This window comes from Amycolatopsis sp. NPDC004368 (genome assembly GCF_053602515.1).
In genome coordinates this window covers 1-55,749 of sequence record NZ_JBSGDT010000040.1, presented here as the reverse complement: position 1 = coordinate 55,749, position 55,749 = coordinate 1, and the positions used below count along the sequence as shown (strand labels likewise).

The 55,749-nt window shown below is 72.0% G+C and carries 58 protein-coding genes and 2 pseudogenes (1 of these 60 only partly in view); 25 read left to right on the top strand and 35 right to left on the bottom strand.

The window, feature by feature from the left end; genetic code table 11:
* The 3 genes from ACWEOE_RS35925 to ACWEOE_RS35915 form a co-directional block, all read right to left on the bottom strand.
* Positions 1-753, bottom strand: the 5' portion of a protein-coding gene (locus ACWEOE_RS35925) for a universal stress protein (protein ID WP_452017211.1). 129 nt of this gene lie to the left of the window's left edge; only the first 753 of its 882 coding nucleotides appear in the window; its start codon is at positions 751-753; the stop codon falls past the left edge of the window.
* Entirely contained in the window at positions 750-1,661 is a 912-nt protein-coding gene (locus tag ACWEOE_RS35920; RefSeq protein ID WP_452017209.1) for an Acg family FMN-binding oxidoreductase, read from the bottom strand. Before ACWEOE_RS35920 ends, ACWEOE_RS35925 begins: the two co-directional genes overlap by 4 nt.
* A gap of 142 nt (positions 1,662-1,803) precedes the next feature.
* The gene (locus ACWEOE_RS35915; RefSeq protein WP_452017207.1) at positions 1,804-3,876 is read right to left on the bottom strand and encodes an MMPL family transporter; all 2,073 of its coding nucleotides are present in this window, start codon (positions 3,874-3,876) and stop codon (positions 1,804-1,806) included.
* 80 nt (positions 3,877-3,956) lie between these two features.
* On the opposite strand from ACWEOE_RS35915, the gene ACWEOE_RS35910 reads away from it, so the two are divergent.
* The gene (locus tag ACWEOE_RS35910; RefSeq protein ID WP_452017205.1) at positions 3,957-4,511 is read left to right on the top strand and encodes a MarR family winged helix-turn-helix transcriptional regulator; all 555 of its coding nucleotides are present in this window, start codon (positions 3,957-3,959) and stop codon (positions 4,509-4,511) included.
* Positions 4,512-4,541: 30 nt separating this feature from the next.
* Here ACWEOE_RS35910 and ACWEOE_RS35905 read toward each other — a convergent pair whose 3' ends face one another.
* The 3 genes and pseudogenes from ACWEOE_RS35905 to ACWEOE_RS35895 form a co-directional block, all read right to left on the bottom strand.
* Positions 4,542-5,696 carry a hypothetical protein gene (locus ACWEOE_RS35905; protein ID WP_452017203.1) on the bottom strand — a complete coding sequence of 385 codons (1,155 nt, stop codon included), beginning with the start codon at positions 5,694-5,696 and terminating at the stop codon, positions 4,542-4,544.
* Between the two features lie 170 nt (positions 5,697-5,866).
* On the bottom strand, positions 5,867-6,709 hold the full coding sequence (locus tag ACWEOE_RS35900) for a TetR/AcrR family transcriptional regulator (RefSeq protein WP_452017240.1): 843 nt from the start codon (positions 6,707-6,709) through the stop codon (positions 5,867-5,869).
* Between the two features lie 159 nt (positions 6,710-6,868).
* Positions 6,869-7,030: pseudogene (locus tag ACWEOE_RS35895) on the bottom strand (class I SAM-dependent methyltransferase); the annotation flags it as partial.
* A gap of 261 nt (positions 7,031-7,291) precedes the next feature.
* Between ACWEOE_RS35895 and ACWEOE_RS35890 the strand changes: the two are divergent.
* Complete coding sequence (locus ACWEOE_RS35890) at positions 7,292-7,621, top strand: hypothetical protein (protein WP_452017201.1); 330 nt, start codon at positions 7,292-7,294, stop codon at positions 7,619-7,621.
* A gap of 86 nt (positions 7,622-7,707) precedes the next feature.
* Here the strand turns inward: ACWEOE_RS35890 and ACWEOE_RS35885 are convergent, their stop codons facing one another.
* The 13 genes and pseudogenes from ACWEOE_RS35885 to ACWEOE_RS35825 form a co-directional block, all read right to left on the bottom strand.
* Positions 7,708-8,964 carry an FAD-dependent oxidoreductase gene (locus tag ACWEOE_RS35885; protein WP_452017199.1) on the bottom strand — a complete coding sequence of 419 codons (1,257 nt, stop codon included), beginning with the start codon at positions 8,962-8,964 and terminating at the stop codon, positions 7,708-7,710.
* Complete coding sequence (locus ACWEOE_RS35880; protein WP_452017197.1) at positions 8,961-10,370, bottom strand: FAD-dependent oxidoreductase; 1,410 nt, start codon at positions 10,368-10,370, stop codon at positions 8,961-8,963. The genes ACWEOE_RS35885 and ACWEOE_RS35880 overlap by 4 nt, the downstream gene beginning before the upstream one ends.
* Positions 10,370-11,821 carry an FGGY family carbohydrate kinase gene (locus ACWEOE_RS35875; protein WP_452017195.1) on the bottom strand — a complete coding sequence of 484 codons (1,452 nt, stop codon included), beginning with the start codon at positions 11,819-11,821 and terminating at the stop codon, positions 10,370-10,372. The genes ACWEOE_RS35880 and ACWEOE_RS35875 overlap by 1 nt, the downstream gene beginning before the upstream one ends.
* Positions 11,818-12,609, bottom strand: a complete 792-nt coding sequence (locus ACWEOE_RS35870) for a DeoR/GlpR family DNA-binding transcription regulator (protein ID WP_452017193.1) — start codon at positions 12,607-12,609, stop codon at positions 11,818-11,820. The genes ACWEOE_RS35875 and ACWEOE_RS35870 overlap by 4 nt, the downstream gene beginning before the upstream one ends.
* A gap of 43 nt (positions 12,610-12,652) precedes the next feature.
* The gene (locus tag ACWEOE_RS35865; protein WP_452017191.1) at positions 12,653-13,660 is read right to left on the bottom strand and encodes an ABC transporter permease; all 1,008 of its coding nucleotides are present in this window, start codon (positions 13,658-13,660) and stop codon (positions 12,653-12,655) included.
* On the bottom strand, positions 13,657-15,198 hold the full coding sequence (locus ACWEOE_RS35860; RefSeq protein WP_452017189.1) for a sugar ABC transporter ATP-binding protein: 1,542 nt from the start codon (positions 15,196-15,198) through the stop codon (positions 13,657-13,659). The genes ACWEOE_RS35865 and ACWEOE_RS35860 overlap by 4 nt, the downstream gene beginning before the upstream one ends.
* 8 nt (positions 15,199-15,206) lie before the next feature.
* Complete coding sequence (locus ACWEOE_RS35855) at positions 15,207-16,208, bottom strand: sugar ABC transporter substrate-binding protein (protein ID WP_452017187.1); 1,002 nt, start codon at positions 16,206-16,208, stop codon at positions 15,207-15,209.
* A gap of 42 nt (positions 16,209-16,250) precedes the next feature.
* Positions 16,251-18,410, bottom strand: coding sequence for a N,N-dimethylformamidase beta subunit family domain-containing protein (locus ACWEOE_RS35850; protein WP_452017185.1), 2,160 nt, complete (start codon positions 18,408-18,410; stop codon positions 16,251-16,253).
* A 167-nt stretch (positions 18,411-18,577) separates the two neighbouring features.
* Positions 18,578-19,747: a DUF993 family protein gene (locus tag ACWEOE_RS35845; RefSeq protein ID WP_452017183.1), complete on the bottom strand. Its 1,170-nt coding sequence runs from the start codon at positions 19,745-19,747 to the stop codon at positions 18,578-18,580.
* Entirely contained in the window at positions 19,689-20,282 is a 594-nt protein-coding gene (locus tag ACWEOE_RS35840; protein ID WP_452017181.1) for an MFS transporter, read from the bottom strand. Before ACWEOE_RS35840 ends, ACWEOE_RS35845 begins: the two co-directional genes overlap by 59 nt.
* Positions 20,234-20,821, bottom strand: coding sequence for an MFS transporter (locus ACWEOE_RS35835; RefSeq protein WP_452017179.1), 588 nt, complete (start codon positions 20,819-20,821; stop codon positions 20,234-20,236). The genes ACWEOE_RS35840 and ACWEOE_RS35835 overlap by 49 nt, the downstream gene beginning before the upstream one ends.
* A gap of 54 nt (positions 20,822-20,875) precedes the next feature.
* Positions 20,876-20,995 carry an SDR family oxidoreductase gene (locus ACWEOE_RS35830; RefSeq protein WP_452017177.1) on the bottom strand — a complete coding sequence of 40 codons (120 nt, stop codon included), beginning with the start codon at positions 20,993-20,995 and terminating at the stop codon, positions 20,876-20,878.
* Between the two features lie 19 nt (positions 20,996-21,014).
* Positions 21,015-21,122, bottom strand: a pseudogene (locus tag ACWEOE_RS35825) (helix-turn-helix domain-containing protein); the annotation flags it as partial.
* Between the two features lie 275 nt (positions 21,123-21,397).
* Here ACWEOE_RS35825 and sigJ point away from each other — a divergent pair.
* Together sigJ and ACWEOE_RS35815 are read left to right on the top strand one after the other, a co-directional pair.
* Positions 21,398-22,288: an RNA polymerase sigma factor SigJ gene (gene sigJ / locus ACWEOE_RS35820; RefSeq protein WP_452017175.1), complete on the top strand. Its 891-nt coding sequence runs from the start codon at positions 21,398-21,400 to the stop codon at positions 22,286-22,288.
* Between the two features lie 93 nt (positions 22,289-22,381).
* Entirely contained in the window at positions 22,382-22,840 is a 459-nt protein-coding gene (locus tag ACWEOE_RS35815) for a carboxymuconolactone decarboxylase family protein (protein WP_452017173.1), read from the top strand.
* 116 nt (positions 22,841-22,956) lie between these two features.
* On the opposite strand, the gene ACWEOE_RS35810 is transcribed toward ACWEOE_RS35815, so the two are convergent.
* Both ACWEOE_RS35810 and ACWEOE_RS35805 read right to left on the bottom strand, forming a co-directional pair.
* Positions 22,957-23,820, bottom strand: a complete 864-nt coding sequence (locus tag ACWEOE_RS35810) for a sugar phosphate isomerase/epimerase family protein (RefSeq protein ID WP_452017171.1) — start codon at positions 23,818-23,820, stop codon at positions 22,957-22,959.
* A 15-nt stretch (positions 23,821-23,835) separates the two neighbouring features.
* Positions 23,836-24,552, bottom strand: coding sequence for a GntR family transcriptional regulator (locus ACWEOE_RS35805; RefSeq protein ID WP_452017169.1), 717 nt, complete (start codon positions 24,550-24,552; stop codon positions 23,836-23,838).
* A gap of 221 nt (positions 24,553-24,773) precedes the next feature.
* Here ACWEOE_RS35805 and ACWEOE_RS35800 point away from each other — a divergent pair, with 221 nt between their 5' ends.
* From ACWEOE_RS35800 to ACWEOE_RS35765, 8 genes are all read left to right on the top strand, one after another.
* Positions 24,774-25,784, top strand: coding sequence for a sugar ABC transporter substrate-binding protein (locus ACWEOE_RS35800; protein WP_452017167.1), 1,011 nt, complete (start codon positions 24,774-24,776; stop codon positions 25,782-25,784).
* Positions 25,774-27,261: a sugar ABC transporter ATP-binding protein gene (locus tag ACWEOE_RS35795; protein WP_452017165.1), complete on the top strand. Its 1,488-nt coding sequence runs from the start codon at positions 25,774-25,776 to the stop codon at positions 27,259-27,261. The genes ACWEOE_RS35800 and ACWEOE_RS35795 overlap by 11 nt, the downstream gene beginning before the upstream one ends.
* Before the next feature lie 37 nt (positions 27,262-27,298).
* Positions 27,299-28,309 (top strand): ABC transporter permease, encoded by a 1,011-nt coding sequence (locus tag ACWEOE_RS35790; protein ID WP_452017163.1) that lies wholly within the window; start codon positions 27,299-27,301, stop codon positions 28,307-28,309.
* Positions 28,310-28,339: 30 nt separating this feature from the next.
* Entirely contained in the window at positions 28,340-29,509 is a 1,170-nt protein-coding gene (locus ACWEOE_RS35785) for a M24 family metallopeptidase (protein ID WP_452017161.1), read from the top strand.
* 32 nt (positions 29,510-29,541) lie between these two features.
* On the top strand, positions 29,542-30,612 hold the full coding sequence (locus ACWEOE_RS35780) for a zinc-dependent alcohol dehydrogenase (protein WP_452017159.1): 1,071 nt from the start codon (positions 29,542-29,544) through the stop codon (positions 30,610-30,612).
* A 92-nt stretch (positions 30,613-30,704) separates the two neighbouring features.
* Positions 30,705-30,827 carry a hypothetical protein gene (locus tag ACWEOE_RS35775; protein ID WP_452017157.1) on the top strand — a complete coding sequence of 41 codons (123 nt, stop codon included), beginning with the start codon at positions 30,705-30,707 and terminating at the stop codon, positions 30,825-30,827.
* Between the two features lie 57 nt (positions 30,828-30,884).
* Positions 30,885-31,907 (top strand): alcohol dehydrogenase catalytic domain-containing protein, encoded by a 1,023-nt coding sequence (locus ACWEOE_RS35770; RefSeq protein WP_452017155.1) that lies wholly within the window; start codon positions 30,885-30,887, stop codon positions 31,905-31,907.
* Between the two features lie 57 nt (positions 31,908-31,964).
* A complete protein-coding gene (locus tag ACWEOE_RS35765; RefSeq protein WP_452017153.1) occupies positions 31,965-32,588 on the top strand; it encodes a TetR/AcrR family transcriptional regulator in 624 nt (207 codons plus the stop codon).
* A 43-nt stretch (positions 32,589-32,631) separates the two neighbouring features.
* Here the strand turns inward: ACWEOE_RS35765 and ACWEOE_RS35760 are convergent, their stop codons facing one another.
* From ACWEOE_RS35760 to ACWEOE_RS35750, 3 genes are all read right to left on the bottom strand, one after another.
* Positions 32,632-33,006 (bottom strand): YybH family protein, encoded by a 375-nt coding sequence (locus ACWEOE_RS35760; RefSeq protein WP_452017151.1) that lies wholly within the window; start codon positions 33,004-33,006, stop codon positions 32,632-32,634.
* A 23-nt stretch (positions 33,007-33,029) separates the two neighbouring features.
* Positions 33,030-33,743 (bottom strand): SDR family NAD(P)-dependent oxidoreductase, encoded by a 714-nt coding sequence (locus ACWEOE_RS35755; RefSeq protein ID WP_452017149.1) that lies wholly within the window; start codon positions 33,741-33,743, stop codon positions 33,030-33,032.
* A gap of 106 nt (positions 33,744-33,849) precedes the next feature.
* Positions 33,850-34,767 (bottom strand): LysR family transcriptional regulator, encoded by a 918-nt coding sequence (locus ACWEOE_RS35750; protein ID WP_452017147.1) that lies wholly within the window; start codon positions 34,765-34,767, stop codon positions 33,850-33,852.
* A 331-nt stretch (positions 34,768-35,098) separates the two neighbouring features.
* Here ACWEOE_RS35750 and ACWEOE_RS35745 point away from each other — a divergent pair, with 331 nt between their 5' ends.
* Both ACWEOE_RS35745 and ACWEOE_RS35740 read left to right on the top strand, forming a co-directional pair.
* Entirely contained in the window at positions 35,099-36,040 is a 942-nt protein-coding gene (locus tag ACWEOE_RS35745; RefSeq protein ID WP_452017145.1) for a glycoside hydrolase domain-containing protein, read from the top strand.
* Between the two features lie 97 nt (positions 36,041-36,137).
* Positions 36,138-36,629, top strand: coding sequence for a hypothetical protein (locus tag ACWEOE_RS35740; protein ID WP_452017143.1), 492 nt, complete (start codon positions 36,138-36,140; stop codon positions 36,627-36,629).
* Between the two features lie 486 nt (positions 36,630-37,115).
* On the opposite strand, the gene ACWEOE_RS35735 is transcribed toward ACWEOE_RS35740, so the two are convergent.
* Entirely contained in the window at positions 37,116-38,069 is a 954-nt protein-coding gene (locus ACWEOE_RS35735; protein WP_452017141.1) for an SDR family NAD(P)-dependent oxidoreductase, read from the bottom strand.
* Between the two features lie 125 nt (positions 38,070-38,194).
* Here ACWEOE_RS35735 and ACWEOE_RS35730 point away from each other — a divergent pair, with 125 nt between their 5' ends.
* Both ACWEOE_RS35730 and ACWEOE_RS35725 read left to right on the top strand, forming a co-directional pair.
* Positions 38,195-38,761, top strand: coding sequence for a TetR/AcrR family transcriptional regulator (locus ACWEOE_RS35730; protein WP_452017139.1), 567 nt, complete (start codon positions 38,195-38,197; stop codon positions 38,759-38,761).
* Between the two features lie 232 nt (positions 38,762-38,993).
* Entirely contained in the window at positions 38,994-39,203 is a 210-nt protein-coding gene (locus ACWEOE_RS35725; protein ID WP_452017137.1) for a hypothetical protein, read from the top strand.
* Positions 39,204-39,207: 4 nt separating this feature from the next.
* Here ACWEOE_RS35725 and ACWEOE_RS35720 read toward each other — a convergent pair whose 3' ends face one another.
* Genes ACWEOE_RS35720 through ACWEOE_RS35705 form a run of 4 tightly spaced genes read right to left on the bottom strand, consistent with a single transcriptional unit; the run spans position 39,208 to position 43,112 of the window.
* The gene (locus ACWEOE_RS35720) at positions 39,208-39,492 is read right to left on the bottom strand and encodes an iron-sulfur cluster biosynthesis protein (RefSeq protein WP_452017135.1); all 285 of its coding nucleotides are present in this window, start codon (positions 39,490-39,492) and stop codon (positions 39,208-39,210) included.
* 37 nt (positions 39,493-39,529) lie between these two features.
* On the bottom strand, positions 39,530-40,129 hold the full coding sequence (locus ACWEOE_RS35715) for an Rv1733c family protein (protein ID WP_452017133.1): 600 nt from the start codon (positions 40,127-40,129) through the stop codon (positions 39,530-39,532).
* Positions 40,126-41,583 carry a DUF4389 domain-containing protein gene (locus ACWEOE_RS35710; RefSeq protein ID WP_452017131.1) on the bottom strand — a complete coding sequence of 486 codons (1,458 nt, stop codon included), beginning with the start codon at positions 41,581-41,583 and terminating at the stop codon, positions 40,126-40,128. The genes ACWEOE_RS35715 and ACWEOE_RS35710 overlap by 4 nt, the downstream gene beginning before the upstream one ends.
* The gene (locus ACWEOE_RS35705) at positions 41,580-43,112 is read right to left on the bottom strand and encodes a GAF domain-containing protein (RefSeq protein WP_452017129.1); all 1,533 of its coding nucleotides are present in this window, start codon (positions 43,110-43,112) and stop codon (positions 41,580-41,582) included. Before ACWEOE_RS35705 ends, ACWEOE_RS35710 begins: the two co-directional genes overlap by 4 nt.
* Positions 43,113-43,253: 141 nt before the next feature.
* Between ACWEOE_RS35705 and ACWEOE_RS35700 the strand changes: the two genes are divergently transcribed.
* Positions 43,254-44,084 (top strand): hypothetical protein, encoded by an 831-nt coding sequence (locus ACWEOE_RS35700; RefSeq protein WP_452017127.1) that lies wholly within the window; start codon positions 43,254-43,256, stop codon positions 44,082-44,084.
* Here ACWEOE_RS35700 and ACWEOE_RS35695 read toward each other — a convergent pair whose 3' ends face one another.
* Complete coding sequence (locus tag ACWEOE_RS35695) at positions 44,085-44,735, bottom strand: response regulator (protein WP_452017238.1); 651 nt, start codon at positions 44,733-44,735, stop codon at positions 44,085-44,087.
* A gap of 163 nt (positions 44,736-44,898) precedes the next feature.
* On the opposite strand from ACWEOE_RS35695, the gene ACWEOE_RS35690 reads away from it, so the two are divergent.
* Entirely contained in the window at positions 44,899-45,225 is a 327-nt protein-coding gene (locus ACWEOE_RS35690; protein WP_452017125.1) for an STAS domain-containing protein, read from the top strand.
* 6 nt (positions 45,226-45,231) lie between these two features.
* Here ACWEOE_RS35690 and ACWEOE_RS35685 read toward each other — a convergent pair whose 3' ends face one another.
* The gene (locus tag ACWEOE_RS35685; protein WP_452017123.1) at positions 45,232-45,549 is read right to left on the bottom strand and encodes a hypothetical protein; all 318 of its coding nucleotides are present in this window, start codon (positions 45,547-45,549) and stop codon (positions 45,232-45,234) included.
* A 786-nt stretch (positions 45,550-46,335) separates the two neighbouring features.
* Here ACWEOE_RS35685 and ACWEOE_RS35680 point away from each other — a divergent pair.
* A complete protein-coding gene (locus ACWEOE_RS35680; protein ID WP_452017121.1) occupies positions 46,336-46,518 on the top strand; it encodes a hypothetical protein in 183 nt (60 codons plus the stop codon).
* Positions 46,519-46,738: 220 nt separating this feature from the next.
* On the opposite strand, the gene ACWEOE_RS35675 is transcribed toward ACWEOE_RS35680, so the two are convergent.
* Entirely contained in the window at positions 46,739-47,239 is a 501-nt protein-coding gene (locus ACWEOE_RS35675) for a methylated-DNA--[protein]-cysteine S-methyltransferase (RefSeq protein WP_452017119.1), read from the bottom strand.
* Between the two features lie 136 nt (positions 47,240-47,375).
* Here ACWEOE_RS35675 and ACWEOE_RS35670 point away from each other — a divergent pair, with 136 nt between their 5' ends.
* Positions 47,376-48,854 carry an amidase gene (locus ACWEOE_RS35670; RefSeq protein ID WP_452017117.1) on the top strand — a complete coding sequence of 493 codons (1,479 nt, stop codon included), beginning with the start codon at positions 47,376-47,378 and terminating at the stop codon, positions 48,852-48,854.
* Positions 48,855-48,872: 18 nt separating this feature from the next.
* Here the strand turns inward: ACWEOE_RS35670 and ACWEOE_RS35665 are convergent, their stop codons facing one another.
* The gene (locus ACWEOE_RS35665; RefSeq protein WP_452017115.1) at positions 48,873-49,721 is read right to left on the bottom strand and encodes an MmyB family transcriptional regulator; all 849 of its coding nucleotides are present in this window, start codon (positions 49,719-49,721) and stop codon (positions 48,873-48,875) included.
* 223 nt (positions 49,722-49,944) lie between these two features.
* Here ACWEOE_RS35665 and ACWEOE_RS35660 point away from each other — a divergent pair, with 223 nt between their 5' ends.
* Positions 49,945-50,220 carry a hypothetical protein gene (locus ACWEOE_RS35660; RefSeq protein ID WP_452017113.1) on the top strand — a complete coding sequence of 92 codons (276 nt, stop codon included), beginning with the start codon at positions 49,945-49,947 and terminating at the stop codon, positions 50,218-50,220.
* Between the two features lie 42 nt (positions 50,221-50,262).
* On the opposite strand, the gene ACWEOE_RS35655 is transcribed toward ACWEOE_RS35660, so the two are convergent.
* The gene (locus ACWEOE_RS35655; protein ID WP_452017111.1) at positions 50,263-51,351 is read right to left on the bottom strand and encodes a mandelate racemase/muconate lactonizing enzyme family protein; all 1,089 of its coding nucleotides are present in this window, start codon (positions 51,349-51,351) and stop codon (positions 50,263-50,265) included.
* Positions 51,348-52,691, bottom strand: a complete 1,344-nt coding sequence (locus ACWEOE_RS35650; protein WP_452017109.1) for a sugar porter family MFS transporter — start codon at positions 52,689-52,691, stop codon at positions 51,348-51,350. The genes ACWEOE_RS35655 and ACWEOE_RS35650 overlap by 4 nt, the downstream gene beginning before the upstream one ends.
* A 244-nt stretch (positions 52,692-52,935) precedes the next feature.
* Between ACWEOE_RS35650 and ACWEOE_RS35645 the strand changes: the two genes are divergently transcribed.
* The 4 genes from ACWEOE_RS35645 to ACWEOE_RS35630 all read left to right on the top strand — a co-directional run bounded on the left by ACWEOE_RS35645 (position 52,936) and on the right by ACWEOE_RS35630 (position 55,654).
* A complete protein-coding gene (locus ACWEOE_RS35645; RefSeq protein WP_452017107.1) occupies positions 52,936-53,595 on the top strand; it encodes a GntR family transcriptional regulator in 660 nt (219 codons plus the stop codon).
* Between the two features lie 41 nt (positions 53,596-53,636).
* On the top strand, positions 53,637-53,885 hold the full coding sequence (locus ACWEOE_RS35640) for a hypothetical protein (protein WP_452017105.1): 249 nt from the start codon (positions 53,637-53,639) through the stop codon (positions 53,883-53,885).
* A gap of 400 nt (positions 53,886-54,285) precedes the next feature.
* Complete coding sequence (locus ACWEOE_RS35635) at positions 54,286-54,939, top strand: GPR1/FUN34/YaaH family transporter (protein ID WP_452017103.1); 654 nt, start codon at positions 54,286-54,288, stop codon at positions 54,937-54,939.
* Positions 54,940-55,036: 97 nt separating this feature from the next.
* Positions 55,037-55,654: an RraA family protein gene (locus tag ACWEOE_RS35630; protein WP_452017101.1), complete on the top strand. Its 618-nt coding sequence runs from the start codon at positions 55,037-55,039 to the stop codon at positions 55,652-55,654.
* The last annotated feature ends 95 nt before the right edge of the window (positions 55,655-55,749 follow it).

Here is a 55,749-nt window from a genome sequence, read left to right as displayed (position 1 = left end):
CGTGAACCCACCGCGGCCGCGGCTGCCGAGAACGACGAGTGCGGCGGACCTGCTCCGCTCGATCAGCCGGTCGCGCGGACTGTCGCGCTCCAGCACGGGTTCCACCCGGACGTCCGGGTACCGCATGCGCCACGGCTCGAGCCGCGCGGCGAACGCGCGCCGCTCGGCTTCGTGGGCGACCGCGGGCGCCGGATCGGCCGCGAACGGCCGGCCGTCGTAGCTGTCGTGCCAGGAGTGCAACGCGACCAACCGCGCCTGCCGCACCGATGCTTCGTCGAACGCTCGCGAGACGGCGGCGCTGCTCGCCGGGCTGCCGTCGACGCCGACGACCACCGGCCCGTCGGTGCGGGTCGCGCCCGCACCCCGCACGATCACCACCGGGCAGTCGGCGCGGGCGAGGAGATCGGCGTCCGGGGAACCCGCCAGCAGCCCGGACAGTGTCGCCGTGGGTGGCCCCAGGACCAGCAGCAGCGCGCTAGCCGACGCCGCGCGCAGTGCGGACTCGACATCGCCCGTGGTCGTGGCGGCCGCGACGAGGACTCCCGGCCGGTCCGCGCTGAGCTCTTGGCGGGTCTTCAAGGCGATTTCGCGCGCGGCGGCACCGCCGCGCTCCGGCCGGGCTCGGTCGGGACCGGTCACGGTGAGCACGGTGAGCGAGGTCTGCCAGACCGCGGCCTCGCGAACCGCCCAGCGGGCCGCCACTGCCGCGGGTTCGCTCCCGTCCACCCCGACGACCACGGGGCGCCTGCTCACGGCGCACTCCCGTGGCCGACCAGCGCGGCGCGGCGCACGCCCGCCGGCGCCCCCCGCGGGGTCCGGCCGAGCCGCAGCAGTGCCTGCGGGAACCCGGGCAGGTCCTGGTCCCGGCACAGTGCCGAGAGCGGCTGGGTGAGCTCCGAGGTGGAGAGGCCGAGCCGGATCGCCTCGAGCCTGCACCGCTCCAGCACCAGGCCGGCGCGGACGTGGTCGACGCGGCCGTCGCCGGCGGTCAGCACGAGCACGAACGTCTCCCCCGCGGGCCGGGAGGGCACCACGGGCGCCGCCCACGGGAGCTCACCGCCCGCCACCACGGGTGCGTGGCGGCCGGCCCTGCGGATCGTCCACGGTGCGCGCTGGTAGGCACCGTCGCCGCGGACCCGCGCTGCGTGGTCGAACAGCGCGGCCAGCTCTCCGGCATCGGGCCGGGGCACCGCTTCCGCCCCGGTCGTCGCCCCGGCCCGGGCAACACGCGCGGCCCGCGGAAATCCCACCGGCAGCCCGGTGAACCGGCTCCGGTGGCCGCGTCGGGTGGCGATCGCGGCGAACCGCTGCAGTTCCACTTCCGACGGCGGCATCCACGCCCGCGTGCCGATGCGAGCCACGACGTCGGGCGAGTCCGGGTCGGGCAGCACCACGACGTCGGCGCTGCGCCCGAGCGCGCGCACCGCGAGCTCGAGGTCGGCCAGCGCCGCGCCGCACGCCATCGCGAGCCCGCGGCGCCCCGGATCGTGCCGCGGCAGTGCGACATCGGCTCGTTCACGCAACAGCACCGCACCCGCGACCGCTTCCACCGCCCACGGGTGTGTGTCGTGCCCGGACGGCGCCCGCCGGACCGCTCTGGCGAGGATCTCGGCTTCGGCGTTCGTCCAGCCCCCGGGCCCCGATCCGGCGGTGGTCTTCACAGTGGCTCCTGACTGTGTCGGTGTTCGCGGACACCACCAAGCCAACCGCGCACCGCCGTGCCCGCGCGGCGGCCACAAGCCACCACGGGAAAGGACCAACGTCACCCGGCGACGTGGAACCGCCCGGGTGTCCACACCGGACTCAAGGGCGGAACGGCTCGGCCCGGGACAGCCGCGACGGCCACCAGGTGCGGCGGCCGAGGTCGAGGGTGAGCGCGGGCACGAGGAGCGTGCGCACCAGCAGGGTGTCGATCAGCACGCCGGCCGCGACGATGAACGCGATCTGGGCCAGGAACAGGATCGGGATGACGGCGAGCGCCGCGAACGTCGCGGCGAGGACCACGCCGGCCGACGTGATGACTCCCCCGGTCACGGCGAGCCCGCGCAGCGTCCCCGCCCGGGTGGACGAACGCCGGGTCTCCTCCCGCACCCTGGTCATCAGGAAGATGTTGTAGTCGACGCCCAGCGCGACCAGGAACACGAAGCCGAACAACGGCACCACCGGGTCGGCGCCGGGGAACCCGAAGACCGAGTTGAACACGACCGCGGACAACCCCATCGTGGCGGCGAACGACAGCACGACCGTCGCGATCAGCAGCAGTGGCGCGAGCAAAGCCCGCAACAGCAACGCCAGCACGAGGAAGATCACCACCAGCACGATCGGGATGATCAGGTTCCGGTCGTGCTCCGCCGCGATCCGGGTGTCGAGCTGCACGGCGGTGGGCCCGCCCACCACGGCGTCCGCGCCCGGCACCGCGTGCACGGCTTCGCGGATGCGCAGGACGGTGTCGACGGCCGCGGTGGAGTCCGGGGCATCGCGCAAAACCACCTCCACCCGGGACCGGCCGCCGACGACCGGCGGCACCACGGTGGCCTGCTCGACCCCGTCGACCGCGGCGGCCGACCGCACCGCGGGGGCCGCGCCGGCGTTCGTGATGACGACGGTCGGCGCGCCGGCGCCGCCCGGGAAGTGCCGCGCCAGCACCTGCTGTCCGGTGACGGAGTCGACCTGGTCGAGGAACACGTCCGACTGGCTGGTGCCGGTGGCTTTCAGCTGCGGCAGGAACGCCACGCCGACGGCCAGCACGAGCGTCACGCCCACCCAGATCGCCCGGGGAGACCGGCCCACGAACTCCGCCACGCGGCCCCACACGCCGGCGATCTCCGGGTGCGGAGAGCCGAGCGCGGGCACCCGGGGCCAGAAGACGGCGCGGCCGAACAGGACCAGCACGGCCGGCAGGAAGGTCAGCGACGCGACGAGCGCCGACGCGATGCCGATCGCCGCCACCGGACCCAGTGCCTTGTTGGAGTTCAGCTCGCTGAAGACCAGGCACAGGACGCCGAGGATGACCGTCGCCGCCGACGCGACGATGGGTTCGACGGTGCCCCGCAAGGCCGCCCGCATGGCGCCGAACCGATCACCGGTGTCGCGCAGCTGCTCGCGGAAGCGCGATACCAGCAGGAGGGCGTAGTCGGTCGCCGCGCCGAAGACGAGGATCGACAGGATGCCTTGGCTCTGCCCGTTGAGATCGATGATGCCGTTGTCCGCCAACAGGTACACCGTCAGGCTCGCCAGTCCGAGCGCGAACACGGCGGACACGAGCACCAGCAGCGGCAGCAGCGGGCTGCGGTAGACCACGAGCAGGATCAGGGCCACGACCGCACCGGCGACCAGCAGCAGCACCCCGTCGATCCCGCCGAACGCAACCACGAGATCCGCGATCTGCGCGGCCGGCCCGGTCACCAGCAGGGTCAGCCCCGAGGGCGCGCCGGCCAGCTCGTCGCGCATCTGGGTCGCGACGTCGCCGGGGTTGCCGGACGCGTCGATCCCGACCACCACCTGAACGGCCCGGTCGTCCCGCGGCGCGGGGATGATCGGCGACACCGGCGCGACGACCCCTGGCAGCCGGGCGATCCGGGCGGACCGCTCGGTGAGGAACGCGCGGTCCGCGGCGGTCAGCCCCGTGGACCGCTCCGCCACCACGACCGCCGGCAGCACCTCGCGGTCGACGAACGCCTGGGCCTGCGTCTGCGCCTGGGTGGCCTCGGCGCTGCGGGGCAGGAACGCGGAGCTGTCGTTCTGCACGACGTCGCCCAGTTTGCCGGCGAAAGGTCCCGCGAGCGCACCGAGCGCCAGCCACAGCACCGTGAGCACCGCCGGGAGCAGCCACCGCAGGCGGTTCGGGCGGCGGGGGCGTGGGGCGTCGTCGCTCACCTCTTGACATCCCTTCTTACGGGTCCGTTTTATTTCCACCATAGAAATATTCGATGATGGAACCGTAGAGTGGGGAGCTCGTGATCGCAACCGAGCTCCCGCGCGACGACGACAACGAGGAGCACGACATGGCAGCAAGCCCGGCGGCCCCGGCCGGCGACCCCCACGGGCTGGCCGGGCTGTTGCGCCGCCACGCCGTGGAGACCGAGCGCTACGTCGCGACGTTCGGCGCCGGCCACGGCCTGCACCGCACCGATCTCAACGCGCTGGCCGTGGTCATGGACGCCGACCGGTCCCGGGAACCGATGACCCCCGGCCGCCTCAGCGCGGCGCTGCACCTGAGCCCGCCGGCCACCAGCGCGCTCATCGACCGCCTCGAACAAGCCGGGCACCTGCGCCGCACCCGCAGCGCCGCCGATCGCCGCCAGGTCGACCTGCGGATCACCGACTCCGCGCTGGCCCTCGGCGCCGCCCTCTTCGGCCCGCTCGCCGACCACGTCCGCGCGGCCATCGGGCGCTACAGCGAACCGGAGCAAGCCCTCATCGCGCGGTTCCTGCGGGACGTGTCGGCCGCCGTCACCGCCGCGACCGACGATCGGGAACCCGCGGATCGAGGACGGGAAAAGCCCCACTGAACCGGAGCGCCTGCCCGTCCTCCTGCGGTGTCATCCCGGTGGTACCGCGGCGATTCCCGTCTCCTCGGCACGGTCGATCGTGTTCTGCGGGCCACGCCACCACCTCAGCCGCCCCCAGCCGAGGATGGTCATCAGGATCGCCCCGACTACCACGTACAGGCTGAGCACGATGAGCTGCTGTGTGATCGCGTTCCCGTGGAAGTAGAGGGTGTTGCGGACCAGGGTGACTCCATTCCACGGAGGCAGGATCGGGCCCAGGAACTGCCAGAACGCCGGCAAGTAGGCGGTTCCGTTCACCCCGCCGGTGGAGGGGTTGCCCAGGAACACGACCAGGACCACCGTGACCAGGGTGCCCAGCGGCCCGATCAGGCTTTGCAGGGACCCGGCCAGCATGGCCACCGCCAGCAGGACGAGGGCGAACTCACCCCACAACGGCCAGAAGTTGCGCCCCACGTCCGGGTAGGCGTGCAGTCCCGGGCCCACGATCAGGTTGAACACCAGACTGGCGACGACGGCGTACCCGGCCAGGATGGCGACCCGGCGGTGCGCGGCGGCGTGCCCGGTGCGCTGCATCGCCATCGTGGACCCGAGGTAGCCGGCCACGAGCAGCACGAACACCACGAGCCCGGGGACCACCCCTTCGGGATCCTCCTTCGGCAGCGTGTTGATCACGCTGAAGTGGACCTGCTGCCCGAGCGCCTGGCCGGCCTTGAGGTACTCGGCGGGCATGACACCGGGCGCCCACAGGCTCGCCGCCTCCGAGATCACCACGGTGTTGGTCTGGGCGTTGAAGCCGCCGTAGATGGTGGTCTCGCCGGCCGCGGTCTCCAGGTCGGCCTGGTTGGCGTAGGTGTGGATGTCCATGTTGACGTTCTGCTGGACCGCGCTGGTCAGCGGCGACGGTCCCGTCACGCCCCACGGCAGGTCGCGCGCGACGACTCCGTGGTTGGCCCACACGTAGGTGGTCACCATGATGGTGCCCATCACCGGGGCGATGAGCAGGCCGACGAGGACCTTCCGCACCTGCGGGGCCCGGGCCGCGGCATCGGTTCCGGCACCGTCGGGGGGCGGCGAGTCCGGTTCCTCCCGGGGGTTGGGGGGCGCCACCCGGGCCGGGTCGTTCGAGGGCGCTGCCGAGCCGGTCGCGGGGCGCTCGGCATCCGGCGGACCTCCCGATGTGCTCATGGCGCCCTCCCTCGGAGCCTGGTGCTTCGCCTGCACCATCACAACTCCCGGCACGTTCGGGCATCACCTCGTCCGGATGAGGCCGCCGGAGCGCCCTGTCGTCGCGGGTTGCGTGCCGTGTCAGTGTTCGAGCGGCAGCAGCAATGTGGACAGGGCCGGCTTCGGGCGGGTCAGACGGAGGTGGCCGCCTTCGGCTTCGGCGAGGCGGCGGTCCAGGACGGGAGCCCCGCCGCCCGCGGCACCACCGCGGTGTGGTTCTTCCCCGTCGACCGGCCCGCCGATCTGCCCGGCGCGGCCGCGACACCGCCGAATCCGGCTGGGACGTCCGACCCGCGGATTGCCTGCCCGGTACCGAGAAATGCTGACCAACCGGGTGAGCTAGCCGGTGTCGCACCGGTCCGGCCGGAACCCGCGGTGATCCCCGGGCTCACCTGGGCAGCACCTGGTCGAGCAGGGCGGTGACGGTTTCCCGGTACCGCCGCGGATCGAGGTCGGGTTCCCAGGAACGCTGCAGGAGGAAGCCCTGGATGACGGCGAGCAGGACGCGCGCGAACATGGCGGGCTCGACGCCTGCCGGCAGCGGGAGGTCGGTGAGCGCGCGTTCGACGGCACCCAGCGGGAGCAGGCCGTCGGTGACGATGCGGCCGGAGGCGTTCGTCGTGCTGCGCGCGGGCCCAGACGTGGACGGTCACGCGCCGGCGGCGGGCCTCCTCGGGTTCGGCGATCCAGTCGAAGTAGGCGTTGAGGAACTGCCGCAGGGCGTCCGGGCCGCCGTTCGCGACCGCTTCGGCGATCAGGGCGCGTTCGTGGTCGTGGCGGTCGGTGGCGACCGCCTCGATGATCGCCTCCTTGCTGCCGAAGTAGCGGTAGATCGCGCCGGCGCTCATGCCCGATTCGGCGACGATCTCGTGCATGGACGCGCCGTCCGGGCCGGCCTTCTCGAAGCACGTCATCGCCGCGTCGAGGATCCGCTGCCGCTGAGCGGCCCGGCGCTGCTCACTGATGCGGGGCACACTGCCTCCTCGCGATCGCGATCCGGTACACCCGCGAACCGCCGCCGGCCTCGAACGTCGACACGTCCTTGTCGAAGCCGAAACCGCGGTCGGCGAGGGACAGACGAACACACTCGGTTTCCCCGCGTGGAGCCCGCTTTCGCGCAGTCGGCCGGCGAGGTCGTCGCGCTCGAAGTCGACGGGCACGTAGGTGACCCGGCCTCCGCCGAGCACCGCGCGTTTCCGGGCCTGTGTCGCGGGATGGTCGACCTCGAACACCGTGGTGGCGGCGAGCGCGAGCAGGCGGTGCGCCCGCGTGTCGTATCCGGCGCCGAGGAGCACGCACTGGCGCCGGACTCCAGGAGTTCGGCCAGTGCTTCGTCGATGACCTGGGTCCGCGCGGCGGCCGACGCCCGCGGCCCCGGCCCGGCGACCACGTCGTAGCGCCCGGTGGCGACGTGGCGGATCCCCGGGAGCTTCGCCGCCTCGGCCAGCACGTGAAGCCACGGTCTGAGGAACGCGGTGGCGTAGGGGTCTTCGAACCGCCGCCGCCCGCGGGGGCGGTGGGTTTCGAACGCCCGCTGCAGGTCCATCGTCTCGGCGGTGAAGCTTCCGCGGCTGTCCATAACGAATGATTGTCCGATTGAACGATTCCTGCCCGGTGTGCGGACCAATGCCGTAGGCGATCCGGCAGACCGGCGATTTCGCGTAGTGCAGGTCAGTCACGAGGTGGATCGAGATGAACGTGGAGCCGATGCAGGCCGCGCCCTGCACGCCCACGCCGAGCGTGGTGGCTTTGATCAGTGCGCCGGGGTACGGCCGCTGCGCGGACGCCGGCGGGAAACCTTGCCGGGCCGTCGAAATGGTGCGGCGATCGCGGGCGAGTCCGGCATCGATACCTACACCGGAAAACTGACGATCGCGGGCGAGTGACCGCGCCCGTCCACCACCCCTGACCGGCGGGGGCCGGGCACTCGCCCCGCACCGCACCCACTCTATGTCCACAGAGGACACACCCGTCAGATCAGCGCCTCGATCCGCACCGCCGCCCCCGAGGGGTCCACGCGGGCGAGCCACGACGCCGGCAGCAGCGCGGGCCGGGAGGGCACGAACTGGGGCAGGCGGCCCTCCCACAGGACGCGGTCGGCCTGGGTGACGCGGACCCGCGGGAGGTGGGCGAACACGCTCGGCCGCAGGATCACCCGGCCGCGGGCCGGGAGGTCCGACGGCGAGGAGATGCGCTGCGGGCTGCTCCAGGCGAGCGGGCCGTCGACCTCGATCGGGATGCCGGCGGCGGCGACCGAGGTCGTGCGGGCGGCCAGCCAGCGCGCGATGGAGCGGCCGGCGTGGCGACCGGACAGGGCCGCGACGTCCGCGGTTTCGACGGGGTGGCACAGGTTTCCGGCGGCGAAGAGGCCGGGCGTGGTGGTTGCGCCGGTCGCGTCGGTGGCCGGGCCCAGGGTGTGGGGGTCCATGCCGACGCCGGCGGTGCGGGCGAGCTCGTGGTCGGGCACCCAGTCGCCGGTGAAAACGACGGTGTCGCACGGCTCGGTCCACCGGTGGCCGTCAGCCAGGCGTTCCAGCTCGACCTCCGAAGGCCGCGGCTTGCCGCGCACCGCGACGACGCGGCTGCCGGTCAGCACGGGTACGCGGAACAGCCACCGCGCCCCGAGGTGGAACGGCAGGTAGCTCTGCGGACGCGACAGCTCGGTGACCAGAGCGGCGACCTCGACGCCGGCGTGGCGCAGCGTCATCATCGCCGAGTAGGCCACGTGCTCGGCGCCCACCACGACGGCGCGCCGGCCGACGGGCCGGTCGTGCAGGTACACCGTCTGCTGCAGCTGCCCGGTGGTGTACACACCCTGGCCGCGGTCGCCGGGCACCCAGCGCGCCGGGCGCGGGCGCTCGCGGGCGCCGGTGGCCATCAGCACCGCCGAGGCGTGCACCACCGACAGGCCGGCGGGCGAGGTCACCTCGAGGCCGCCGTCGCCGGAGAGGCCGGTGACCATGGTCGTGGTGCGCACGTTGACCCCGGCCGCCGCGGCGAGCGCGGCGTAGCGGCGGGCATACGCCGGTCCGGTCATGATCCGCCGGAAGTCGCGCAGGCCGTAGCCGGTGTGCGCGGAGTGCCGCGGAATCCCGCCGGCGACGGGTTCGCGCTCGATCACCTCGACGCGCTGAACCCCCGCTCGGCGCAGCGCGACCGCCGCCGCGAGCCCGGCCGGCCCGGCGCCGATCACGGCGACGTCGACATCGTGTCTGACCCGATCGTTCACTTCGCGGCCTCCGCCTTCACGGGCGCGTCCGCACCCTCGTCGACCAACCGCGCCACCGTCGCGCCGCAGTAGAAACCCTGGCACCGCCCCATGCCGGCCCGGGTCCGCCGCCGCAGTCCCTCCACAGTGGACGGCGGGATGTCGCTGTGCAGCGCGTCGCGGATCTCGCCGCGGCTCACGCGTTCGCAGAAGCAGACGATCTCGCCGTACGCGGGGTCCTCCTCGATCAGCGCGGCGTCCTCGGCCGGCCGGGGGTCGACCTCGCCGAGGTAGGGCATCTGCGGCGGGACGACGTCCGCGCGCGGCCCCGGCATCTCCTCACCCGGCCAGCCCGCCAGCTCCGCGCCGACGTGCTCGGCGATCGCGAGCGACGACGTGAGCCCGGTGGACCGGATGCCGCCCACGCACACGTACCGCTGGTCGGGGTGGAACGAGATCCGGTAGTCGCCGAACTCGGTCGCCGCCCGCAGGCCCGCGTAGATCGTGGTGACCTCCTCACGCAGCAACGCGGGCAGGATCCGGTTCCCCTTCTCCCGCAACATGGCCAGACCGTCCTCCGTGGACTCGGTGGCCGCGCGGTCGGTCAGGTCCTCCGCGGTGGGGCCGAGCATCACGTTGCCGTAGACGGTCGGGCTCACCAGCACGCCCTTGCCCAGCTTCGTCGGCACCGGCAGCAGAATGTGGTTCACCAGCGAACGCGCCAACTTGTCGAACACGATGAGCTGGCCGCGGCGCGGGGTGATCGTGAACGAGTCGTGCCCGAACATCGTGTGCACTCGGTCGCTGCCGAGACCGGCGGCGTTGACCACGGACCGGGCCCGCACGGGTCCGCGGTCGGTGTGCAGCACCGTGTGGTCCGCGCCCGATTCGGCTCCGGTCACGGTGCGGCCCAGCAGCAGCTCGACGCCGTGGCGCACGGCCTCGGTCGCGAACGCGAGCGTGGTCGTCCACGGGCAGATGATCGACTCCCCCGGCACCTCCAGGGCACCCAGCGCGCCCGGGCCGAGGTGGGGCTCGCGCCGCGCCAGCTCGGCGGGATCCACCAGCCGGGTCTCGTGGTAGCCGTTGGCCGCGGCCTTCTCGGCCAGCCCCGGCAGGGCGGCCAGCTGCTCGTCGGTCCAGGCGACCAGCAGGGCCCCCAGCGGCTCGACGGGGATCCCCGCTTTGGCCGCGTAGTCCGACAGCAGCCGGTAGCCCCGGGCGACGAGCCGAGCCTCGAGGGTGCCGGGGGTCGCGTCGAAGCCGGTGTGCAGGATCGCGGTGTTGGCCTTGCTGGTCACGTCGCCGACGTCGGAGCGCGCGTCCACCAGTGCCACGGATCGGCCGCGCAGCGCGAACTCGCGCGCCAGCGCCGATCCGACCACTCCAGCTCCGATCACGGCCAGGTCGTATTCGGGCTCTGGCATCAGGAATCAGCCTTTCCGGGAAACACGCGGCCTTCGCCGCTGAACTGCCGGGTCGCCGCCAGCGCGGACCGCCACCGGCCCACCTGCTCGGCGGCCCAGGCGGGTGACCGGCGCGGTTCGACGACCGTGCCCGGCCCGGCGTCGGGCAGCGGGCGGCCGGTGGCGCCGCGCAGCGCCAGGTCGGCGACGCCGAGGGCGGTCGCGTGCGGGGCGGCGGCGACCTCCACCGGCGCCTGCAGCAGGTCGGCCTGCAGCTGCACCAGCGTCCGCGACCGGGTGAGCCCGCCGTCGAGCCGCAGCCGGGGCGCGGCGCCGCCGAGGTCCGCCGCCGCGGCCTCGACGAGGTCCACGATCTGCGCGGCGATCCCCAGGCAGACCGCGAACGCGAGGTGCGCCCGCGTGGCCGCCAGGTTCAGGCCCAGGAAGCCACCGGTCGCGCCCGGTTGCCAGTGCGGTGCCGCGAGCCCGGCCAGCGACGGCACGAACACCACATCGGCTGGGTCGTCCACTGTGGACGCCAGGTCGTCGAGCTCACCGGCCGAGCCGAGCAGGCCGACGTCACGCAGCCACGACACCGCTTTGCCCACGGTGTACACCTGCCCGTCGAGGCACCACCGCCGCTGCCCGTCGATCCGCCACGCGATCGACGGCGTGAGCCCGGTTTCGCTGCGCCGCGGCCGGTCGCCGGTGTTGACCAGCAGGAAAGCACCGGTGCCGTAGGTGCACTTCGCCTCGCCCAGCTCCCGGCAACGCTGTGCCCACAGCGCGGCCTGCTGGTCGACGATCACCCCGGCGACCGGGATGTCGGTCCCGAACGCGCCGGTGGTGCCGACCACCTCGTCGTTGCCGGCCAGGCGCGGCCGGCGCTCGGCCAGCCCGAACAGCTCCCACGCCTCGTCGGACCAGGTGCCGGACGCCAGGTCGAGCAGCATGCTGCGCGACGCGGTCGCGACGTCGGTGACGAACTCGCCGGTGAGCCGGTGCAGCAGCCAGGTGTCGGTGGTGGTGACCACTCCCCCGGCACCCACGCGGTCGCGCAGCCACCGCATCTTCGGCGCGGAGAAGTACGGGTCGAGCGGCAGGCCGCTGATCTCGCCGAGCCGGGCGGCGGAGTCCCGCAGCGCGTCACACACCTCGACGGCCCGCCGGTCCTGCCACACGATGCACGGCGACAGGGCTTCGCCCGTCGCGGGATCCCACGCCAGCACCGTCTCGCCCTGGTTGGCGAGCCCGACGACACCGGCGCCGGCACCGGCCGCCGCAACGGCCGCGCGGCCGGCATCGAGCACCGACGCCAGCAGCTCACCCGGATCGACCTCGACCGCCCCGGGCGCCGGCGTCCGCACGGACAGCGGCCGGTCGACCTCGGCCAGCACGGTGCCGTCCTCGCCGACGACCAGCGCCTTGGTCGCGGAGGTCCCCTGGTCGATGGCCAGGACGGCGCCGGTCACGAGGCCGCGTCCTCGGCGACGGCCGGCTGCACGACCGTCAGGCCCGCGTCGCGCAGCTGCGCCACCATGTCGGGGTCCGCCGACGAGTCGGTGATCAGCGCCGTGATGCGGTCGAGCCCGCAGACCTTGCGCAGCGCGACGTGCCCGAGCTTGCTGCCGTCGGCCAGCACGTAGACCTCGGTCGCGTTGCTGATCATCCGGCGCCGGACGGCGATCTCGTCGAGGTGGTAGTCGGTGAGCCCGCCGGTCACGTGGACCCCGCCGGAGCCCAGGAACGCCTTGTCCGCGAAGAAGTTGCTCACCTGCTCCTCGGCGTCGGGTCCGGAGCACGTCAGCTCGTCGGGCCGCACGCGCCCGCCCACGAGGTGCAGGTTCACCTCGTCCCGCCCGGCCATCGCCAGGACGGCGCCGAGGTTGTTGGTGACGACGCGGCCGCGGAAGGCCTCGGGCAGCGCGTGGGCCGCGGCCAGCACGGTGGTGCCCACGTCGAGGAAGATCGTGTCGTCGCCGCCGACGATCGAGGCGACCACCTCCGCGATCTCCGCCTTGGCCTCGCGCTCGATGTGCTCGCGCTCCACGCGGCCGGGCTCGGCGCTGCGGGACAGGTTCTTGGCCTTGGCCGCGCCGCCGTACACACGGCGGATCGCGCCTTCGCGTTCCAGCAGCACGAGATCGCGCCGGATGGTCTCCGGCGACACCTCGAGCTGGGTCGCCATGTCCGCGGGCCGGAGCACCTCGCTGCTGTTCAGCAGCGCCAGGATCCGCCGTCGGCGTTCGTCGGGAAGCACGTTTCCCCCTACCTTCCTCGAATACACGAGCGAGCCGGGCCGGTCACGTTCTCCGCAGCACCCGGCGCAGGGCACCGGCCTGCTGCCCGAGCTCGTCCAGCCCGGCCGCGACCACGAGAGCCGCACCGGTCGCGATGGCCTGTGCGAAGTACGGCACGTTCATCAACGTCATACCGTTGTTGAGCACGCCGAGGAACACCACCCCGAGCGCAACGCCGAGCATGGTCCCCCGGCCGCCGCTGAACGCGACCCCGCCGAGCAGCACCGCGGTGAGCACCTGCAGCTCGAAGTTGGCCCCGAGCGTGCTCGGCGGGGCGGAATCGAGCCGCGCCGCGAAGAGCACCCCGCCGAGGCCGGCGGCGAGGCCGGTGACCACGAACACCAGCAGCGGCAACCGTTTCGTCGCGACCCCGGACAGGAACGCGGCCTCCCGGTTGACGCCGATCGCGTAGACCTGGCGGCCGGCGGGGGTGCCGGAGAGGAACAGCGCGCCGAACGCGAACACGATGAACGCGATCCACACCGGCACCGGGATCCCGAGGTAGAGACCACGGCCCAGCAGCGACATCCCCGTGCCGAAGTCGGCGGGCGGGTCCGAACGCAGGAACTGCGCGATGCCCCGGTAGAGCTGCAGCGTGCCGAGCGTGACGATGATCGGGCTGAGCCGCGTGTAGGACACGAGCACGCCGTTGACCAGACCACCCGCGGCGCCGACCACGAGCCCGGCGAGCACGGCGAGCCCCCAGTTGAGGTGGTGGTCGACGATGAGCATCCCGGTGACCACACCGGACAGCCCGACCGCCGAGCCCACCGACAGGTCCACGTAACCCATGATCACCAGTACCGCCTGCGGCACCGCGACGATGAGCAGCACCGCGCCCGAGAGCGCGATGTTCTTGATGTTCCCCACGGTGAGGAACAGGTCCGACCGGCTGGTGAAGAAGCCGATCAGCACGAGCAGGCCGATCAGCAGGGCCGACCGCAGGACGAGCTCCAGCACCGGCGTGCGCCGGGCGGTGCTCCTCTCGGACAGGGCGGTTGCCGTCGTCATGGGCGTACCTCCGGGAGGGTCGCTGCGGCGTCGTCGGACAGGTCGGTGGTGACCCCGGCGAACTGGTGGGCGTCGGCGAGCAGGGCGGACTCGGTGATGTCTTCGCCGGTCAGCTCGGTGGTGAGCCGTCCGCGGTCCATCACGACGGCGCGGTGCGCGAGCAGCGCGACCTCCTGGGCGTCCGAGGAGGCGAACACCACGGCGAGGCCTCGGGCGGCCAGCTCCCGGCACACCTCGTAGATCTGCCGCCGTGCCCCGACGTCGACGCCCTGGGTCGGCTCGTCGAGCAGCAGGACGGCGAGCTCCCCGGCCCGGGCGAGCCAGCGGCCGAGGACGAGCTTCTGCTGGTTCCCGCCGGAGAACTGGCCGCCCTTGCGGCCGCGCTCGGGCGGCTGGAGGTCGACCTGCCGGGCCGTGTCGGCGAACAGCCGCCGCTCCCCGCCGGGCCGGCGCAGGCCGAACCGGGCGAGCCGCCGGTACGACGGGAGCAGCAGGTTGTCGGCCGCGTTGCGGGTGGGCCACAGCGCCTGGCGCAGGCGATCCGACGGCACGAGCGCGATCCCGCGCCGCACCGCGCCCGCCGGGGTGCGCGGAGCCGACGGTTCGCCGTCGATCTCCGCGACCCCGCCGGCGGCGCGATAGCGGCCGGCGAGCGTCTCCAGCAGCGACGTGCGGCCGGAGCCGAGCACCCCGTAGAGCCCGAGGATCTCGCCGGACCGCACGTCGAGGTCGACCGGCCCGAACCGCGGCCCGGCGAGCTTCCGCAAGCGCAGCCGGACGGGGCCGAGATCGGTGGGCTCGGCCGGAGTGGTCGGCGCGCCGGTGCCGCCGGAGATCACCTCGACCACCCGTTCCGGGGCGACGTCGGAGACCTTTTCCCGCAGCGCGACCACGCCGTCGCGCAACACCGTGACACGGTCGGCGATCCGGAAGACCTCACCGAGGCGGTGCGTGGTGTAGACGATGCGCGCGCCGCCGGCCTTCATCTTGGCGATCTCGGCGAAGAGCCGTTCGGTCTCACTCTCCGAGAGCGACGCCGTGGGCTCGTCGAGGATCAGCACCCGCACGTCGGTGCGGTGCCACGCCTTCGCGATCTCCAGGAGCTGCTTCGTGCCCATCGGCAGGCCGCCGACCTTCGTGCCCGGCGCGACGTCGAGGCCGAACCGCTCCAGCAGCTCGGTGGTGACCCGCCGCTGACCACGCCGGTCGAGCACCCCGGCGACGGTCTTCTCCTGGCCGAGGAACAGGTTGTCGCTCACCGACAGCACGTCGATCAGGGACAGGTGCTGGTGGATGGTGGCGATCCCGGCGGCGAAGGCCCGGTTCGGGGTGAGCTGGCCCAGCGGCTCTCCGTCGAGCGCCAGCTCACCCGCGTCCGGGGTCACCACTCCGCCGATGCACTTGATCAAGGTGGACTTGCCGGCACCGTTGGGGCCGAGCAGCGCGTGCACCTCGCCGGGGGCGATGTCGAGGTCGACTCCCTTGAGGACGGTCGCCGCGCCGTATCCCTTGACCAGGCCTCGAATGGTGAGCGTCATCGGGTTCCTCAGCTGTAGTCGCTCAGGTAGTCCTTGAGCGAGGGGGTGCTCGCGGTGAGCGCGACCGGCGGCACGTTCACGCCCTTGTTGGGCTTGCCCTCCAACAGGTCTGCCGCCACGTCGGTGACCGCGAAGCCGATGTCGCGGATGCGCACGGCGACCGAGACGCGGTAGATCCCGCCCTGCGACACGGCCTGCAGGCCTTCCTTCGACCCGTCCTGCCCGCCGATGAAGATGCCCGGGTCCTTCGGGTCCTTGCCCGCGTTGAGGAACGCCTGCTGCGCGCCCAGCGCCACGTCGTCGTCGTAGCCGAGGACCATGTTGAGGTCCGGGTGCGCCTGCAGCACCGTGCGGGCGATCTGCTCGCCGTCCGCGCGGGTGCCGGCCTTCTGGGTGGAGACGATCTCGACGTTGCCGCCGGCGGCGAAGGAAGCCTTCAGCCCGTCGTCACGCTGCGCGCCCACCGCGAGGTCGCGGTTGTTGAGCACCAGCACCTTCACCGGTCCCTGGTGCTGCTTGGCCCAGTCGGTCGCGGTCTTGCCGAGTGCCTGACCGCTCTCGAGCCCGCTGAACAGGACCGACGCGTCCTGGTTCTTCAGCGGCGAGGCGTAGGACACGAAGACCGTGCAGTTGTCGCGCGCCTGCTTCGCGAGTGGTTCCATCGACGCCGGCTCGAGCGGGTACGACACGATCGCGGGGATCTTCTGCGTCACCCAGGTCTGCACGTTCTGGGTCTGCTTCTGCAGGTCCTCGTCGTCGGCGGTGTACTTCATCTCGTACCCGCGCGTCTTGGCGCGCTGCTCGGCGAACCGCTTGAGGTCGCCGTACACCGACAGCGACGTGAGCGGGTAGTCGAACCCGATCACCTTGTCGGTGGAGCGCTTGCAGGACTGGCCGCCGGCTGCCGCGCCGTTGTCGGCGGTGATGCCGCCGCAGGCGGCCAGCGACAGGGCCAGGACGGCCGCCGTGCCGGCGCCGGCCAGCCGGCGGAACAGGACGGGCTGTTTCATGGGAGTTCTCCCTGCAGTCGGGATTCCGGTGGGGACCGTTGGTCAGACGCGGGCGACGAAGTTGCCGAGCACGTTGTGCAGCAGCCGGGAAACGTTGTTGTCGTAGCCGTTCCACGGCAGGCAGCCGGTGAAGCAGATCGAGCCGACGGAGAAAACCGCGCCGCCGCCGGGGCGCTCGACGAGCACCAGGTCGGAGCGGACGAGGTCGGACTCGCTGCCGCCGAGCCCGGGGGCGAGCATCAGTACGTCCTCGACGGCGAGCTGGTAGAAATCGCTGTGCCGCTGGGAAGTGGCCAGCACGGCCGTGTTCGGCGGGCTGCCCAGGGCGAAGTCGCAGCGGTCGAGTTCGTCGCCGCTCGCGCCGTTCATGATCAGACCGAAGTCACCGATGAGGTTCTCGTCGATGCCTTCGAAAACCCAGGCCCATTCGGGCTCGTAGGACAGCGGGGTGCGCTCGAACGCCGGGGCCTTCTCGTCCCAGCCCTGGCTGCACATCCCGACGCCGGCCAGCTTGTTGGGCGAGCGGCCGCGCCAGCGCCACAGCCCGCCGGGCTCGCCGGTGGTCGAGTGCCGGCCCTCCCCCGGCTGGATCTCCCACGTGCGGATCCCACCCGAGCGGCGGACCTCCAGCACACCCGGCTGCGCGGGATCCTGCGAGGTGACCCAGTAGAAACCGTTGCCGCCCAGGTACATCAGGCAGCCGCCGGTGTCGACGTGGCGCTGCAGCGCGTCGAGCATCGCGCCGCTGTGGTACTCGGGGTGCGAGCCGGTGAGCACCACCTGGTAGCCGTCCAGCGCGTGCTCGGGGTCGGCGTGCAGGTCGTGGTCGCTGAGCACGTCGTGCTCGATGTCGCCGTGCACGAGCCAGTGCTCGAGGTAGAGGTCGGCGCCCAGGCTGCGCGGCGCGTTCTGCAGCCACATGCGGTAGTCCGGGCGCAGGTTGAGGATCGGCCGCAACGCGCTCGTGTAGCAGATGCCGGAGCCGTCGCTGTGCAGGTCGTAGAGGCTGGAGCCGAACTCCGGGTGCTCGGCGAGCGCGACGTCGTGCGCTCCCGGCGTGATCGGGTGGTCGGTGATGCCGGCGGCCTCGTAGTCGAGCCGGTGCTGGAGGCGTTCGTTGGCGTAGGCGAGGTAGGTGAACGTCGGGATCAGGTAGGCGACCTTCGCCCGGGGCGCGCCGCTCGCCGGCGCCACCACGACCGGGATGTGGTCGGTCTCGTCGCCGTCCCGGGTGGTTCCGCGCAACCGCACGGCGTAGATGCCGCTCGGCAGATCGGCCGGCAGGTCCACGCGAGCCGTCTCGGGCCAGCCGGCGTCGATCAGGTCGTCGTCGTGGAAGTGGATCGCGGCGTACTGCTCCGGCGCGGCGGTGCAGTCCTGCACCTCGCCGGTCCAGGTGTGCCCCGTCATCGCGCGGGCCGGTTTGTTCACCAGCCGCCCGTGCCGGCCGCGGCCGGAGGCGTCCTCGGCGGTGTCGGTGGCGAACCCGCGCTCGAAGGCCCACTCGGCGAGCAGGTCGGCGCCGGAGGACACCACCGGACGTTCGACCTTGCCGTTGAACACGGCGCCGGGGAAGGACCGGGTGCCCTCCACCGGGCAGCGCAGCGCGGCGACCACCACGCCGCTCGCGACCCTCAGGTCCACTTCGGACTCGCCGCTCACACGGACCGGCGTGTCGTCGCCGGGAAACGGTTCGAGCGGCACGATTTCCAGGGCCACGCCGCCGACGCCGAGGTCGGCCTGCACGCGGTACCAGCGCCGGTTCGCCAACGGCCGGTCGGCTTCGAGCAGCACCGCGCCGTCACCGCTGGACAACCGGACGCGGCCGGTCTCGCCCAGCGTCACCGCGACGACCGGCTCACCGCGGTCGTCCACCACGCTCAGCACACCCTGTTCGCGGCCGACGTCCACAGTGGTCGGCCAGATCACCGCACCGAGGCTCAGCCGGGTGGTGCCCGCCGGCACGACGTCGTCGGCGCGCAGGCAGGAACCCACCGGTGTGACCTGCTCGGTCCCGACCACGACCTGGCTGGGGACGGAAGCCACGTCGGTGCTGAGGAAGCCGGGGCCGAGCGGGTTCGTGTCGCCGTGCAGGAGCCGCACGAGGTCGACCGTGACCTGCCCGCCGTCACCGCTGATCCGGACCGGGAGCGAGTCTCCCGGTCGGGCGGAAAGCCGGTCCAGGTAGCCGATCAACCTCATGAACACTCTCCGCCCATCCGGCCTGTGCCCGAACTTCCACAACTACCTCGGGCATGTGCTGCGATTTCTGGCTGATGGGACCGTACATGTGACCGAACTTCCACGCAATACCTCAACTTTACGAGGAGGTTTCCGCGCATCACGTTCTCGTCACGGCGGCGTCGGGGTCAGGCCGGCCAAGGGATCTCCACGCCGTGCAGTGCCAGCAGGGCGTTCCAGCGGGCGGCTGCCAGGTCGGGCCGCTCCAGCGCCCCGGCCGCGTCGGCGAGGGCGAGGGTCCTCGACAGGTGCGGAAGGCTACGGGCGGAGCGCAGGCCGTGGAGCATCGAGAACGACCGCTGGTGACCGTTGAGCCACGACAGAAAGGCGATGCCGGTCTTGTAGTGGTAGGTCGGTGCGGAGAAGAGGTACCGGGACAACGGAACCGTCGGCTCCATCAGCGCCCGATACCGATCCGGTCGCGCGGAGTCCAGTGCTGCGAGCGCAGCCGCGGCGATCGGCGCGAAGGCCGAGAACGCGCCGAGCAGCGCGTCGGAGTGGTGCGTGCCGTCGCCCTCGATCACGTCCGCGTAGTGGAAGTCGTCGCCGGTGAACATGCGGACGCCGGCGGGCAGCCGCGCGCGCAGGCTCCGCTCGCGGTCGGCGTCGAGCAGGCTCAGCTTGATGCCGGTGACCTTCTCCCGGTGCTCGGTGATGATCCGGACGACCGTGTCGGCGGCCGTGTCCAGGTCCGGGGAGCCGAAGTAACCCTCGAGGTTCGGGTCGAACGCGGGCCCGAGCCAATGCAGGACGACGGGCGCCGCGGCTCGCCCGAGCACCTCGCCGAGGACGTGCTCGTAGTCGGCGGCGGTCCTGGCCGCCCGGGCGAAGTGGCGGCCGGCCATCAGGACCGCGGCCACGCCGTGGTCCTCGGCGTGGTGGAGCTGCCACAGGTAGGCCTCGACGATCTCGGGCAGCGACACGGACTCGTGCTCGAGGTGATCGGTGCCCACGCCCACCAGCAGCCGGCCGCCGACGGACCGGGCCTCGGCCGCGCTGCGGGTGACGAGTTCCCGCGTGCCCACCGGGTCGAGCCCCATGTTGCGCTGCGCGGTGTCCATCGCGTCCGCCACGCCCAGCCCGCTTGCCCAGAGGTGGTGGCGGATCGCCAGCGTCGTGTCCCAGTCGATGTCCGCGGGGGCGCCCGGGGTGTTGTCGCCCGAGACGATCGGGACCACATGCGGTGCCGCGTGAGCGATCCGCGATCGGCTGCGCAGCGGCGGCTCGGGCACATGGGGCTCACCCAGGTCCAGACGCGACACTTCGCCGCCGGAGCCGAGCAGGGTAACGGTGTTCACGGACAGGCGCGTCGAACAGCAGCGGCGAGAGCGTGTACGAAGCGACTTGCAGGAACGCGATCGGCACCATCAGCACCAGGTAGCCCACGACGACGAGACCGAAGCTGCCCCGCCCCATCAGCACCAGCGCCGGGAACACGAGCACCGCGTACCCCGGGATGCCGATCACGGCCACGGGCAGCGCCCCGATCCGGTCGGTCAGCCGGCCGGTGAACGGCATGAGGGCCACGGCGAACACGGTGACGGCCGTGGTCAGCCAGTACACCGATTGCTTGCCGTAGTGGAGGTTGTTGACCAGGTAGATCGTGATGTAGGTGAGGCTGATGTACGCCCCGCCCTGCACGGCGATACCGAGGCCGATGCCGTTGAGCAGTGCGCGCGGGTACTTGCGGATCACCTGCACGATCGGCACGCCGGCGTGTTCGTGCGCGCCCGCCGCCGGTTCCTCGACCGGCACCGAGCGCCGGGCCAGGAAGCACACGATGGTCAGCGGAAGTCCGAGCAGGAACGGAATCCGCCGGCCCCACGTGGACATCTGCTGTCGCCGACCGCGAACGCCGCCACGGCGAACCCGGCGTTGGTACCCATCGGCGTGAAGGCGGACCACTTGCCCTTGCGCCCCGGCGGAGCGGCTTCCGAGATGATCGTGGCCGCTCCCCCGACCTCGCCGCCGGCGAAGAAGCCCTGGGCGCACCGGACGAGGACGAGCAGCAGCGTTGCCGCGACCCCGGCGGCGGCGAACGTGGGCAGGAGCCCGACCGCGGTGTTGGCCAGCCCGATGCCGACCACCGTCACCAGCAGGGCGGTGCGCCGGCCGAACCGGTCACCGACGTGACCGAACGCGATGCCACCCAGCGGGCGGATGACGTAGGCCAAGGCGAACACGGCGAGGGTCGACAGCAACCCCGCCGTCGGGTCACTTCCGGGGAAGAAGATCGGCGCGATCACGACGGCGAGATAGCCGTACAGCGCGAAGTCGTAGTATTCGATCAAGGTTCCGATGCCGCCGGCGAGGGCGACTCGGCGCACCGAGGACGTTCTGTCCTCGACGCGGACGGGTGCGGTGCTGGACAACGTTGTCCCTTTCGGCCGGGAGGCGGGGCGGGGCGGGGCCTCAGCTGGGGCGGTTCAGAGCATGACTCCGCCCCCGTTGGGGGACAGGGTCTGCCCGGTGAAGAACGACGCCTCCTGCGAGAGGAGGTAGGCGACAGCGCTGCTGACCTCGTCCGGCTCGCCGAACCGGCGCATGACCGGCGCGCGACGTCCGGTCGAGCAGCCGCGCCCCCACGATCCGCTCGGCTTCCTTGACGAGGCGGGTGAGGGACGACTGGGAGACGAACAGGTGCCGCGCGGCCGTCGTGAAACTGCCGCACCGGGCGGCCTCGCGGACGGCTCACATGTGCCACAGGGTGAGTTCGGCGGCCGGCATCAGATCTGGCCGAGCAGGATTTGCTCGCCGCGCCGGTGAACGAGTACGAGGAGACGGTCTTCGTCTCCTCGTACTCGTTCACCGGGGACCCGCTCAAGGTCGACGATCCGCACTGACCGCCGCCCGTGTCCTCCCCGGCAGCGTGCCGACCGTGTTCCGCCAGGCGGGAACGGGCCGGATGGGTACGCTTCAGGCACACGTCGGAGGAGGATGCGATTCGCATGGGTGACGGGCAGGCGCCCCGAACGGCCGGGCAGCAGGACACGCTCGGTGCCGAGTGGGAGAAGCATCGGCCCGCGGTGTTCGGGGTGGCCTACCGGCTGCTGGGGAGCGTGGCCGACGCCGAGGACGTGGCCCAGGACGTGTGGCTGCGGGCGGCCGGAGCGAACCTGGAGGAGGTCGACGACCTGCGCGCCTGGTTGGTCACGGTCGCCGCGCGGCGCTCGTACGACATCCTCAAGAGCGCGCGGTCACGCCGGGAGTCCTACGTCGGGCCGTGGCTGCCGGAGCCGTTGCTGACGGGGCCGGACGCCTCGGAGCCGGTGCTCGTCGACGAGTCCGTGAGCGCGGCGATGCTGCTGATCATGGAGGAGCTGAGCCCGCCGGAGCGGGTCGCCTTCGTGCTGCACGACGTGTTCGAGCTCGCGTTCGGCCGGATCGCCGAGGTGCTGGACGTCGCCGTGCCCGCCGCCCGCCAGCTCGCCTCGCGCGCGCGACGACGGGTGGCCCAGGCGAAGGAGTCCGCTCCACCGGCGCCGAAGGCGGAACGCGAACGGCTGCTGGCGACCTTCCGCGCCGCGTACGAGTCCGGTGATCTCACCGGGCTCGTCCGGCTCCTGCACCCGGACGCCGTCTACGTCACCGACGGCGGCGGCAAGGTCTCCGCGGCGCGCAAGGTCATCCACGGTGGGCGGCGCGTGGCCGAGGTGATGGTGCGGGTGTCGCACCTGTGGCGCCCGGACCGCATCGAGTTCGCCGAGGTCGGCGGCGAGCTCGCCCTCGTGTGCCACCGCGAGGGCCGCGTCTACTCCGTCGACACGGTGCAGATCACCGACGGGCTGATCTCCGCGTACCGCCGGGTGGTCAACCCGGACAAACTTTCCCACGTCTGAGCGGTCACACCCGGCCGCGCTGTCTCGTCTCCCTGGGGAACCGAGCCCGACGGCCTGGTGCAAGCGAGGCCACCGAACGAAACGAAGGAACACGTGACGAACACGCAGCGCGTCCGCATCGACAAGCAGCACCCGGCCGCCTACAAGACCCTCATCGCCTTGTCGACCGAGGTCGAGAACAGCGCCGTCGCGGCGGGCCTCGACCCGCTCCTGCTCGAGCTGCTGAAGATGCGCACCTCGCAGATCAACGGCTGTGCGTTCTGCCTGCGCATGCACACCGGTGACGCCCTCAAGAAGGGTGAGAACCCCGACCGCATCGCCGTGCTGCCCGCGTGGGAGGAGACCGGGTACTTCTCCGCCACGGAACGCGCCGCGCTGCGCCTGACCGAGGCGATCGCGCAGGTGGCGGACGGCCACGTGCCCGACGAGGAGTACGAGGCCGCCGCGGCCGACCTCACCGAGGACCAGATCTCGGCGGTCGCGTGGCTCGCCGTGGTGATGAACTCCTTCAACCGCGTCGCGATCACCAGCCGGTACCACGTCGCTCCCTGATTCCGCCGCAGACGTCGGCAGCCCCGCCCCTCGCCACGGGAGGCGGGGCTTCCGGCGGTCGGCTCCGAGGCGTCCTTTGCGGACCGTCGAACGGGAATGACGGGCCGAGCCGGCCTTCATCGGGCGGACGCCAGGAGCTCGGCGGCGGCCGCCGCGGCCCGCCGGGTCGCGGTGCGCACGTCGAGCGTGCGGTGCTCGCGCGACATCATCTCCACACCCCACGGACCCGTGAAACCGAGGCGCCGCAGCGACTTCACGAAGGAAGCGACGTCGAAGTCCCCCTCGCCGCAGTAGAGCCGGTTGTCGAAGGTGTCCTCGAACAGGGTTCCGGTCACCTCGCGGTACCCGTCGTCGAGCTCGACGGCGAAGACGTACTCCGGCGGCAGGATTCGCTCCAGGTCCTCATAGGACATCCCGCTGCGGTGGATGTGCCAGATGTCCACGAGCAGACCCCCCGCCGGGTGTGCCACCTCGCGGACCAGCCGGGCGGCGGGCTCGATCGTGGTCATCATCGAGAAAGCCGCGGGCTCCAGGGCGATCCGCGTGCCGACTGCCGCGGCTTCGCGCGCCAGGGCGGCGAACTCCTCCCGCAGCACGTCCGGCTCGACGGTGTCCCCGGTCTGCCCGGCGCCGGCCTTGATGTGCGAAGCGCCCAAGACCTCGGCCGCGTGCAGGAGATCGGCGCGCACCACGTCCGACCGCCAGCGCCGCTCGCCCGAGCACCACCAGTCGTCGAGGTATTCCACCTCGACGGTCGTGATGCCGTGCCGCTCGAACTCCCCGGCGAGAGCGGGAAAGCCGATGCCGTCGCGCACCGCGACGAGGTCGGTGCGCGTGATCCCGAACCCGGCGAACCCCGCCCCGGCGGCGGCCGCGACCCGGTCGCGGACGTCGAACGGGCTCAGGTCGCCGTTGCGCAGCGGCATCACATCACCCGCCGAGGTCCAGCACGTGCTCAGCAGAGCATCGGGGTTCGGCATGGCGGGAGATCCCCTTCAGTCAGTGGCCACGGCCTCCCGAGCGGGGTCGAGCTTGTCGATCAGGCGCTCCATCACGTTGCGGATGTGGGTGTCGACGGCTTCACCCATCGCCCGCGTGTCGCCCGCTTCCATGGCCTCGAGGATCGCCCGGTGCTCCTTGTAGGCCAGCTCCGTGTGCTCGTGGAACTGGCCGGCCCAATTGATGGTGCGCTGGATGTGCCCGCGCAACCGGTGGATGTGGTTGATGAGCAACGGGTTTCCGCAGTTGAGCACGAACAGGTCGTGGAAGTCGAAGTCGGCGATGTTGAACGGTTCGAGGTCACCGTGGCCGATCGCGTCGCCGATCCGGTCCATGCGTTCGCGCATGGCGGCCAGGTCATCGGCCGGGATCCGGGTGGCCGTCTCGGCCGCGGCCACCTCGAGCGCCCGGCGCACCGTGTAAACCTGCCTGAGCAATTCCACCGACAGCGCCGGAACCGTGAACCCGCGCGGTCCCGAGACGTCCAGCAGACCCTCGTCCTGCAACCGGCGGATCGCCTCCCGCAACGGGGAACGGCTGATGGAAAATCGCCGGGCGAGATCGTTTTCACTGAGCACGGAACCGGGTTCGAGCTCACCGGACACTACCCAGCGCTTCAACGTGGCGTACGTCTGATCCGCCAGTGAAGGCGCCCGCTTCGGCGCGTTCTCGTCGACGCGCATCGAATCCCACTGCACTGTCGGCTCACTCATGTGCACCCTCCCGTCCACCCCCAGGTATCACCGGCGTCGCCGCAGTTTCGGGGCGAGTACACCGAGCACACCTGTCAGGTGCATTGACACCTTCCGGGTACGACTCTAGCGTAATTGGTCGACAGGCGACAGGCGCCCGTCGCCACGGCTGCCAGACGCTCTCGGTAACCGGTCGAAAGTCGATCGGAGTGGCGCGGAAACCTCTCGGCAAAGGAGACCGGATGCGAACCCTTCGTTCCCTCGCGGCGACGGTGCTGAGCGTTCTGGCCGTCGCTGCCGGTCTGGTCGCGTGCGACGGCGCCACCGGCGGCTCCTCCGGTGGCTCGTCCGGCGTCACGGTCGGCTACTCGACCTACACGCTGTCGAACCCGTTCTTCGCCGGAATGCAGATGGGCCTGGAAGCCGGGACGAAAAAGCACCGGTACGAGCTCGTCACCACCAACTCCAACGGCGACGCCGCGCAGCAGGTCGCCGACATCCAGAACCTGATCAGCCGGGGCGTGGACTACATCCTCCTCACGCCGGCCGACGGCAAGGCCATCGCACCGGCCGTGGCAGCGGCGAACGCCGCGAAGGTGCCGGTCATCTCCATCGCCGACAGCGTGATCCCGCCGATCACCGCGACGATCACCATCGACGACGTCAAGGCCGGCCGCGACGCGGTCGACAAGATCGCCGCGGAGCTGACTGCCCACAAGGGCTCGGCGACCGGAGCGGTCGTCGACATCCAGGGCATCCTCGGCACGCCGTCCGCAACGCGGCGCGAACAAGGGTTCCGGCAGCAGCTGGCCCGCTACCCCGGCCTGCGGGTGGCGGCGGCTCAGGACGGCGGGTACGACACCGCCAAGTCCAACGCGCTGATGGTGGACATCCTCCAGGCGAACCCGCAGATCGACGCGGTGTTCGCGGCCAACGACGCCGAGGCCGTCGGGGCGTCGGCGGCGATCAAGGCACAGGGCCGGTTCAAGCCGGTCGGCGACCCCGGGCACATCGTCGTGATCGGTGTGGACGGCTCCAAGCCGGCCATCGCGGACGTGCGCGCCGGCGTGCAGGACGCCAGCATCAGCCAGAACCCGATCAAGATGATGGAACGGGCCGTGGACACCGTTGCCGACCTCGAGGCGCACAAGACCGTGCCGAAGCAGATCGACTGGCCCTCGGCGACGATCACCCAGGAGAACATCGGCTCGCCCGAGATCAAGAGCTACGGGATCTGGGCCGATGAGGTCTGACGACGCCGTGGCGGTGGAGTTCCGCGGCGTGTCGAAGTCCTACCCCGGCATCCGGGCTCTGCACGAGGTGTCCTTGAAGCTGGCGCCGGGCACCGTCACCGCGCTCGCCGGCGAGAACGGGGCGGGCAAGTCCACCATCATCAAGCTCCTGTCCGGGGCGGAGAAGGCGGATTCGGGACAGATCCTGCTCCACGGCCGGGACGTGCCCGGCTCGCCCGGCGCGGTGATCGACGCGGGCGTGAGCGTGATCTACCAGGAGCTGACCGACGTCCCGGACATGAGCCTGCTCGACAACCTCGGGCTCGGCCGCCAGCCGACGCGCCTGGGCGTGGTGCGGCGAACCGAGGCCAAACGGGCCGCCCGGGCGGCACTCGACCGCGTGGGGCTGACCGGCCTGCCGCTGGACCGGCCCGTGCGGCAGCTTTCGCTCGCCCAGCGGCAGCTCGTCGAGATCGCGCGGTGTCTCGCGCGGGACGCGAGCGTGCTGGTGTTCGACGAACCGACCTCGGCACTGTCCGAACGGGACACCCGGGCCCTGCTGGACACGATCAAGTCGTTGCGCGAGCAGGAGATCACCATCCTGTACGTCAGCCACCACCTGGATGAGCTGTTCGAGATCGCCGACACGATCGCGGTGCTGCGCGACGGTGAGCTCGTCGCCACCGGGCCGGCCGACGAGTGGGACGAGCCCGGGCTCGTGCGGGCGATGCTCGCCAAGGACATGGCCCACGCCTACCCCTGGCGGGACCGGGCCCGAGGCGCCGACCGGCTGCGGGTCCGCGATCTCGACGCGCCCGGCGTGAAACGGGCGACGTTGCGGGTGAAGTCCGGTGAAATCGTGGGCCTGGTCGGTCTCGCCGGCGCCGGGCGCACCGAACTGCTCAAGGCGGTCGCGGGCCTGTCGGCGCGCTCACGCGGGAACGTCGAAGTGGACGGCCATCCCCTTCCCGCGCGGGCACACGACGTGGTGAACCGGGGCGTGATCTACGCGCCGGAGGACCGCAAGGCCGAAGGCCTGGTCCTCGACGCGTCCGTTGTGGACAACCTGACCTACGGGGTGTACCGCTCGTTCAGCCGGATCGGCTGGGTGCGCCGCGGCCGGCAGGAACGCCTCGCCCGCGACGCCATCGCCCGATTCGACGTGAAGACCCGCGATCCCCGCCAAGCCGCCGGCAAACTTTCGGGCGGCAACCAGCAGAAGATCGTCCTCGCGCGGGCGGCCTCGCACACGCCCAAGGTGCTACTGCTCGACGACCCGACCCGCGGGGTCGACGTCGGCGCGAAGGCCGGCATCCACGAACACGTGCTGACGCTGGCCGAGTCCGGCGCCGCGGTGCTGCTGACCAGTTCCGACACCGACGAGGTCCTCGCCATGGCCGACCGCGTCTACGTCCTTCGCGCCGGGCGGGTGGTCGGCGAACTGCACCGAGCCGAATTCGACCGGGAACGCGTGCTCCGGCTGGCCGCCGCCGGCTGACTCCCCCGACTCGCCTTGTGAGAAACGGAAGGCCACCATGGTGATCACGACGGAGAAGGCGGAACAGACCCGCCGGCCCCACCCACCCCCGTCGTCCGTGCTGCGGCGGATGGCCGGGCATCCCCGGACCCCGATCATCGTCGCCCTGGTACTGGTCTGCGTGGCGATGGCGCTGCTGTCCGACAACTTCCTCGCCAGCCGCAACCTCACCAACATCCTCACCCAGTCCACGGTGGTGGGCATCGCCGCCGTCGGCGCGACGCTGGTGATCATCACCGGCGGCATCGACCTGTCGGTCGGCTCCAACATCGCACTGTCCGGCATGATCGCCGCACAGCTGGTCGACGGCGGGACGACCGGGTTCCTCGGTGTCGTGGCCTGCCTCGTGGTCGCCGCCGCGATCGGCGCGTTCAACGGGATTTCCGTGGCCTGGCTGCGGTTGGCACCGTTCATCGTGACCCTCGCCGTGCTCGGGATGGCCCGGGGGCTGACCTTGCAGCTGAGCCAGGGCCAGACCGTGTACGGGCTGCCCGAGGGGCTCACCTGGCTGGGGGGCGGCATGGTCGGCGCGGTTCCCGTCCCGGTGTTCCTGCTCGCCGGGATGTTCCTGCTCGGGCACCTCGTCCTGTCGCGCACCGCCCTCGGGCACCAGATCTACGCGGTCGGCGGCAACCGCCAGGCCGCACGGCTGAGCGGGATCCCCGACAAGCGGGTGCTCCTGTACGCCTACCTGATCGCCGGCGTGTGCGCGGGGCTCGCCGCGCTGGTGCTGGTGGGCCGGCTCGGGGCCGCCACGCCCATCGCGGGCACCGGCCTGGAGCTGCAGGTGATCGCCGCGGTGGTGATCGGCGGCACGAGTCTTTTCGGTGGCAAGGGCAGCATGGTCGGCACGCTCATCGGGGTCCTGCTCATCGGGGTCATCAACAACGGGCTGACGCTGCTCGACGTGAGCCCGTTCTGGGTGCAGTTCATCCAAGGCGCGCTGATCCTCGTCGCCGTGCTGCTGGACGCGTTCAACCAGCGCCGGCTCTCGGTCGCCCAGGCCTGATCCCCACCACGTCCACGGCAGGAGGTCTTCGTGAACCCCCCTTTTGATCACCGGCAGCTCGACGAACTCATGGAGCAGTCCGGGCTCGACGCGCTGCTGGTGACCTCGAAGCACAACGTGCAGTACCTGCTGGGCGGGCACCGGTTCTTCTTCTTCGACTACATGGACGCCATCGGGGTCAGCCGCTATCTCCCGGTCCTGGTGTACGTGCGCGGCAAGGTCGACGCGACCTGCTACATCGGCAACCCGATGGAATCGTGGCAGCTGGAGAACGACCCGGTGTGGGTGTCCGATGTGGACACCAGCACCTGGCGCGCCCAGGACGCCATCGAGGTCGGCATCGCCCACCTGCGCCAGGTGCTGCCCGGGCCGGCCGTGGTCGGCATCGAGGGGTCGTTCCTGCCGGTGGAGGCCTACCAGCGGCTGGCGGTCGAACCAGCACTGACGTTGCGCGACGGCCAGTTCGTGCTGGAACGCCTCCGCGCGGTGAAACGGCTCGACGAGCTGAAGCTGCTCGAAGAAGCCTCCGGCGCCATCGTGGACTCGATGCGGGCGACCTTCGACGCGCACGGGGCGGGATCCACGAAACACGAGATCGTGCAAACCCTGCGCCAGGAACAGACGCGCCTCGGCATGACCTTCGAGTACTGCCTGGTCAGTATGGGCGCCAGCCACAACCGCGCGCCGTCGAAGGCGCGCTGGGCTCCCGGTGAGGTGCTGTGCCTGGACTCCGGCGGCAACGTCGGCGGCTACATCGGCGACCTCGCCCGCATGGCGGTGCTCGGCGAACCCGACGCCGAACTGCAGGACCTGCTGGCGGAGGTCGAAGCGATCCAGCTGGCCGCGCGGCAACCGATCGCGGACGGCGTGGTGGGGCAGGCGATCTTCGACCGGGCGACCGAGGTGCTGGCCACGAGCCCCCACCATGCCGTGACCACCTTCGTCGCCCACGGCATGGGACTGATCAGCCACGAGGCACCACGGCTCACCTCGACCGGGCCGGTGCCGTACCCCAACTACGACGGTCCTCGCGCACTGGCGGCCGGGATGGTCCTCTCGCTCGAAACGACGATGCTGCACCCCCGGCGCGGGTTCATCAAGCTCGAGGACACCGTGACCGTCACCGCCGACGGGCACCGCGCGTTCGGCGACCGCGCGCGCGGCTGGAACGTCGTGGACCTCGCCGCCACCCGCATCTGACGGCGGCCGACCCGACCAGCGGAGGAGCGACCATGACCGACCCCCTGCCCGACACGATGCCCGCCGTGATCTTCCGGGGCGAGGGAGTGCTGTCGCTGGAGCAGCACGCGGTCCCCGTGCTCACCGAGCCCGACGACATCATCATCAAGGTCGGCGCCGTCGGCATCTGCGGGTCGGACCTGCACGCCCTGCACACACCGCCGACCCACCCCGGGCTGCCCGGCGTGGTCTTCGGGCACGAGTTCTGCGGCGAGATCGCCGCGGCCGGCCCGCTGGCCCGCGGGCTGTCGGTGGGCGATCGCGTGGCGGTGGACCAGAACCCGCCGTGCGGGCGCTGCGGGCCGTGCCGGGACGGGCACGGCAACTTCTGCGAGCCGTTGTTCGACAACCCGCACCTCGACATCCCTTGGCCGAACACCCCGGGCTTCTTCTGGGACGGCGGGATGGCCGCCTACGTCAAGGTGCCCTCGTACTTCGCCTACCCCGTGAGCGCCGACGTGCCCTACGAGCACCTCGTGCTCGCCGAACCGCTCGGCTGTGTCCTCAATGGAATCACCAAGGCCGGCGTCGTGGTCGGCGACCGCGCGGTCGTGCTGGGCGGCGGGCCGATGGGCCTGCTCACCGTGATCGCGCTCAAGCACTTCGGAGTGGAGCAGGTCATCCTGGTCGAACCGGCCGTGAACCGTGCCCAGGTCGCGAAACAGGCCGGTGCGGATCTGGTGCTCGACCCGACCGAGGTCGACGTACGGGAAGAAGTGGCGGCCGCCACCGCCGGCCGCGGCGCGACGCTCGTGGTCGAGGCCGTCGGGTCGCAACTCGACACCGCGATCGACGTCGCGGCCGACCAAGCGCGAATCGTCGTCATGGGCATCGACAGCAGCTACCGCGCGAACCTGTCCGCCATGACCGTGACGATCAAGGAGCTGCGCATCCTCGGCACGTTCCTCATGCGCTACACCATGCGCGAGTCCCTGGACCTCATCCAGAGCGGCAAGCTCCCGCTCGAGCGGGTGGTGAGCCACGTGCTCCCGCTGGCGGACATCCACAAGGGCATCTCGCTGGCGCGGGCGGGCGAGGGCCTGAAGATCGTCTTCAAACCGTAGCGGCGCGGGTCGCCGCAGCTCAAGAAAACTCGCCTCCGGTTGACCACTGCTCGTCGGCGTCATCCAGATCGAAACCTTCGGCGCACCGCGCGATGTCGACGTCCATCGCCGCGACCGACGGCGTCGAGGTGTTGTTCCTCGGCCCGGTGGACGCCAACCTCGGCTTCCCCCAGAACGGCCGGCAGCCGGTCGCTTTCTGCGAACGATTGCAGTAGCGTCGGCGCCGGTCCGCCGCCGGTCGGCGCGGTGGCCGGGTGCGGCGAGGAGGACGAGTGCGAGCGTTGCGGATCTCGACGTGGGGCGGCGCCCTCGAACCGGGCGTGCTCGATGAACCCGAACCGTCACGGGGCGAGGTGCTCGTGCGGGTCGAGGCGTGCGGCATCGGGGTGACGGTGCTGCAGTGCGTGAACGGACAGCTCGGCGCCGACGAGACGCACCTGCCCCGCGTGCCCGGGCACGAGCTGGTGGGAATCGTCGAAGCCGTGGGCCCCGGCGCCGACCCGGCGCTGGTGGGCCGGCGGGTGATGGCGTACTTCTACCTCGTGTGCGGGGTGTGCCCCGAATGCCTGGCCGGGCGGGACTCCACGTGCGTGAACTTCGGCGGCAACGTCGGCGTCGCGATCGACGGCGGGTACGCGGAGTACGCGGTGCTGCCGGTGCTCAACGCGGTCGAGGTCCCCGCCGAGGTGGACGCGGTGGCCGCGACGACGATCGCCGACGCCATCGCGACCCCGGTGCACATCGCGCGCCGCGCGGAGCTGGGGCCTCGCACGCGGGTCGCGGTGCTCGCGGCCGGCGGTGGGGTCGGGCTGCACATGGTCCAGGTGGCGCGGGCGTACGGGGCCGAGGTGGTGGGGCTGGACGTGGTGGCGGAGAAGCTCGAGTTCCTCGAGAGCGAGCTGGGGGTACCCGCGGTCGACTCGTCCGACTTCGGCGCCGTCGCGCTGCCGCCCTCCTGGGGCGGGCAGGCCGACGTGGTGATCGACCTCTACGGCCGGGCGCCCGCCCAGCGCTGGGCGCTCGACCACCTGGCGAAGAACGGATCGCTGATGTGCCTGACCTCGATGCGCGACGAGGACTTCACGGTCTCGTCGCGCGAGCTCGTCCTGTCCCAGCTCGCCGTGCTCGGCTGCCGGTACGCGTCGCGGGCCGAGGTCGGGCTGGCCGCCGCACTGGTCACCTCCGGCCGGGTCCGGCCCCTGGTCAGCGAGGTGGTCGGACCGGACGAGGTGCCCGCCGTGCACGAGCGGATCCGGTCGGGGTCCTTCTTCGGGCGGGCCGCGCTGGTGTGGTGACCGATTCGGTCGCGGCGAGCCAGACCGGCAGTAGACGACCGGTCGTACACTTTAGGCATGGGCAGGACCAGTGACGCCAAGGAGCGGATCCTCGCGGCCGGGCGGGGGCTCGTCGAGCAACGGGGGTACGCCGCGCTGGGCGTGGCCGAGATCTGCAAGACGGCGGGTGTGCCCAAAGGGAGTTTCTACTACTTCTTCGAGTCGAAGGAAGCCCTCGCCCTCGCGGTGATCGCCGAGGAGTGGCGCGAGCAGGAGCAGGCGTGGGCCGGCGCGTTGACCGGGCCGGGTGCGCCGTTGCCGAAGCTGCGCAAGCTGTTCGAGGCCACGGCGGCGGCGCAGCGCGCGAGCCAGGCCACGTGCGGCACGGTGTCGGGCTGCCTGTTCGGCAACCTGAGCCTGGAGCTGAGCAACCAGACCGAATCGATTCGCCTGGCACTGCAGGAGATCTTCGCGAAGCAGGCCAGCATGGTGCAGGCCGTGATCGAGGACGCGATCGCACGGGGCGACGCGCTCGTCACGGATGCCGCCGAGGCCGCGCGGGCCGTCGTCGCGCAGCTGGAGGGCCAGGTGCTGCTCGCGAAGCTCTACAACGACACCGGCCACCTCGACGCGATGTGGCCGAACTGCCTCGCGCTCGTCGGCGCGGGTGTCGCCGACGCCGCGGCCGCGCTCCCGAAGTGACGGGAGTGGACTGTCCGATTCGGACAGTCCACTCCCGTCCGACCTAGTGGGTCTCCTCGATGCGCGACACGTGGTAGTGGCTGATCAACCAGCCGGCGTCCGGCTGCCGGTCCAGGATCACCGTGAGGTGGAACCGCCACGCCGCACCGTCGGGCCGGGTGAACACCGGATCGACGTAGGCCGACAGCACCCCGTCGGCCAGCGGGCGGAGTTCCTTGATCTCGTACCGGACCTTCAGCCCGATCGGCTGCTCGGCGTAGTAGTCCTCGACGCCCTTGCGGCCGACCGAATAGCCGGGATGCGCGCCCTGGAAAAGGGCGTCTTCGGTGAAGTACGCCGCGACGTCCGCGGGGCGGTGCTCGTCGACCGCGCGCTGCCAACCGTCGAGGACCGTGGTGACGATGCCGGTGAAGTCCATGGCCGATCTCCTGTCAGAAGCCGTCAGTGACCGGCGCTCTGGCCGCCGTTGACGTTGAGGATCTCGCCTGTGACGAACGGTGCGTTCTCCAGGTACAGCACACCGTCGACGATGTCGCTGATCTCGCCCATCCGGTTCACCGGGTGCAGGCCCGCGCGCTCGGCGTAGGTCTCGGGCGGGTTGAGCGCGGTCCTGTGGATGCCCGGCGCGACCGCGTTCACCCGGATCCCCCGGCCGGCGTACTCGATCGCGAGCGACTTCGTGACCGCCTGCAGACCACCCTTGGTCAGCATCGCCACCGACGCCGGGACGTTCGAGTTCGGGTGGTCCACCAGGCTCGTGGTGATCTGCACGAGGTGCCCGCTCCCCTGGGCCAGCATCTGCGGCACGGCGACGTGCGTGATGTGGAACCAGCCCGCCAGGTTCACCGACACCAGACGCTCGAAGTCAGCGAATGTGAAGTCGGTGAACGGCTTCGCGTCGAACACACCCGCGTTGTTGACCAGCGTGTCGACGCGGCCGAAGCGCTCGATCGCTGTGTCGATCACCCGCTGCGCCGTCGCCGGGTCGGTGAGGTCCCCGGCCACGTTCACCAGGTCCGCGTCACCGGACTCCGCCGGCACCGAGCGCGCCGTCGCCACCACGGACCAGCCCAGCTTGCGGTACCCCGCGACGATCCCCGCACCGAAACCCTGCGAAGCGCCCGTGACCACGGCAACCTTCTGACCAGTGCTCATCTTCATTTCTTCCTTTGGTAGTAGACCGGTTGTCTAGGTCCAGGTCTACTCACGCCCGAGCGCCGGTGCCAGGAGACTCGGCGTCCCAGCTGGGAGGCGGAACCTCCTACGCGCCGGGAGCGTGCGGATCGCCCGACGGCAACCAGGTGCCCGCTCCGAACACCGGCAGATCGACGCCAGTTGTGAGCGCGTCGACCACGGCGTGGACCGACGCTCGCGTGTCGTCCCGGCGGGTGACGAGCGACCACGTCCACACGGGAACGGGGTCGACGATCGGGCGGCGCACCAGGTCCGAGGGCAGGACCGCGGTCTGCCCCTTGGGCGAGTTGACCACCGGCCGGCCCAGCCGACGGACGTGCTCGAAGAACGCGGGGCCGGTGATGCCGTTGTCGTCCGTTCGGACCACCGACGCCCCGGTGGCCCGGGCGAACTGGCCGGCGAACAGGTTCCACGACGACCAGCTCACGGTGTCGGAGTCCACCAGCACGGTCGTGTCCTTCGCCGCCACCGGCGCCGGGTCGGTGCCCGTGCCCACGGCGTACAGCTCGTCGGCGCCCACCAGCCGCGCGGCCAGGTCCTGGGCGGCCAGGTCGGGCGTCTGCACCCAGCACACGGCCACGTCGATGCTGCCGTCGGTGACCCGGCCGGCCTGCGCGTGCGAGGGCAGCACCCACGCGTCGACCTGCACGCGCGCGACGCCCGCCGTCCGTTCGGCGACGGCCGCCGGCAACCAGTTCACGTACCCGAGCCGCACGACCTCGGTGGCCGTGAGACCCGCGGCCCGCAGGCGCAGGTCTTCGGCCGCTTCCAGGACCGCGCGCGCTCCCGGCAGCAACGCCTCGCCGGACGCGGTGAGCGCGACCGAGCGCCGGTCACGGTCGAACAACCGCACCCCGAGGTCCCGCTCGAGCGCCTTGATCTGCTGCGACAGCGATGGTCCGGCGATGTGCAGCCGCTCCGCCGCCCGTCCGAAGTTCATCTCCTCGGCGACGGCCACGAAGTACCGCAGCTGGCGAAGTTCCACCAGCGCATCGTATTCGCCACCCACCGGCGGCGCGTCACCACGACCCGAGCACCCCTTCGGCCGACGCGGCTCGGCCCAGCAGCTCCGATGCGCGCGACAGGCGCCACCTTGGCCGGGCACGTACCGTCTCCGGCCTTTCCTCCCTCGGCGACCAGCACCATCCACTTCGGACAGTTGCTTCGAGACACCTCCGCCGGGTCCGCGAGGACCCGAAGTCGGCCGGCCGCCGGCGGTGGTCGCGCTCGGTGACTGCCCGATTTACCCGAATGGCCGCCTTACGAAGACGGGCGCGCTCGGCCATCATGGGAGCCGCTTCGAGGGGGACAAAACCATGGCCACCTGGTGGATCGACTACAGCAGCAGCAAACTGCCCGCCGCCGACATCCTGGCCGCGCCCGTCGGCCCGAGTGGCGAGCACGCGACCGGGGTGATCCGGTACATCGACGCGCCGGAACGGCTCGCGACCAAACACACGAGCCCCGCCGAGTACAGCGACCACCGCGCCGCGGGTCTCGGTGTCGCGATGTACTTCGAGGTCGGGACGAACGATCCGCTGGGCGGGTTCGCGCGCGGTCAGGAGTACGCGCGGCGCGCTCTCGCCGGTGCGAACCTGCTCGGGTTCCCCGGCGTCATCTTCTTCTGCGCGGACCGCTGGTTCATCGAGCCCGGGTCCCCGGCCATCACCCCGGCGTTGTGGCGGTCCTACCTCGACGGCGCAGCCTCGGTCCTCGGCCGCGCCCGCACCGGGGCGTACGGCTTCTCCGACGCCATGGACGCCGCGGTGGGCCACGCCGACTACTTCGTCCAGGCCGGTCGTGCGTCCGAGGTCCGCGACTTCGTGCACGGCTGGCAGGACAACAACGTCCAGCCGCGCGTCGGCGGCATCACCACCGATCGGGTGCTGATTCGGCGGCCGATCCCCTTCGACCCCGCACACCCCGGCGCGCCCGGCGCCCGCGACGACGAGGAGTGGACCATGCAGCTGGCATCCGGAACGAACCGCAGCCTGTCGTTCGACATCCCGGCCGGCGCCACCCGGATCCGGGTCAACTGCCCCGTCGACTTCCTGGTCGTCCACGGCATCTGGCAGGCCGGGGAAGCCCTGCCCGCCGGCACCGAATTCGACTACAAGTGGAGCTACGAGGCGGATTTCCGCGTCGACCGCCTCCGGCCGTGGAAGATCTCCGTGGCCGCGGGTGCGACGCAGGGGTCGATCATCTACACGTACTCCCCCGGCCACCCGGAGCGAACCGCGTCGCTGTCGTTCCGCTGAGCCGCGCTCGCCTCACCCCTGCCGGGCGAGGCGAGGCGGTGGCCGCCGCCGTGACGATGGTGGGCAGGGAGGCCATCGGCGCGCGCGAGGAGGCGACATGAGCGGACACTCGGTGCGGCGGGCCGCCGCGGCCATCGTGGCGCTGCTCGGCGTGCTCACCGTCGTCCTCGCTTGCACGAACGACCAAAGTGGACAGCCGCCCGCCTCGGCGCCGGCCTCGCCGAGCACACCGAGCACCACCACGAGCGCGCTGCGGACCGAGTGCTCGGCCGTCGCCACGGCGGCCAAGAACCTCGCGACGGAGACCGCCTCGCTCGTCGCCGGACAGGCGAGCCGCGACGACGTGACCACCGCCGCCCGCGACCTGCGCGCCTCCCTCGACGCGGCCCGCGACGTCCTCGGCCCCGAAGCGCGCTCCGACCTCGATGTGGCCGGCACGTCGCTGCAGCAACTGCAGGACGTGCTCACGACCCAACCCCTCGACGTCACGGCGCTACGCACGGCCGCCACGCAGGTGGCCACCTCGGCCGGCGCCGTGGTGTCCGTATGCGGCGGCACGAGCACCCCGGCCACACCAGCAACGACCTAGCCACCGACGCACCACGGCCGACACGCGAGCACCCGATCCCGAGTCCACCGGATCACCTGCCGCCGGCAAAACCCCCCACCCCACCAAACCCGCGGCCGACAACCCCAACCCGAGTGACGCCCAGCCCTACCCCCGCACCTCGATCCCCGCCCTTCTTCACGATTTTGGCCCTGTGTCAAGGCGTCTTTCCAGCCTTGACACAGGGCCAAAATCGTAGAAACAATCAAAAATCGGGGTGCTCACTCACCCTCCACCTCAGCGCACTCCACCTCAGCGCACTCCCATTTCAGCACACTCCCATTTCAGCGCACTCACTCACCCACAACACCCACCGCACACACCCCACCCACCCACCACGGCTGACTCCCCGCCGCAACCAGCACCACCCCAACCGCCGGCTCCCAACGCCCACACCACCGTCCACAGTAGATCCTTCCCACCCGACCAGAACCCCTGCACCCACGTCACCCGACCACCAACCCGGCCTCACCCGACCACAAACCCGGCCTCACCGAGCAACCGGCCCGACAACATCCACAGCCGCCGCGCCTTCTCCGGATCCAGTGCGAAGTCCGCGACACCACGCCGCACACCCTCGGTGTGGCGCACGGCCTCCCGACAGTCCTCGAAGTACTTCCCGGTGACACCCTCAACCAGCGGCGACGCGGCGAGCAGCACCGAGGTGGCCGCGCCCTGCGGAATGTCCTTCACCGACACGCCGGTCGCCCCGGAGGGATCGAACGCGGCAGGCGGGTTCGCCAGGTGCCGGCTGAGGTTCGTCGACCGGATGCGGCCCGGGTTGAGCGCGTTCACCGCGATCCCGTCGCCCGCCCACCGCCGGGCCGCCTCCACGGCGAAGAGCACGTTGGCCGTCTTCGACTGGCTGTAGGCCGCCCATGGGTCGTACGGCGTGTGGGTGAAGGAGACGTCGTCGAAGCGCACCTCGCCGTTGACGTGCCCGACCGAGCTGACCACCACCACCCGCGCGCGCTCCGCCGCCGCGAGCGCGCCGTGCAGGCCGGTGGCGAGCTGGAAGTGGCCGAGGTGGTTGGTGGCGAACTGGAGCTCCCAGCCCTGCGCGGTGCGCCGCTCGGGTGTCGCCATCACCCCGGCGTTGGCCACCATGACGTGCAGCGGCCCTTCCCAGGCCGTGGTGAACCCGGCGACCGAGGCCGGGTCGGCCAGGTCGAGCGCAGCCACGCGCACGGCCGCGTTGCCCGTGCTCGCCACGATCCGCGCCGCCGCTCGTTCCCCCGCCGCGAGGTCGCGCACGGCCAGCGTGACCTCCGCCCCCACCGAGGCCAGGGCCCGGGCCGTCTCCTCCCCGATCCCCGACGCCGCCCCGGTCACGACGGCGCGCCGGCCGCTCAGGTCGACGCCGGCGACGACCTCGGCCGCCGTGGACGTCGCGCCGAAGGGCGTGGTCACCCGATGCGTCATGGTGCTGTCCTCTCTGCGCTCCGCTAGGCTTCCTATGTGGAGCCGGTTCCACTTAACACTATAACCGGATGCGGGTCCACTTAGCGAGCGCTGCTTTGAGGACACGCTTCGAGAAAGGGAGTGGCGTGACGAACACCGGACGGTCGCTGCGGGCCGACGCGCGGGAGAACCAGGACCGCATCCTCGAGGCCGCGGCGCGCGCGTTTTCCCGCCAGGGTGCGGACACCTCGCTCAAGGCCATCGCCAAGGAGGCCGGCGTGGGCATAGCCACGCTGTACCGGCGGTTCCCCGCGCGGGAGGACCTCGTGGAGGCGACCTACCGCAGCGAGACCGAACGCCTGGCCGCCTCGGCGGCGGAGCTGCTCGCCGAGCAGGCGCCGGACGCCGCCCTGCGCGCGTGGATGGACCGGTTCGTGGACTACATGCTCACCAAGAACGGCATGGCCGAGGCGCTGCCCGGCATCCTCGCGGCCCGCGAAGGGCTGCGCGCGCACAGCCGTGACCTGCTGCGCGCGGCGATCGACCGCATGCTGACCGCGGCGGCCGAGGCCGGCACCCTGCGCGCCGACGTGCCGGCCGACGACGTGATGATGGCGATCGGCGGCGTCACGCTCATCGCGGGCCACGAAGACCAGCGCGAGCTCGCGTCCCGCCTGCTGGACCTCGTCGTGGCCGGTCTCCGGCCGCACTGACCCGATCGTGCCGACGGCCCAGCAGTTCTCTCACGTCCCCGGCCAGGAGCGCTTCGTCCGCACCGATTTTCCCCATGTCGGCGCGGATTTCCCGGGCCACGGCACCATTGCGGCGGCCGGGGCGTGCTGAAATCGTTGCGCGGAAAGGCCCCATGCAAACCCCGCGGCAGCGCGTAAGGTGCTAAGGATCCGCCCCTGCCCCCGGCGGCTACCAGCGGAGTGAGGGGCCGCCGTGGACTCCATCGATCTGACGGGCATTGCCGAACCGCACCTGAGCACCGTCGCCGCCATCGTCGGCTACGTGCGCCAGGGCCGGTTCACCGAGGCCGAGGCGCAGCGCATGATCGACCGCGTCCGCGTGCGCCCGGGCGCGGACGGTCCACAGGGGACGGACGAGCCCGCTGCGCGGCGGGAATCACCGGCGGAGCACCGGAACCCGTGACCGGTCAGCCCCGGGCGTCCGCGATCAGGAACTCGTAGTGGCCTTCGGTGTCCTCGCGCACGTCGAGGACCTTCTCCGTGAGCCCTTCCCGGTCCGCGCGGGAGAGGAACAGCTGCGAACCGTCGCACACGACGACGTCGTCGCCGGTGCCGGGGCACGGCGCCGCCTCGACCTCGACCGCGGCGCCCTCGCAGGGCGGCCCGTCGAGGACCAGGCGGAAGCCCCCGCGCCGGGTGACGTGGTGGGCCTCGGTGAGTCGGTCGATCGCCGCACTCGCCGATCGGGTCATGGTGAGCATGGTCGTGCCTTTCTCGGGTCGGTTTGCCTCAGGACCGCGTTCTGCGGTCCGTTTCGCTCGTCCATTCCTGCTGCCAACGCCTGAGCCGCCGGCGGTCCAGCCCGAAGACCAGCGCCGCGTAGGTCAGGCCGAGCACTGCGCAGAACCCGGCCCACGCACCGAATCCCATCATCGCGCCCTCGACCGAGGCCGTGCGCGGGTCGAGTGGTGGTGGCACGGGTTCCCCGGCCCGGTCGAGCCACACCACGACGGTGTCCCCCGCCTGGGTCAGCGGGTCGACGTCGACCTTCTCGACGCGGAAGCCGCCGCCGGGCAGGCGCCACCGGACCTCACGCGGCTGGGGCCCGGCCGGCACACCGTCGGGACCGACGGCCTGCTGCACCGGCCCGTCGGCGAGCTGGACCGCGGTCACGGGATGGCGGCTCGCCGCTTGCTCGGCGGCCTCGACCGCGCGCCGGCCCGCGGTGTCCGAACCGAGCACACCGGCCACCGGCACCGCCAGCAGCGCGAGCACCGCGAACGCGGCCACCACCACCGCCTGGAAGCGGTCCGAGGGCCGCACCACCACCGCGTGCCGCGGGACCAGCGCGTGCCACATCCGTGCGAACCAGTCGCCCGAGCGCCTCACGGTGCTCGCCCCCCGACCGGAACCGGCCGCCGCGCCGACGCGCCGCGCGCGGCGAGCCAGATGCACACGACCCCACCGGCGAGGAACACGACACCCACCACGACCAGCAGCACCGACAGCCGGCCGATCGCCGGCACGGTCGCCCCGGCCTCGGCGTCCACGGCGACGCCGCGCGAGCCGTCGGAGTTCATCACCACCACGGTCCAGTCACCGTCGCGGACCGGCCACGCGACCGACTGCGTGCCGGGGCCCGACGCCTGGTCGGTCCAGATCCCCGCCTGCTGCGGCGGGGTGGCGAGCGCACCACCCGGGTACTCGACGTCGACCGAACGGCGGTCGCCGAAGTCGGTGACGGTCGTGTGCTCCACCCCGGCGAGGTACGCGGCCGCGCTCACCGCCGGCGCGATGCCGACGAACACCGCCCGCGCGGGATCGACGGCGGTCGCGCGGATCCGGGTGTCCCCGACGATCCCGGCGAGGTCGGGACCACCGGTGCCCAGGCCGTGCAGCTGTACCGGGTCGCTCGCGAGCGCGTAACCCGCGGTGTCGAACGGGGCCGAGCCGGAGACGTAGCCGTCGGCGTCGCGCTGGGTGCGGTCGGCCCACATCAGCGCGCCGCCGCCCGAGAGGAGCCCGGTCGAGATCAGCACGAGCACCGCGCCGCACACCGCAGCCGCGATGCGCGCACCGGTCCAGCCGGTGCGCGGCGCGCTCGGGGGCGGGGTGAACGGCTCGGCCGGCGCTTCGCCCGTCGCCCCGGTCGGCGGCGGGTTCGACGGCCCCGGTGCCGGCCCACCCGGTTCGCTGCCGCCCAGGTCGAGCCGGAACGGCGGGTACCGGTCGGTCAGCAGCGACACGTAGGCGGCCACCCGCAGCACCCAGCGGTCGAGCCCGAGCACGAAGTCGAACAGCGGACGCGGGTATTTTCCCGTGAACAGCAACACGATCGCGGCGATCAGCACCAGGATCCCGATGAGCCCGCCGGCCGCCCACGTGAAGTCGTAGCGGCCCTGGCGGGCGAACAGCCACGTGCCGCCGCCCACGAACAGCGCCACGATGATCAGCTGCGGCAACGCGAGCAGCCACCACTTCACCAGCACGAGCCCGCGCGAGAGCCGCTGCGGGTACTCGACCAGCAACCGGGCCGGGTACTCGGGTACGTCCCCGAACGTGAACGGCGGGTACCGGTCCGTGCCGAGCGCCGCGGAAGAGTAGTACTGCACCCGGAAACTCCACCGCAGCACGCCGACGGTGAACTCGAACAACGACCGCGGATAGCGGCCCGTCACGAGGATCGCGAAGAACGCCGCGATCCCCACGAACGGGTAAGCGAACCACAGCACCGCCAGCACGAGGTGGTGCGGCAGCGCCAGCAACCACTTCACCAGCCACAACCAGCGCGACAACGGCTCGTCCAGCCGGGCCTCGACGCGGACGGGATAGGGCGCGGTCACGGTCGCACCTCCTTCACCTCGGCCACGGGCACCGTCCACACGAGACGGCTGCCGCCGGATGCCGGGCGCTCCACGAGGAAAGTCCCACCGGATTCCGTGGCGCGCTGCTCGAGGTAGCGCAGCCCGCGGCGGGCCACCCCGGGCGGCAGGCCGACACCGGTGTCGGAGACCTCGACGACGAGGGTGTCGCCGACAGTCACGGTGAGGGCGAGCTCAGTGGCACGGGCGTGCCGAAGTACGTTGCTCACGGCTTCGCGCACCACGGCTTCCGCGTGTTCGGCGAGGTGTGGCGGCACCCGCTCCAACGGACCGGACATCCGCACGGTGGTGCGGATCGCGGAGTCGCCCGTGGTCTCGGTGACGGCGTGCTGCAGGGCGGCGCGCAGCCCGCGGCGGCGGCCCGGGGCGGTGTGCAGCGCGAAGATCGCGCTGCGGATCTCCTCGATGACCTCCTGCAGCTGGTCGACATGGCGGCCCAGCCGCGTCGCGACGGCCGGGCTGCCGGCGCGGCGCACGGTGTCGCGCATCTGCAGACCGACGGCGAACAGCCGCTGCACCACGTGGTCGTGCAGATCACGCGCGATGCGGTCGCGATCGGTCACCACGTCGAGCTCGCGGCGGGCGGCCTGGCTCGCGGCGTCGCGCAGCGCGAGCGAGGCCTGGTCGGCGAACGCGGACACGATCTGCAGTTCCTGCTCGGCGAAGCGCGCGGCACCGGGCGCGCGCACGGCCAGCAGCACCCCGGCCGTCGGCTCCCCCGAGCGCAGTAGCACCACGAGCGCGGGCCCGAGATCCACGCGCGGCCCGTCGGCCAGGTCCACCGCGAGCCCGGACACGCTGCGCGGCACGTGGTCGCGCAGCACGGCGCCGGACGTCGACCCGGCGACGGGGATCCGGCGGCCGGTCAGGGCGTCGGCGTCGGGGCCGGCGCAGACCGTGATCACGAGCGAGTCCTCGGTGTCGGGCACGGCGATCAGCGCGTCGACAGCACCGGTGAGGCCGGCGACGCGGCTCGCGATGAGGCCCAGCACCTCGCCGGCCTCGGTCCCGCCGAGCAGCGCGGCGGAGATCTCCCCCGTGGCCTCCAGCCACCGCTGGCGGTTGCGGGTTTCCTCGTACAGGCGCGCGTTGTCCACGGCGATGCCCGCCGCCGCGGCCAGCGCGGTAAGCGCTTGCTCGTCGTCGCCGGTGAAGCCCGGACCGGTGCGCTTGCCGGTGAGGTAGAGGCGCCCCAGCAGTTTCCCGCGGGCGCGCAGCGCGACGGCGAGAGACGAACGGCCGGCCGCGGGCGCCGGGTCGAGGTGATCCAGCTCGGTGACGACGAAGCGGGTCGTGGTTCCGTCGGCGTCGAGCAACGCGAGTGCGCCGTAGCGGGCGTCGACGAGATCGGCGGCGGTCGCCACGACCCGGCGCAGAGTGCCGTCCAGTTCGAGTCCCGACGACAACCCGAGCACAGCCGTGAGAAGCGCGTCCAGCCGGTCGCGGTCCCCGGCCGGAGCGGTCGCGGAAACCCGGTCGACGTCCGGCATTCCGTCACTGTGGCACACGGATCCGGCCCTGGGGTCACCCGTGAACGGCGACCCTTGGACCCGCCACGCGGGACGTTCGGCACTAGGCCCGGCGCGGGCGCGGGCGCAGCGTGGGACCGGACCGAGGTGCGGAGGTGGCCCATGAAGGCCGGAGTCATACCCGTCGGGCGGCTGAGCGCACATCAGGTCCGCTCGGTACTGCTCGTCGCGACGACCCCACCGCCCCTGCGCGACACCCGGCCGTGGCGGTTCCGCTGCACACCCGCGTCGATCGAGCTCTACGCCGGCCCGTGCCCGGGCTCCCAGCGCGCCCGGTTGCTGGACTGCGGCGCGGCGCTGCTCAACCTCCGGCTCGCGGTGAAGGCCCAGGGCTGCCACCCCGACGTCCGGCTCCTGCCCGCCCCCGGGCGCCCCGATCTGCTGGCGGTGGTGCGCCCGCGCGGGCTGGAGCCGGTGACCCCGATCGACCGGCGGCTCGTCGAAGCCATCCGGCTGCACCGCGGCAGCCACGGCCCGTTCACCGCGGCCCTGGTGCCCACCGCGGTCCAGCGCGAGCTGCGCAAGGCCGCGGAGCTCGAACGCGCGTGGCTCGCCACCATCGGCGACGCCCAGCTGCCGCTCCTCGGCGAGATCATGTTCCCCGCCCAGGCCACCCCCGCGTTCGATCCGTCGCCCGAACGGCTGCTGGTGGTCGTCGGCTCGCTGCACGACACCCCGCTCGCGCACCTGCAGGCCGGCCAGGCCGTGCAACGTGTCCTCGTCACGGCGGCCACCGCCGGGCTGTCGGCCGCCCACTGGTCCGACGCGCTCACTCCCCCGCGCCGCCGCGCCTTGCGCCGCCTCCTCGGCGGCGGGATCTGGCCCCACGTCCTGCTGCGCCTGGGCCACGGCGCCCCGCTGCCCACGCGCCCCCACATCAAGCTCGAGGTGGTGACGAGCGACGAACGCCCGCGCTCCCACGGCTGGCCGTGATCACCCGCCGAGGCGGCGCTCCTCGTCGTGCAGCGCCGTCACGAGCACGGCGGCCTGGGTGCGGCGTTCCACGCCGAGTTTGCCCAACAGCCGGGAAACGTAGTTCTTCACCGTCTTCTCCGCGAGGAACATGCGCTCGGCGATCTGGCGGTTCGTGAGGCCTTTGCCGATGAGGTCCAGCAGCACGCGCTCCTGCTCGGTGAGCTCGGCCAGCGGACCGGGGCCGCGGGTGCTCTCGCGCAGCTTCGTCATGAGCGCGGCGACCGCACGGTCGTCGAGCAGGCTGTGGCCCGCCGCGACCCGGCGCACGGCGTCGACGAGCTGGAGTCCTTTGATGTCCTTGATGACAAAGCCATCGGCGCCGGCCAGCACCGCGTCGACCATCGAGCGCTCGTCGGTGAACGACGTGAGCATCAGGCACCGCAGGCCGGGCAGCGTCGCGCGCAGATCGCGGCACAGGTGCACGCCGTCGCCGTCGGGCAGGCGGACGTCGAGCACGGCCACGTCCGGACGCACGGCGGGAATCCGCGCCAGAGCCTCGGCGACCGAGGCGGCCTGGCCCGCCACCGTGAGGTCCTCCTCGTCCTCCACGAGCTCGGCCACGCCGCGGCGCACCAGCTCGTGGTCGTCGACCAGGAAAACCGTGATCACCCGAGGTCCGGTCACGAACCGAGGCTACGCCCCGATCGTGCGGTTAGACTGGGACCGATGTGGACCCCAGCCCCCGGTCACCATGGGGAGGTACGGGATGTCCGTGCACGACCGAACGACGACAGACGGACCGCGAACCGTTGCCAGGCCCGGGATTTCGCACGTGCGCACCCTGGTCGGCGCCGGGATCGTGACCGTCGAGGTCACCGGCCCGCTCACCCCCGCGGGCGACGCGGTGCTGGCCGAGCACCTGTCCGGGGCACTCGGCCTGCGGGCCGCCGAGGTGGTGGTGGACCTGAGCGCGTGCACCGCCCTCGGCCCGGGAACGGCGGCCGCGCTCGCCGGCGGCCGATTCCGCGTGCGCGCCGGAAACCCTGAGCTGGCAACCGCTCTGGCCCGGGCGGGTGTCGCCTGCGAAGCCCCCGACGACTCCGCGGAAGCACCTCCGCCCGGACCGGCGGTTGTCATCAGGTCCGGCGCAGCACGCTGAACCCGTTCAGGCGCGCCGATGGCGCCCGACGTGAAAAACCCGCCACGGCAACGAACGCAAGCGGTTCCCGGCCGAGTGGCGGTTGCGACCCGGCGCCGTCTCGGTCACGTCCGTGACCGCCACGAGCCGGCTCGACGGCTTCGAGGCCCCCGGCGCCATCTCAGTGTCCACAATCGGCACGAGCGTGTCCCCGGAGTTCGTCACCCCGTCTTCGGCAACGACTCCGGTGCGGACCGTGACCGGCCCGTCCTCGTCCCGGGCGAGGTAGGCGAACCGCCGCCCCGCACCGAACTCCGTCGTTTCCGCTTCGAGTCCGTTCGTCATCCCGCCTCCACCCTTCACCGACCCCAGGACGGCACCACCGGGTCCGGGGCGGGTTCGCTCCTTGCCCCGCAATGTACCCCATCGTGTCCGGTTTCTCGGATTTTCACCCGAACAGTCGCACCGTCCTCAGTGGATCATCGGTCCGGATCATCGGTCCGCGGGCGGGCGCGCTTCCAGGATGTCGGTGGCCCGCACCAGGCTCACGGGCGCGTCGGCCGCGGTACCGCGTGGCCGCACGGGAACCCACGTGGTGCTGGTGTGTTCGTCTCGCAGGCTACGGCCCGAAACCGTGCCCGACAGCTCCCGCCACACCGCGGACCCGGAGGAAGCGCTTTCCCGAGAACGCCCATTCTCCCGGGAGCTGTGCACCCGGCACCGGTAGCGCACCTGCCACCCCGGTGGGAAGCCACCCCGTGTCTGTCCGTCCCGACAAGCGTTTCCCGTCCCCACCACAGCCGGTCACCCCGAATCCCGCCTGACAGCCTCGGCCTTCGCCGGGGTCCAGGGCGGAAGCAAACAGCGTAAACGCGTTCCCGGGGGCCGGTCGTTCGGCCACCCGGGTGGTTCGTGCGAGCAACCGGGCACGGTCCGTGTCCGATTCCGAGATCCACAGTGGATCTCCTGGGGTGGAAACCGGTGTCACCGTCCCGTTTCCGCCGTCGGTCACCCCGTCGTGTCCGCCCACCGCGATATGCTGGAGGAGCCCCCGCACCCATTCGGAAACGTCGCTCCGGCGGCCGGAACATCGGAGGGCACGATGAACACACCCACCTCGGGCGGGCCGTCGTGAAGCGCACGACGGTGCCGTCCGTCGACGACCTGCACGCCGCCAACACCCTGCCGGCCGAGCAGCGCCGCCACGTGGTCCGGCTGGTCGCCTCGGAGGCCACCGACGTCGAGGACTGCGCGCTGCTGCTCGCCATCCTCGGCCTCGACCCCGCCGACGGGCTCACGCGCGACCGTCGGTGAAAAACTGGTTCCCCACAGCCGATTCCGGCGCCGGCAGTACGGGATTTCGCTCAGCCGCAGCACGACTTCGCGGCGGAAACCGCGGGCCGGCCGGGAATCCACCGCCGAACACGTGCGGCGGCCGGTGAAATAGTGTTCCGCTGCGGCAACCCGCTCACCCCGGCGAGAGGCCGCGCGCAGGGCCATCACTCGTCGACGACCCGCTCGACCGAGGGCGAGCTCAGAACAGCCTGCCGTCGTCCTCGGCGGGCGGTTCCTCCAGGCTCAGCAGGAACCGCTTGCGGGCCATGCCACCCGCGTACCCGGTGAGCCCGCCGTTCGCGCCGACCACGCGGTGGCACGGCACGACGATGCTGATCGGGTTCCAGCCGTTCGCGTTGCCCACGGCCTGAGCCGCACCCGGGTCGCCCAGTTCCGCGGCGAGCTCGCCGTACGTGCGCTTCTCGCCGTACGGGATCTTCGTGAGCAGGCCCCACACCTTGCGCTCGAATTCGGACCCGCGTGGCGCCAGCTCGACGTCGAACTCTCGCCGCTCGCCCGCGAAGTACTCCCCCAGCTGCCGGACCACCTCGGCGAACCCCTCGTCCGAGCGCGGCCCCAAGCCGGCCAGCCGGGGCTCGCGCTTGTGGCCCTCGAAGTAGATCCCCACGAGTGCCGCGCCGTCGGCGACCAGCGTGAGGTCGCCGACCGGCGACGCCGTGACCGTGTGCCGAACGCCCAAGTGCCCGCTCCCTTCTCTCGCCTCTCACCGGGTGGACGCGCGGGCGCGCCGGAACGTGAGATCCGCCGAGCCACGATAGTCCGGCGGAAACCCGCTAGCGTCGGGCACCGGACGCCCACGCCGCGGGAGGACCGCATTGGACCCGAACCTGCTTTCGGCCGGACAGCTCGCCGCGGCCCTGCGCGCGGGCGAGGTCACCGCCGTCGAGCTCGCCGAGTCGGCGATCGAGCGCATGGGGAAGTACGACGGCGCCGTGAACGCGATCTGCGTGCCCGACTTCGACCGCGCCCTCGCCGCCGCCCGCGAAGCCGACGCCGCGCGCGCCCGCGGACACGAAGGCCCGCTGCTCGGGGTGCCGATCACGGTCAAGGAGTCGTTCAACGTGGCCGGGCTGCCGACGACGTGGGGGCTGTCGCCGTTCGCGGACTTCGTCCCGGCCCAGGACGCGCTGCCCGTCGCCCGGCTCAGGGCGGCGGGCGCCGTGCTCCTCGGCAAGACCAACGTGCCGCTCGCCCTGGGCGACCTGCAGTCCTACAACGACCTCTACGGCACCACCGCCAACCCGTTCGACCTCGGCCGCTCGCCGGGCGGCTCGTCCGGTGGTTCGGCAGCCGCGCTCGCCGCCGGGTTCGGCGCGCTGTCGCTCGGCTCGGACATCGGCGGGTCGCTGCGCACCCCGGCGCACTTCTGCGGCGTCTACGCGCACAAACCGACACTGCGCCTGCTCCCCTCGCGGGGCCACACGCCCCCGCCCACCCCCGCGCTGCCGATCGAGATCGACCTGGCGGTGATCGGTCCGATGGCGCGCAGTGCCGCCGACCTCCGCGTAGTGGTCGACCTGCTCGCCGAACCCGATCCGCTCACGCTGGGCGTCGCCTACGAGCTGCGCCTGCCGCCCGCGCGCCACGAGCGCCTGGCCGAGTTCCGGGTGCTCGTGCTCGACGAGCACCCGGACATCCCCACGTCGGCGAGTGTGCGCGCCGGGATCGGCCGGGTGGGCGACGCGCTCACGGCGGCGGGCGCCCGCGTGGACCGCGGCAGCGCGCTCGTGCCCGACCTCGCGGAGTCGGCCCGCCTGTACCTGCGGCTGCTGTTCGCCGTCTTCGGCACCAACTACCCGCCCGAGCTGTACGACCGATCCGGCGAGCTGCTCGCGGACCTGGCCCCGGGCGACGACAGCCTCGCCGCCGCCCGCGTGCGCGGCACCCGGGCCAGCCACCGCGACTGGTTCGCGGCCGACCTGGAGCGCGAACGCCACCGCCACGCCTGGCGCGCGGTGTTCGCCGAGTACGACGTGGTGCTCTGCCCGCCCTCGCCGACCCCCGCGTTCCCCCACGACCACTCGCCCGACCAGGACCGGCGGCGAATCCTCGTGGACGGCGCCGAGCACCCCTACGGCGACCAGCTCGTGTGGGCCGGCGTCGCCACGCTGCCCGGGCTCCCGGCCACGGTCGTCCCCACCGGTCTCGACGACACCGGCCTGCCGGTCGGCGCCCAGCTGATCGGGCCGATGTTCGAAGACCGCACGCCCCTGCGCCTGGCCGAGCTGCTGGAACGCGAGCTCGGCGGGTTCACCGCACCGGATCTCGACCGTGAAACCGGCTCCCGAGCCTGAGCCAGCACTCCGAGCTGCTCAACCCGGCGGGGCCATCGACTCGAACTCGAGCGCGCCCAGCAAGGCCAGCCGCGCGGCCGACTCGGTGCCGGGCCGGGCCGTGCAGACAACGATCCGCAGGTCGCCGTGGCGGCTGACGAGCACGTCGCGGTCGAGGTCGAGCCGCCCGACGTCCGGGTGGACCACGGTCAGGCAGACGGGCTGCCGGCAGAGGCCGTCGGCGCCCGGGGTTTCCCACCGGGTGCGGAACCCCTCGCTGAGCGAGCTCATCCGCTCGACCAGCGCCGCCAGCTCCGGGTCCCGCGGGTAGCGCGAGTACGCGAGCCGCAGGTCCGCGACCAGCGCGGCTTCGTAGTCCTCGCGCTCGGCCTGGGTCAGCACCGTGCGGCCCGGGCTGCCGGTGAAGTGGCGCCACACGGCGTTGCGCTCGTCGTCTCGCGCGGCGGGCTCGCCGAGCAGCCCGACCCACGGCCGGTTCCACGCGATGAGCGTCCACATCGCGTCGTGCACGGCGATCGGGTGGTCGTCGAGGCGCTCCAGCAGCCGCCGGGTGCTCTCGGGCACGAGCCGGCCCACGCGGCCACCGCCCAGCTCGTGGCCCGCCATCCGGAAGAGCCGCTCCTGCTCGGCGTCGGACAGGTGCAGCGCCCGCGCGAGCGCCACGCACACCTGGACCGCGGGCGTCGCGGCCCGGCCCTGTTCCAGCCGCACGACGTGGTCGACCGAGAGCCCGGCCAGCACGGCCAGCTCCTCGCGCCGCAGCCCCCGGGCCCGCCGAGGCCCGTGCACCGGCAGGCCGGCCCGGCCGGGTACCAGCCGTTCCCGCCAGCCCCGCAGCGTCGACGCCAGCTCGTCCGGGCCAGTCACACCGCCCATCCTCGCAAATCGCGGCCGGTGATCCTACCGCCGCTTTTCGCAAGCGGGGAAACGCGTTCGGCTCCGGGCGGGTCCGCCACCCGCCCGGAACCGGACGCCCCCTGATGGCGCACCCGCAGCGTCTCAGTGGCGCAGACCGGCCTGCTTCAGCAGCGGGAGCACGTTGTCGCCGAAGTACTTCAGCTCCTCGTTGTAGTCGATGAGGCCGAAGATCATGCCTTCCACACCGGCTTCGTTGCGCGCGCCGAGTTCTTCGGTCACCTGCTCGGGCGTTCGGGCAGCCGCCCCAGCCGGCACCAACACGGCCCAAGGCCTGCCCGTCGACTCGCGCTCCTACGGCGTCGGCGCGCAGATCCTCGCCGACCACGGCCTGGACATCGTCGCCCGCGTCACCCTGCCCACCACCGCGACGCCGCACAACCTGCGCTACCTGCGGACGAAGCAGCAGCGCCTCGGCCACACCCTCGACGTCGACCAGAGCACCGGCTGAGCCCCGGCGCTGTGGTGGAACCGCTCCGCCGTCGCCTGAGAGCTACGCGACCCGCAGCTGCTCGATCGCGTCCCAGTCCCAGCCGATGCCCAGGCCCGGTGTCTCCGGGGGCAGCACGCAGCCGTCCTCGACGGTGAGCGACGTCGTGGTGATCGCGCCCAGCTGCGGGATGTGTTCCACCCACGCCCCCGCCGGCACCGCGCACGCCAGGCTCGCGTGCAGCTCCATCAGGAAGTGCGGCGCGACCTTGACGTTGAACGCTTCCGCCGCGTGCGCCACCTTCAGCCAAGGCGTGATCCCGCCGATCCGCGCCACGTCCACCTGCACGACGCCCGCCGCGCCCGCGGTCAGGTACTCCGCGAAGTGGCCGGCGCTGTAGATCGACTCGCCGACCGCGATCGGCACCGCGGTCGACCGGGCCAGCCGCGCGTGCCCGGCCACATCCTCGGCGGGCAGCGGCTCTTCGAACCACGCGATGTCCAGCGGCTCGTAGGTGCGGGCCCGGCGGACGGCCTCGGCGGCGGTCATCGACTGGTTGGCGTCGACCATGATCTCCCAGCCGGGGCCCACCTCGGCGCGCACCGCGGCCAGGCGCTCCGCGTCCTCGGCCGACGTCGGCTTGCCGACCTTCAGCTTGCCGCCGCGGAACCCGGCCGCCTTGGCTTTGCGGGCGTTGACCACCAGCTCGTCGGTGGTCAGCTGCAGCCAGCCGCCCTCGGTGTCGTACACCGGAAGCCGGTCGTGGGCACCGCCGGCCAAGCGCCACAACGGTTCCCCGGCACGCAGGCACCGCAGGTCCCACAGCGCGGTGTCGACGGCGGCCAGCGCCAGCGCCGTCAGCACGCCGTGCGTGGTCGCCTTGGTCGCGCCGAACAGCGTCGCCCAGAGCGCCTCGACGTTGCGAGCGTCGCGGCCCAGCAGCAGATCGGCGAGGTGGTCACGAAGCAGCGCGAGCACGGACGAGCCACCGGTGCCGATGGTGTACGAGTAGCCCGTGCCCGACATGCCGTCGTCGGTGGTGATCGTGACGAGCACGGTCTCCTGGCGGACGAACGTCTGCGTCGCGTCGGTGCGCAGCGTCTCCGGCTCGATGTCCACCAGCCGGCACTCGACGTGGCTGATGCGGCTCACCTGCGCGCTCCTTCGAGGTTTTCCTCACGCCAGCCCACTTCGATCTCCTCCAGCGACCGGTTCGCTGTCTCCGGCACGCGGGTCAGCACGAACACCAGCCCCGCGGCCGAGAGCACCGCGTAGATCCCGAACACCCAGAAGCCCAGCGCCCCCAGCAGGTCCGGGAAGGTCAACGAGAAGAGGAAGTTGAACAGGTACTGCGTGAACGTGATCAGCCCCATCCCGACGGCGCGGGCGCGCAGCGGCAGGATCTCCGGGACATAGAGCCAGAACACCGGGCCCAGCCCGAACCCGAAGGCGAAGGTGAACACGAAGACGCACACCACGTCGAGCGCCGACGAGTGCGGGAACAGCGCCAACAGCACCAGCGGCGGCACCTGCCCGGCGAAGCTGATCGCGAGCATCTTCACCCGGCCGACGCGGTCGACCAGCGGCAGCGACAGCGCGGTGGACAGCACGAGTGCTCCGCCCACGCAGTAGTTCGCGATGATGCCGGTGTCGCTGGAGTGGCCGGTCGCACCGGCGAACACGGTGGGCGCGTAGTAGACAACGGCGTTGATACCCGTGAAGACCTGGAAGAACGTCAGCACCAGACCGATGTTGACGGCGCGGCGGTAGCGGCGGTACAGCTCGCGCACGCCGACCGCCTGCCTGCCGAGGCTGTCGCGGATCTCGCCGGCCTCCGCGTCGGCCTCGGCCGTCGAGGACCGCAGCCGCAGCAGAACCGCGCGCGCTTCGGCGTCGCGGCCGCGCAGCATCAGCCAGCGGGGGCTGGCCGGGCTGAGCAGCATCCCGACGAAGAAGAACACGGCGGGCACCGCGCCGAGGCCGAGCATCCACTGCCACGCGGCCGCGTCGCGCAGGGCGTCGCCCACGCCGTACGCGACGAGGATGCCGACGTTGACGCTGAGCTGGTAGAGCGCGCTGAGCAGGCCGCGCGTGCGCTTCGGGGCGAGCTCGGTGAGGTAGATCAGGCCGAACATGTTGGCCAGGCCGACCGCGAGCCCCAGCACGAACCGCGAGATCAGCAGCAGGGGAACGGACGTGGCGAACGCGCAGCCCAGCGAGCCGAGCACGAAGATCACGCCGGCCACGATCAGCAGGTGCCTGCGGTCGAACCGGCGCGCGGCGACCGCGCCCGCAACGATCGAGGGCAGCGCGCCGAGCAGGATGAGGCTGGTGACCAGGCCCTGCTGCGTCGAGGTCAGTCCGAACTGCTCGGTGGCGAACGGCAGCGCGGTGGCGATCGCGCCCGAGTCGTACCCGTAGAGCAGCCCGGCCATCCCGCCGAGCACGGCCACCACCTTCACGAACCGCGGCATCGGTGCCGGATCGGTCATTTCGTCGGTCCTCCGTTGATGGGTTCGGTCGCTCGGGCGGACGCAAAACCTATAGGAAATGGCGTCTGTTGTGGCGGCACAGTACTCGGTGAACCAGAAGTCTTGTCAATGTTTTCCAGGTTTCTTTCCCGCACACCGGCCTTGCCGGTCCGACTGGAAGCTATAGGATTCCAAGGTCCTCGTGCGTCGTCAGCTGCCGGGCCGATGACGTGCCCTACGATCGGCCGCCCGGGAAGGGGTGCGCGTGAACGCGGAGGGAACGGCGCGGGGCGTGGTGCTGGCGGACCGGGTCTACGAGTCCGTCAAGGCGATGGTCATGGACCACGAGATCGAGCCGGGAGCCCGCATCGGCATCGAGTCGGTGGCCCGCAAACTGGACGTGTCGCCGACCCCCGTGCGCGAGGCACTGTCCCGCTTGGTGGCCGACGGCCTGGTGACCAAACGCGCGCAGGCGGGCTACCGGGCGACGGAGCTGCTGACGGCGGAGGGCCTTTCGGAGCTGTTCGAAATGCGCCTCCTGCTCGAACCACGCGCAGCGGCGCTGGCCGCGGAACACGCGCAGGACACGCACCTCGACCGCCTGGAAGACGTGCTCGAGCGAACCCGGACGTCCACCCAGTCAGGCGGCCGGTATGCGGACTACGGCGAATTCGCGCAACTGGACCAGACCTTCCACGACACCATCGCAGAAGCCGGCGGCCGCCGGTTGCTGGCCGACGCGGTGGAGCGCCTGCACTCCCACCTGCACATCTTCCGCCTGGGCGGCATGGCCGGCGCCGGCCGGTTGACGCTGGGGGAACATGACCGGGTGCTGTGGGCAATCCTGCGCCGCAACCCGGATCGTGCGGCAGAGGCCATGACCGAGCACTTGCGCTCGAGCCAGGAGCGGCTGCGGCGGCGGTGAGGGGTCTGGCCGGTCGGCCGGAGCCTCTGCAGGGTTCGCTGGTGCGTGTGAAGGTGTGGGCGGCCAACGGCATGATCGTGGATTCCGACGCGACCGCGCTCATCGGCGAGCGCTACTCCCTCAGCGCGGAAGAGGCCGAGGCGCTGCGGGCACGCACCGTCGGACGGCCGCGTCGACCGTCGTCAGGGCCGTCGGGTGGCGATGAGCCCGGCCGGCGCGGCGAGCACCACCACCCCGGCCATCGTGAACCGGGCCGGCAGCCCAGCCGTGGACGGGCTCCGCACCGGTGACGTGCGAGCACGGCATCGGCCGGTTCGGACCTGTCCGACTGGACTGGGACCCCGTGTCGGAACTCCCGGAAAACCGCTTCCCCAGATGGCGCACCGCGATCGTCACCGTGAGTGACATTTCTGCGGATCCACTCGGCGTAGCCCGAGCTAGGCCATTTCGTGGCCCAGTCGTTGCTCCGCGCGAAAGCCTTCTTCAGCGCCGCCAGCCGGGGCCCGCGGCAGCGATCACCGCAGCGTAGAGGCGTGATGTGGGCGGTGTGCCCCGGTTTCGCCCCGGTCGGCAACGTCTCTAAATGAGACTCCCGCATTCCGGAGACGAGCGTATACCGAGCCTTGTGCCACCGCGACGACCAGGCACACGACCAGGCACATTCCGGATGCTCGACCAGGGAGCCCGCTCATGACCACCCTCGATGCCAGTGCCGAAAGTGTCCCCCGAGTACCTGCGCAGCACACTGCGGAGGCCGCTCCCGAAGCGCCGCCGGCCGCCGACCCGATGATGGTCGGTCTGCCGAGTTTCATCGTCGGATCCGTGGCGCTGGGGCTCGTCCTCATCGGCTACGTGCCGGCGACCGCCGTCGGCGCGTCACTCGCCGTCATCATCGCCGCGACCGGCATCGGCCTGCTCATCGCGGCGGTCTGGGCGGCCGCCGTGGGCCAGAGCGCGGTGGCGGGCGTGTTCGCCATCTTCTCCGGGTTCTGGCTGAGTTACGCGCTGCTCGTGCTCGGCCTGACCCACAACTGGTTCGGGATCGACGCGGCAGCCGCCGTCGACACCCAGGCGTTGTTCCTGATCTCCTGGCTCGTCATCGTCGGCATGCTGACGCTCGCGACCCTGCGCCTGCCGGTGGCCTACACGCTGCTGTTCGCCTTGATCGAGGTCGCCCTCGTGCTGGTGCTCGTCGGCACGCTCAACGCGTCGGCCGGTATCACGCAGGTCGCCGGCTACATCGTGCTGGTGTTCGCGGCCGTCGGCGTGTACTTGTTCTTCAACTCGGCCTCGACGGCCACCGGCGGGGGCGCGCTCCCGCTCGGCCCGCCGCTGATGCACTGAGCGAACTGCGTCACACGTGCCCCGGAGTCCGCGACTCCGGGGCACGAGCGCGCGCCGGGCGTGCGACGATCGCCCTCCAGGACGTGACAGGAGGACCATGCCCGGCGCTTTCCGCGACATCCCGACCACCACGCTCGCCGATCTGCTGACCCGCGACCAGGTGATGGACCTCGGCGTCCGCCCGCTGTGGGGCCCGGTCCCGCGGGTCGCCGGCCCGGCCTACACCGTGCGGTGCCCGGCCGGGGACAACCTGATGCTGCACGCGGCGATCCACCGCGCCCCGGCCGGCTCGGTCGTCGTGGTCGAGTCCGGTGACCTGGACTACGCGCTGGCGGGCGGCAACGTCTGCGCGGTGGCGCAGCGCAACGGGATCGCGGCGTTCGTGCTCGACGGCGTGATCCGCGACCTCGCCGAGGTGCGGGAGCTGGGCTTCCCGGTGTTCGCGCGTGGCCTGGTCCCGATTCCCGGCACGAAAGAGGTCGTGGCGCCGCTGGGCGAGCCCGTGCGCTGCGGTGGGGTCACCGTGCACGCGGGCGACATCGTGACCGCCGACGAGGAGGGTGTCGTGGTCACCCCCGCGGCCGAAGCGCAGCGGATCCTGGCCGCCGCGCGGGCTCGCCTGGCGGAGGAGGCCGCGCAGACGCTCGACGAGTGGGAAGCCGACCACGCGACGCGGATCGACAAGATCCTGAAGGACCAGGGTTTCGAGGGCTGAGCGGCCGCGCCGCGGCCCTGCGGGGTGGTGGGGGGGGCGTCTTGGGGTCGTGGTGGCTCGCGGGGGGTTCGGAATAGCACACGTCTGTACTCCAG

Bases quoted from the DNA above. Each gene is read 5' to 3' on its own strand.
- ACWEOE_RS35855 (WP_452017187.1), bottom strand. From the start codon at position 16,208: ATGAAACAGCCCGTCCTGTTCCGCCGGCTGGCCGGCGCCGGCACGGCG.
- ACWEOE_RS35720 (WP_452017135.1), bottom strand. From the start codon at position 39,492: ATGACCCGATCGGCGAGTGCGGCGATCGACCGACTCACCGAGGCCCAC.
- ACWEOE_RS35650 (WP_452017109.1), bottom strand. From the start codon at position 52,691: ATGACCGATCCGGCACCGATGCCGCGGTTCGTGAAGGTGGTGGCCGTG.
- ACWEOE_RS35630 (WP_452017101.1), top strand. From the start codon at position 55,037: ATGCCCGGCGCTTTCCGCGACATCCCGACCACCACGCTCGCCGATCTG.
- ACWEOE_RS35705 (WP_452017129.1), bottom strand. From the start codon at position 43,112: ATGCCGGACGTCGACCGGGTTTCCGCGACCGCTCCGGCCGGGGACCGC.
- ACWEOE_RS35880 (WP_452017197.1), bottom strand. From the start codon at position 10,370: ATGCCAGAGCCCGAATACGACCTGGCCGTGATCGGAGCTGGAGTGGTC.
- ACWEOE_RS35905 (WP_452017203.1), bottom strand. From the start codon at position 5,696: ATGAGCACATCGGGAGGTCCGCCGGATGCCGAGCGCCCCGCGACCGGC.
- ACWEOE_RS35805 (WP_452017169.1), bottom strand. From the start codon at position 24,552: ATGAGTGAGCCGACAGTGCAGTGGGATTCGATGCGCGTCGACGAGAAC.
- ACWEOE_RS35635 (WP_452017103.1), top strand. From the start codon at position 54,286: ATGACCACCCTCGATGCCAGTGCCGAAAGTGTCCCCCGAGTACCTGCG.
- ACWEOE_RS35755 (WP_452017149.1), bottom strand. From the start codon at position 33,743: ATGAGCACTGGTCAGAAGGTTGCCGTGGTCACGGGCGCTTCGCAGGGT.
- ACWEOE_RS35830 (WP_452017177.1), bottom strand. From the start codon at position 20,995: ATGCGCCGGTTCGGCGAGCCGGACGAGGTCAGCAGCGCTGTCGCCTAC.
- ACWEOE_RS35775 (WP_452017157.1), top strand. From the start codon at position 30,705: ATGTCGACGTCCATCGCCGCGACCGACGGCGTCGAGGTGTTGTTCCTC.
- ACWEOE_RS35810 (WP_452017171.1), bottom strand. From the start codon at position 23,820: ATGCCGAACCCCGATGCTCTGCTGAGCACGTGCTGGACCTCGGCGGGT.
- ACWEOE_RS35780 (WP_452017159.1), top strand. From the start codon at position 29,542: ATGACCGACCCCCTGCCCGACACGATGCCCGCCGTGATCTTCCGGGGC.
- ACWEOE_RS35740 (WP_452017143.1), top strand. From the start codon at position 36,138: ATGAGCGGACACTCGGTGCGGCGGGCCGCCGCGGCCATCGTGGCGCTG.
- sigJ (WP_452017175.1), top strand. From the start codon at position 21,398: ATGGGTGACGGGCAGGCGCCCCGAACGGCCGGGCAGCAGGACACGCTC.
- ACWEOE_RS35840 (WP_452017181.1), bottom strand. From the start codon at position 20,282: ATGTCCACGTGGGGCCGGCGGATTCCGTTCCTGCTCGGACTTCCGCTG.
- ACWEOE_RS35685 (WP_452017123.1), bottom strand. From the start codon at position 45,549: ATGACGAACGGACTCGAAGCGGAAACGACGGAGTTCGGTGCGGGGCGG.
- ACWEOE_RS35860 (WP_452017189.1), bottom strand. From the start codon at position 15,198: ATGACGCTCACCATTCGAGGCCTGGTCAAGGGATACGGCGCGGCGACC.
- ACWEOE_RS35800 (WP_452017167.1), top strand. From the start codon at position 24,774: ATGCGAACCCTTCGTTCCCTCGCGGCGACGGTGCTGAGCGTTCTGGCC.
- ACWEOE_RS35850 (WP_452017185.1), bottom strand. From the start codon at position 18,410: ATGAGGTTGATCGGCTACCTGGACCGGCTTTCCGCCCGACCGGGAGAC.
- ACWEOE_RS35745 (WP_452017145.1), top strand. From the start codon at position 35,099: ATGGCCACCTGGTGGATCGACTACAGCAGCAGCAAACTGCCCGCCGCC.
- ACWEOE_RS35865 (WP_452017191.1), bottom strand. From the start codon at position 13,660: ATGACGACGGCAACCGCCCTGTCCGAGAGGAGCACCGCCCGGCGCACG.
- ACWEOE_RS35700 (WP_452017127.1), top strand. From the start codon at position 43,254: ATGAAGGCCGGAGTCATACCCGTCGGGCGGCTGAGCGCACATCAGGTC.
- ACWEOE_RS35790 (WP_452017163.1), top strand. From the start codon at position 27,299: ATGGTGATCACGACGGAGAAGGCGGAACAGACCCGCCGGCCCCACCCA.
- ACWEOE_RS35660 (WP_452017113.1), top strand. From the start codon at position 49,945: ATGCCTTCCACACCGGCTTCGTTGCGCGCGCCGAGTTCTTCGGTCACC.
- ACWEOE_RS35795 (WP_452017165.1), top strand. From the start codon at position 25,774: ATGAGGTCTGACGACGCCGTGGCGGTGGAGTTCCGCGGCGTGTCGAAG.
- ACWEOE_RS35765 (WP_452017153.1), top strand. From the start codon at position 31,965: ATGGGCAGGACCAGTGACGCCAAGGAGCGGATCCTCGCGGCCGGGCGG.
- ACWEOE_RS35760 (WP_452017151.1), bottom strand. From the start codon at position 33,006: ATGGACTTCACCGGCATCGTCACCACGGTCCTCGACGGTTGGCAGCGC.
- ACWEOE_RS35735 (WP_452017141.1), bottom strand. From the start codon at position 38,069: ATGACGCATCGGGTGACCACGCCCTTCGGCGCGACGTCCACGGCGGCC.